General features: G+C 61.0%; 47 protein-coding genes and 10 pseudogenes (1 of these 57 running past the window's edge). 18 read left to right on the forward strand and 39 right to left on the reverse strand.

What is annotated here, in order from left to right; genetic code table 11:
* The 4 genes and pseudogenes from AC0V2S_RS11520 to AC0V2S_RS11535 form a co-directional block, all read right to left on the reverse strand.
* Window positions 1–2,566 (reverse strand): TonB-dependent siderophore receptor (locus AC0V2S_RS11520; protein ID WP_475509860.1); only part of this gene is annotated, 2,566 nt, incomplete at its 3' end.
* Between the two features lie 230 nt (window positions 2,567–2,796).
* Window positions 2,797–3,741, reverse strand: coding sequence for a FecR domain-containing protein (locus AC0V2S_RS11525; protein ID WP_475509861.1), 945 nt, complete (start codon window positions 3,739–3,741; stop codon window positions 2,797–2,799).
* A gap of 3 nt (window positions 3,742–3,744) precedes the next feature.
* Window positions 3,745–4,253, reverse strand: a pseudogene (locus tag AC0V2S_RS11530) (sigma-70 family RNA polymerase sigma factor).
* Between the two features lie 88 nt (window positions 4,254–4,341).
* Window positions 4,342–4,866, reverse strand: a complete 525-nt coding sequence (locus AC0V2S_RS11535) for an RrF2 family transcriptional regulator (protein WP_475509862.1) — start codon at window positions 4,864–4,866, stop codon at window positions 4,342–4,344.
* A gap of 305 nt (window positions 4,867–5,171) precedes the next feature.
* On the opposite strand from AC0V2S_RS11535, the gene AC0V2S_RS11540 reads away from it, so the two are divergent.
* The gene (locus tag AC0V2S_RS11540; RefSeq protein ID WP_475509863.1) at window positions 5,172–6,374 is read left to right on the forward strand and encodes an NAD(P)/FAD-dependent oxidoreductase; all 1,203 of its coding nucleotides are present in this window, start codon (window positions 5,172–5,174) and stop codon (window positions 6,372–6,374) included.
* Window positions 6,375–6,413: 39 nt separating this feature from the next.
* Here the strand turns inward: AC0V2S_RS11540 and AC0V2S_RS11545 are convergent, their stop codons facing one another.
* From AC0V2S_RS11545 to AC0V2S_RS11560, 4 genes are all read right to left on the reverse strand, one after another.
* Window positions 6,414–7,244, reverse strand: a complete 831-nt coding sequence (locus AC0V2S_RS11545) for a phosphatase PAP2 family protein (protein ID WP_475509864.1) — start codon at window positions 7,242–7,244, stop codon at window positions 6,414–6,416.
* Entirely contained in the window at window positions 7,241–7,933 is a 693-nt protein-coding gene (pmrG, locus tag AC0V2S_RS11550) for a lipopolysaccharide core heptose(II)-phosphate phosphatase PmrG (protein ID WP_475509865.1), read from the reverse strand. Before pmrG ends, AC0V2S_RS11545 begins: the two co-directional genes overlap by 4 nt.
* 220 nt (window positions 7,934–8,153) lie before the next feature.
* Window positions 8,154–8,753: an MliC family protein gene (locus AC0V2S_RS11555; RefSeq protein ID WP_475509866.1), complete on the reverse strand. Its 600-nt coding sequence runs from the start codon at window positions 8,751–8,753 to the stop codon at window positions 8,154–8,156.
* Window positions 8,734–8,946, reverse strand: coding sequence for a hypothetical protein (locus AC0V2S_RS11560; protein ID WP_475509867.1), 213 nt, complete (start codon window positions 8,944–8,946; stop codon window positions 8,734–8,736). The genes AC0V2S_RS11555 and AC0V2S_RS11560 overlap by 20 nt, the downstream gene beginning before the upstream one ends.
* Window positions 8,947–9,205: 259 nt before the next feature.
* Between AC0V2S_RS11560 and AC0V2S_RS11565 the strand changes: the two genes are divergently transcribed.
* Complete coding sequence (locus AC0V2S_RS11565; protein ID WP_475509868.1) at window positions 9,206–10,222, forward strand: alpha/beta hydrolase; 1,017 nt, start codon at window positions 9,206–9,208, stop codon at window positions 10,220–10,222.
* 114 nt (window positions 10,223–10,336) lie between these two features.
* Here the strand turns inward: AC0V2S_RS11565 and AC0V2S_RS11570 are convergent, their stop codons facing one another.
* From AC0V2S_RS11570 to AC0V2S_RS11605, 8 genes and pseudogenes are all read right to left on the reverse strand, one after another.
* The gene (locus AC0V2S_RS11570; protein ID WP_475509869.1) at window positions 10,337–11,758 is read right to left on the reverse strand and encodes a mechanosensitive ion channel family protein; all 1,422 of its coding nucleotides are present in this window, start codon (window positions 11,756–11,758) and stop codon (window positions 10,337–10,339) included.
* A 27-nt stretch (window positions 11,759–11,785) separates the two neighbouring features.
* Window positions 11,786–12,703: a LysR family transcriptional regulator gene (locus AC0V2S_RS11575; protein WP_475509870.1), complete on the reverse strand. Its 918-nt coding sequence runs from the start codon at window positions 12,701–12,703 to the stop codon at window positions 11,786–11,788.
* A 188-nt stretch (window positions 12,704–12,891) separates the two neighbouring features.
* Window positions 12,892–13,653, reverse strand: coding sequence for an ABC transporter permease (locus tag AC0V2S_RS11580; RefSeq protein WP_475509871.1), 762 nt, complete (start codon window positions 13,651–13,653; stop codon window positions 12,892–12,894).
* On the reverse strand, window positions 13,650–14,570 hold the full coding sequence (locus AC0V2S_RS11585; protein ID WP_475509872.1) for an ABC transporter ATP-binding protein: 921 nt from the start codon (window positions 14,568–14,570) through the stop codon (window positions 13,650–13,652). Before AC0V2S_RS11585 ends, AC0V2S_RS11580 begins: the two co-directional genes overlap by 4 nt.
* Window positions 14,567–15,471: pseudogene (locus AC0V2S_RS11590) on the reverse strand (LysR family transcriptional regulator). Before AC0V2S_RS11590 ends, AC0V2S_RS11585 begins: the two are co-directional and overlap by 4 nt.
* Before the next feature lie 101 nt (window positions 15,472–15,572).
* Window positions 15,573–15,851 (reverse strand): hypothetical protein, encoded by a 279-nt coding sequence (locus AC0V2S_RS11595; RefSeq protein ID WP_475509873.1) that lies wholly within the window; start codon window positions 15,849–15,851, stop codon window positions 15,573–15,575.
* A gap of 244 nt (window positions 15,852–16,095) precedes the next feature.
* Window positions 16,096–16,749: a hydrolase gene (locus tag AC0V2S_RS11600; protein WP_475509874.1), complete on the reverse strand. Its 654-nt coding sequence runs from the start codon at window positions 16,747–16,749 to the stop codon at window positions 16,096–16,098.
* A gap of 283 nt (window positions 16,750–17,032) precedes the next feature.
* Window positions 17,033–19,415 (reverse strand): annotated as a pseudogene (locus AC0V2S_RS11605) (DNA polymerase II).
* Window positions 19,416–19,554: 139 nt separating this feature from the next.
* Here AC0V2S_RS11605 and AC0V2S_RS11610 point away from each other — a divergent pair.
* Window positions 19,555–20,042: pseudogene (locus AC0V2S_RS11610) on the forward strand (GFA family protein).
* Here AC0V2S_RS11610 and AC0V2S_RS11615 read toward each other — a convergent pair.
* Window positions 20,039–20,809: a bestrophin-like domain gene (locus tag AC0V2S_RS11615; RefSeq protein ID WP_475509875.1), complete on the reverse strand. Its 771-nt coding sequence runs from the start codon at window positions 20,807–20,809 to the stop codon at window positions 20,039–20,041. The pseudogene AC0V2S_RS11610 and the gene AC0V2S_RS11615 sit on opposite strands and share 4 nt — an antisense overlap.
* A 121-nt stretch (window positions 20,810–20,930) precedes the next feature.
* Complete coding sequence (locus tag AC0V2S_RS11620) at window positions 20,931–22,043, reverse strand: MFS transporter (protein ID WP_475509876.1); 1,113 nt, start codon at window positions 22,041–22,043, stop codon at window positions 20,931–20,933.
* A gap of 163 nt (window positions 22,044–22,206) precedes the next feature.
* Here AC0V2S_RS11620 and AC0V2S_RS11625 point away from each other — a divergent pair, with 163 nt between their 5' ends.
* Together AC0V2S_RS11625 and AC0V2S_RS11630 are read left to right on the forward strand one after the other, a co-directional pair.
* On the forward strand, window positions 22,207–22,758 hold the full coding sequence (locus AC0V2S_RS11625) for a TetR/AcrR family transcriptional regulator (protein WP_475509877.1): 552 nt from the start codon (window positions 22,207–22,209) through the stop codon (window positions 22,756–22,758).
* Between the two features lie 74 nt (window positions 22,759–22,832).
* Window positions 22,833–23,375 (forward strand): hypothetical protein, encoded by a 543-nt coding sequence (locus AC0V2S_RS11630; RefSeq protein WP_475509878.1) that lies wholly within the window; start codon window positions 22,833–22,835, stop codon window positions 23,373–23,375.
* A 126-nt stretch (window positions 23,376–23,501) separates the two neighbouring features.
* Here AC0V2S_RS11630 and AC0V2S_RS11635 read toward each other — a convergent pair whose 3' ends face one another.
* From AC0V2S_RS11635 to AC0V2S_RS11660, 6 genes are all read right to left on the reverse strand, one after another.
* On the reverse strand, window positions 23,502–24,416 hold the full coding sequence (locus AC0V2S_RS11635; RefSeq protein WP_475509879.1) for a DMT family transporter: 915 nt from the start codon (window positions 24,414–24,416) through the stop codon (window positions 23,502–23,504).
* The gene (locus AC0V2S_RS11640; RefSeq protein WP_475509880.1) at window positions 24,413–25,165 is read right to left on the reverse strand and encodes a sulfite exporter TauE/SafE family protein; all 753 of its coding nucleotides are present in this window, start codon (window positions 25,163–25,165) and stop codon (window positions 24,413–24,415) included. Before AC0V2S_RS11640 ends, AC0V2S_RS11635 begins: the two co-directional genes overlap by 4 nt.
* Before the next feature lie 79 nt (window positions 25,166–25,244).
* On the reverse strand, window positions 25,245–25,586 hold the full coding sequence (locus AC0V2S_RS11645) for an FKBP-type peptidyl-prolyl cis-trans isomerase (RefSeq protein ID WP_475509881.1): 342 nt from the start codon (window positions 25,584–25,586) through the stop codon (window positions 25,245–25,247).
* Between the two features lie 97 nt (window positions 25,587–25,683).
* Complete coding sequence (locus AC0V2S_RS11650) at window positions 25,684–25,974, reverse strand: hypothetical protein (protein WP_340664077.1); 291 nt, start codon at window positions 25,972–25,974, stop codon at window positions 25,684–25,686.
* Between the two features lie 166 nt (window positions 25,975–26,140).
* Window positions 26,141–27,025 (reverse strand): hypothetical protein, encoded by an 885-nt coding sequence (locus tag AC0V2S_RS11655; RefSeq protein WP_475509882.1) that lies wholly within the window; start codon window positions 27,023–27,025, stop codon window positions 26,141–26,143.
* Window positions 27,026–27,149: 124 nt separating this feature from the next.
* The gene (locus AC0V2S_RS11660) at window positions 27,150–27,854 is read right to left on the reverse strand and encodes a haloacid dehalogenase type II (RefSeq protein ID WP_475509883.1); all 705 of its coding nucleotides are present in this window, start codon (window positions 27,852–27,854) and stop codon (window positions 27,150–27,152) included.
* A 113-nt stretch (window positions 27,855–27,967) separates the two neighbouring features.
* On the opposite strand from AC0V2S_RS11660, the gene AC0V2S_RS11665 reads away from it, so the two are divergent.
* Complete coding sequence (locus tag AC0V2S_RS11665) at window positions 27,968–28,807, forward strand: LysR family transcriptional regulator (protein WP_475509884.1); 840 nt, start codon at window positions 27,968–27,970, stop codon at window positions 28,805–28,807.
* Here AC0V2S_RS11665 and AC0V2S_RS11670 read toward each other — a convergent pair.
* The 4 genes from AC0V2S_RS11670 to AC0V2S_RS11685 form a co-directional block, all read right to left on the reverse strand.
* A complete protein-coding gene (locus AC0V2S_RS11670) occupies window positions 28,804–29,337 on the reverse strand; it encodes an N-acetyltransferase family protein (protein WP_475509885.1) in 534 nt (177 codons plus the stop codon). The genes AC0V2S_RS11665 and AC0V2S_RS11670 overlap by 4 nt on opposite strands.
* Window positions 29,338–29,447: 110 nt before the next feature.
* Window positions 29,448–30,146 carry a glutathione S-transferase N-terminal domain-containing protein gene (locus tag AC0V2S_RS11675; RefSeq protein ID WP_475509886.1) on the reverse strand — a complete coding sequence of 233 codons (699 nt, stop codon included), beginning with the start codon at window positions 30,144–30,146 and terminating at the stop codon, window positions 29,448–29,450.
* Between the two features lie 24 nt (window positions 30,147–30,170).
* Window positions 30,171–31,361 (reverse strand): GAF domain-containing sensor histidine kinase, encoded by a 1,191-nt coding sequence (locus AC0V2S_RS11680; RefSeq protein WP_475509887.1) that lies wholly within the window; start codon window positions 31,359–31,361, stop codon window positions 30,171–30,173.
* 41 nt (window positions 31,362–31,402) lie between these two features.
* Window positions 31,403–32,422: a class I SAM-dependent methyltransferase gene (locus AC0V2S_RS11685; protein WP_475509888.1), complete on the reverse strand. Its 1,020-nt coding sequence runs from the start codon at window positions 32,420–32,422 to the stop codon at window positions 31,403–31,405.
* A 150-nt stretch (window positions 32,423–32,572) separates the two neighbouring features.
* On the opposite strand from AC0V2S_RS11685, the pseudogene AC0V2S_RS11690 reads away from it, so the two are divergent.
* A pseudogene (locus tag AC0V2S_RS11690) lies at window positions 32,573–33,340 on the forward strand (MCP four helix bundle domain-containing protein); the annotation flags it as partial.
* The gene (locus AC0V2S_RS11695) at window positions 33,335–34,198 is read left to right on the forward strand and encodes a methyl-accepting chemotaxis protein (RefSeq protein WP_475509930.1); all 864 of its coding nucleotides are present in this window, start codon (window positions 33,335–33,337) and stop codon (window positions 34,196–34,198) included. The pseudogene AC0V2S_RS11690 and the gene AC0V2S_RS11695, both read left to right, overlap by 6 nt.
* Window position 34,199: 1 nt before the next feature.
* Here the strand turns inward: AC0V2S_RS11695 and AC0V2S_RS11700 are convergent, their stop codons facing one another.
* The 4 genes from AC0V2S_RS11700 to AC0V2S_RS11715 form a co-directional block, all read right to left on the reverse strand.
* Window positions 34,200–34,838, reverse strand: a complete 639-nt coding sequence (locus AC0V2S_RS11700) for a glycoside hydrolase family 19 protein (RefSeq protein WP_475509889.1) — start codon at window positions 34,836–34,838, stop codon at window positions 34,200–34,202.
* 12 nt (window positions 34,839–34,850) lie between these two features.
* Window positions 34,851–35,609, reverse strand: a complete 759-nt coding sequence (locus AC0V2S_RS11705; protein ID WP_475509890.1) for an N-acetylmuramoyl-L-alanine amidase — start codon at window positions 35,607–35,609, stop codon at window positions 34,851–34,853.
* 18 nt (window positions 35,610–35,627) lie between these two features.
* The gene (locus AC0V2S_RS11710) at window positions 35,628–36,218 is read right to left on the reverse strand and encodes a hypothetical protein (protein WP_475509891.1); all 591 of its coding nucleotides are present in this window, start codon (window positions 36,216–36,218) and stop codon (window positions 35,628–35,630) included.
* 69 nt (window positions 36,219–36,287) lie between these two features.
* Entirely contained in the window at window positions 36,288–37,070 is a 783-nt protein-coding gene (locus AC0V2S_RS11715) for a hypothetical protein (RefSeq protein ID WP_475509892.1), read from the reverse strand.
* Window positions 37,071–37,962: 892 nt separating this feature from the next.
* On the opposite strand from AC0V2S_RS11715, the pseudogene AC0V2S_RS11720 reads away from it, so the two are divergent.
* The 6 genes and pseudogenes from AC0V2S_RS11720 (at window position 37,963) to urtE (ending at window position 43,666) form a co-directional block, all read left to right on the forward strand.
* Window positions 37,963–38,524 (forward strand): annotated as a pseudogene (locus AC0V2S_RS11720) (transporter substrate-binding protein).
* A pseudogene (locus tag AC0V2S_RS11725) lies at window positions 38,521–39,098 on the forward strand (transporter substrate-binding protein). Before AC0V2S_RS11720 ends, AC0V2S_RS11725 begins: the two co-directional pseudogenes overlap by 4 nt.
* Before the next feature lie 207 nt (window positions 39,099–39,305).
* Window positions 39,306–40,887, forward strand: a pseudogene (gene urtB, locus AC0V2S_RS11730) (urea ABC transporter permease subunit UrtB).
* Entirely contained in the window at window positions 40,884–41,963 is a 1,080-nt protein-coding gene (gene urtC, locus AC0V2S_RS11735; RefSeq protein ID WP_475509893.1) for an urea ABC transporter permease subunit UrtC, read from the forward strand. Before urtB ends, urtC begins: the two are co-directional and overlap by 4 nt.
* Window positions 41,963–42,823 (forward strand): urea ABC transporter ATP-binding protein UrtD, encoded by an 861-nt coding sequence (urtD, locus tag AC0V2S_RS11740; RefSeq protein ID WP_475509894.1) that lies wholly within the window; start codon window positions 41,963–41,965, stop codon window positions 42,821–42,823. The genes urtC and urtD overlap by 1 nt, the downstream gene beginning before the upstream one ends.
* A 144-nt stretch (window positions 42,824–42,967) precedes the next feature.
* Window positions 42,968–43,666 (forward strand): urea ABC transporter ATP-binding subunit UrtE, encoded by a 699-nt coding sequence (gene urtE, locus AC0V2S_RS11745; RefSeq protein ID WP_475509895.1) that lies wholly within the window; start codon window positions 42,968–42,970, stop codon window positions 43,664–43,666.
* Between the two features lie 88 nt (window positions 43,667–43,754).
* On the opposite strand, the gene AC0V2S_RS11750 is transcribed toward urtE, so the two are convergent.
* Window positions 43,755–44,546, reverse strand: a complete 792-nt coding sequence (locus tag AC0V2S_RS11750; protein ID WP_475509896.1) for an aldolase — start codon at window positions 44,544–44,546, stop codon at window positions 43,755–43,757.
* A 325-nt stretch (window positions 44,547–44,871) separates the two neighbouring features.
* Here AC0V2S_RS11750 and AC0V2S_RS11755 point away from each other — a divergent pair, with 325 nt between their 5' ends.
* On the forward strand, window positions 44,872–46,194 hold the full coding sequence (locus AC0V2S_RS11755) for an aminotransferase class III-fold pyridoxal phosphate-dependent enzyme (RefSeq protein WP_475509897.1): 1,323 nt from the start codon (window positions 44,872–44,874) through the stop codon (window positions 46,192–46,194).
* A gap of 113 nt (window positions 46,195–46,307) precedes the next feature.
* Here AC0V2S_RS11755 and AC0V2S_RS11760 read toward each other — a convergent pair whose 3' ends face one another.
* Window positions 46,308–47,084, reverse strand: coding sequence for a ferredoxin--NADP reductase (locus AC0V2S_RS11760; protein WP_475509898.1), 777 nt, complete (start codon window positions 47,082–47,084; stop codon window positions 46,308–46,310).
* Window positions 47,085–47,248: 164 nt separating this feature from the next.
* On the opposite strand from AC0V2S_RS11760, the gene AC0V2S_RS11765 reads away from it, so the two are divergent.
* Entirely contained in the window at window positions 47,249–48,097 is an 849-nt protein-coding gene (locus tag AC0V2S_RS11765; RefSeq protein WP_475509899.1) for an SDR family NAD(P)-dependent oxidoreductase, read from the forward strand.
* Here AC0V2S_RS11765 and zapE read toward each other — a convergent pair.
* Window positions 48,094–49,186: pseudogene (gene zapE / locus AC0V2S_RS11770) on the reverse strand (cell division protein ZapE). The gene AC0V2S_RS11765 and the pseudogene zapE overlap by 4 nt on opposite strands.
* 225 nt (window positions 49,187–49,411) lie before the next feature.
* On the opposite strand from zapE, the pseudogene AC0V2S_RS11775 reads away from it, so the two are divergent.
* A pseudogene (locus AC0V2S_RS11775) lies at window positions 49,412–50,535 on the forward strand (methyltransferase).
* Window positions 50,536–50,579: 44 nt separating this feature from the next.
* On the opposite strand, the gene AC0V2S_RS11780 reads toward AC0V2S_RS11775, so the two are convergent.
* The 3 genes from AC0V2S_RS11780 to AC0V2S_RS11790 are packed head-to-tail and all read right to left on the reverse strand — an operon-like array spanning window position 50,580 to window position 53,185.
* Complete coding sequence (locus AC0V2S_RS11780; RefSeq protein WP_475509900.1) at window positions 50,580–50,720, reverse strand: DUF2474 domain-containing protein; 141 nt, start codon at window positions 50,718–50,720, stop codon at window positions 50,580–50,582.
* Window positions 50,721–50,733: 13 nt separating this feature from the next.
* On the reverse strand, window positions 50,734–51,741 hold the full coding sequence (gene cydB, locus AC0V2S_RS11785) for a cytochrome d ubiquinol oxidase subunit II (RefSeq protein ID WP_475509901.1): 1,008 nt from the start codon (window positions 51,739–51,741) through the stop codon (window positions 50,734–50,736).
* Complete coding sequence (locus tag AC0V2S_RS11790; RefSeq protein ID WP_475509902.1) at window positions 51,731–53,185, reverse strand: cytochrome ubiquinol oxidase subunit I; 1,455 nt, start codon at window positions 53,183–53,185, stop codon at window positions 51,731–51,733. The genes cydB and AC0V2S_RS11790 overlap by 11 nt, the downstream gene beginning before the upstream one ends.
* Before the next feature lie 1,114 nt (window positions 53,186–54,299).
* Between AC0V2S_RS11790 and AC0V2S_RS11795 the strand changes: the two genes are divergently transcribed.
* Entirely contained in the window at window positions 54,300–55,535 is a 1,236-nt protein-coding gene (locus tag AC0V2S_RS11795; protein ID WP_475509903.1) for an MFS transporter, read from the forward strand.
* Here the strand turns inward: AC0V2S_RS11795 and AC0V2S_RS11800 are convergent, their stop codons facing one another.
* Window positions 55,536–56,735, reverse strand: partial view of a xanthine dehydrogenase family protein molybdopterin-binding subunit gene (locus AC0V2S_RS11800; RefSeq protein ID WP_475509904.1) — the 3' portion only. Its footprint extends 1,041 nt past the window's final position; only the last 1,200 of its 2,241 coding nucleotides appear in the window; its start codon lies off the right edge, out of view; its stop codon occupies window positions 55,536–55,538.

Consider the following 56,735-nt stretch of genomic DNA (forward strand, 5'->3'; position numbering starts at 1 on the left):
CGCTGAGGTGCAGGTCACCGCGAAAACGACTGAAGCGCCAAAAACCTACAAAAAAGCCCGCGTCCTTTGCAAGAACGCGGGCTTTTTTCAGGCCGGGTTTACAGTCGTAGGTCACGTCCAGCGACGCCACACGCGCCTGCCCGTAGTAGCAACCGAAACTGTAGTTACAGTCGGAGACGTACTCGCGGTCGAAGATGTTCTGGATGTTCAGGCTGGTTTGCAGGCCGGCCAGGCTGTGATCGAGGCGGCCCAGATCGTAGCTTATGGTGGCGTCGTACACCACGAACGACGGCACGTCGAAGGTGTTGTACATATCGCCCGGTTTGCGTCCGGTGTAGCGCGCGCCGGCGCCAAAGGTGAGGCCGTCGATAACCGCCTGGTTGAAGTGGTAGTCGATCCACAACGTGGCGGATACCGGTGCCTGGGCCTCGGAACGGTTGCCCTCTTCACCCCAATTGCCTTTGGTGTAGAAGGAATCCATGTAGCTGGCGGCGGCCAGTACATCGATATTGTCGAGGCTGGATTTCACTTCCAGCTCCACCCCGCGCGAGCGCACTTCGCCGGATTGGATTTCATAGTCCGGGTACAGCATGTCCATGGTGCGAACGTTCTTCTGCTTCACCTGGTAAACCGAGGCGGTCATCAGGGTTTTTTCGAACGGTTGGTATTTCACGCCCACTTCGTATTGCTCGCCTTCGGTAGGCTCGAAGCTCTTGCCGCCGCGCTCCGGTGCACCGCTGCCGACGCTGGGCAGAAAGGATTCCGAGTAGCTGATATAGGGCGCCAGACCGAATTCGGTGACGTAGGTCAGGCCGATGCGACCGGTGAACTTTTCGTCCTTTTGCGTGGTGCGGGTGTCAGCCAGCAGGTCTTTGTTTTGCACCTCGGCCCAGTCGTGACGGCCGCCAACGGTGAGAATCCAGTTGTTTAGTTTGATCTGGTCCTGGGCGTACAGGCCGGTCTGGCGCACGGTGTCGTCCCACTTGGTGGTGAGTTCCGGCTTGTAGGCGGCAGTGCTGGTGTTGCGCGGGTTATAGAGGTCGACCGGTACGTTGTAGGCGTTGTAGCCGTTGTACTGGCGTTCGAAGTGCCGGTAGTCGACGCCCACCAGCGTGGTGTGCTCCAACGCGCCGGTGGCGAATTTGTATTCGAGGTTGTTATCCAGCGTGTAGGCAGTGTTGTGCTGGCGCCAATCGACCTTGGTGCGGTTGGCTTGGGTGTAATCGGTGTCACCGCCCGGCGTAGTACCAAAGCTGCGCAGGTAAAGGCCTTTGTAGCGGTCTTGCACGTCGATATAGCGGGCGGTCTGGCGGTAGGTCAGGTTGTCGTTGAAGGCATGGCTGAGCTCGTAGCCGAACACGTACTGATTGCGCATGTAATCGTTGTAGTGCGAGTCGCCGAAGAAGGAATCGCGGTCGATGCGCTCGCCGTTCGGGCCGCGTTTGAGCGAGCCGATCACGGGCATGGATTGGTAGTCGGCCAGGCCGTCGTCGCGCTGGGCCTGGGCGTACAGCGTGACGGCCGTGGCGTCGTTGGGCGCCCAGGTAAAGCTCGGCGCCAGCAGCTTGCGTTGGCTGTTGGTGTGGTCGAGTTGGTCGTTGCCTTTTTTCGCCACGGCTACCAGGCGGTAGCTGAACTCTTTGGCCTCGTCGATTGGGCCGCTGGTGTCGACGGCGCCGTTGACCCGGTTGTAACTGCCCAGGCCGAATTTCACCTGGCTGCGTTGCTCGGTGGTCGGCCGTTTGGACACCATGTTGATAATGCCGCCGGGCTGGTTCTGCCCGTACAGCACCGAGGACGGGCCCTTGAGTACTTCAACGCGTTCGATGGTGTACGGGTCGATTTGCGGCGCGCCGCCGAGGCTGCCGGCGTAAGGCAGATAACCGCCGTCGAAGTACAGCGGCGTGGGCGCGAAACCACGGCTGGTGATTTCGTCGGCGATGTTATTGCGGTCGGTGTAGCCGTTTACGCCCAGGCCCGGCGTGTAGCGCAGCGCTTGGGTGATATTGCGCGCGCCTTGCACGGCAATCTGGTCGGCGGTGACAACGTTGATGGTTTGCGGCACTTCCAGAATCGGCGTGTCGGTTTTGGTTGCCGTGGCGGTGCGGGTGGCAACGTAGCCGTCCACCGGACCGTAGGCCGACTCGCTGTTGCCGGAGATATCGGTCGCGCCCAGGCGCAGGCTGTCGCCATCAGGGATCTGGCTTAGCGAGTAGCTGCCGTTGGCCTGTTGCACGGCTTGCAGGCGGGTGCCGGCCAGCAGTTGGCGCAGGGCGCTGTCAGGCGCGAACCGGCCGCGCAGGCCGGCGGTTTTTTGGCCGCGGGCCAAGCCCGGCTCGAAGGAAACGGTAACGCCGGCGGTGGCGGCAAACTGGGCCAGAGCGACTTCCAGCGAGCCGGCCGGAATCGCGAATTCGTACTCAGCAGCCGTTTGCGCCGAGGCTGGAGTGGCCAAGCCGATGGCGCCGAGGGGACCGAGCAACGCAGCGCCAAGCATGGCGGCGTGCAGCAAAGACAAACGGTGAGCAGGCGCAGCGGCGCGGCTAGCAGTGTTGCGAGGGGACATGCGGTTTCCTTTCGCCCTATGGCAGTGGTTGGCGGCGTCTGTGCGCCTCTACCTACCAAGTCGAATAAGAATTCAAATCAACAACACCCCAGGCGAAAAAGTTTTCCCGTGGCCGGAAACGTACATGGCGCGAAATTCTGGATCCCTGCCTGCGCAGGGATGACGAGGCTCGCCATACACCACCGTCGTCCCCGCGCAGGCGGGGACCCAGAATCGCGAGTTTGAAGAATTCAAACCGCTTCAACGCTCGTCCAATACCGACTGAACCGGCGAATCCGCACCGGCAAAGTGGCGGTGAGGTTATCGAGGATGGTGTCGGTGTCACCCAGGTGAAAGGCGCCCGAAATGCGCAACCGCCCGACATGGCCATCGCAGCCCAGGTGGCCAGGGCGATAGCGTTGCAGTTCGCGAATAAAGTCTTCCAGCGCCCAGTCGCTGACCACCAGCATGTCGCGGCTCCACGCATCAGCGTGCGGGTCGGCCAGCAGCACGTTGTCCAGATGGTCGTCCGCAAAGCTCAGTTGCTGCCCCGCCTCTACCCGCACGGCCGTGGCGGCCAAGCTGGCCGGGCGAACTTCAACGGCATGTTCTTGCACGCTAACCAGGGTTTGCTCCGCGTCACGGCGCACCACGAAGCGCGTACCCAAGGCCCGAATACTGCCCTCGGCGGTGTGCACAACAAAGGGCCGGGCCAGGGAATCGCGCGCCGTTTCGATCAGGATCTCGCCGCTTAACAAACGCACTTCGCGAAGCTGTTCACTAAAGCGGATATCCACCGCCGTAGCGGTATTCAGGTGCAGTTGGCTGCCATCGTCCAGGCGCAACCGGCGGCGCTCGCCGGTGCCAGTTCGTTGATCGGCCATCAGCGTCGGCAACGGCGTGGTGTTCCAGGCCAGCGTGCCGGCGGCGCCGGAGGCCAGCAGTAGCGACAGCACTTTGAGCACGTCGCGGCGTTTGGCCCGCGCACTGGCCAGCGTGGGCCGGACCACTGCGGGGTTCATCTGTTCCAGCTTGCCCTGCAACCGGCCGAGTCGCTCCCAAGCTTGCAGATGCCGAGGGTCGCGCTCCAGCCAACGGCGGTGGGCTTCGCGCAGGGCGTCGTTGGGGCTGTCGCAGCGCAGGTCGACATACCAGCGCGCGGCGGCTTCCAGCGTGGCGTGGTCGAGGCTGTTCACGGCTCAGTCTTCCAGCAGCAAGAGGCAGTGAGTGAGCGCGCGCACGGCGTGTTTTTTCACGGTGTTGACCGACACGCTCAGGCGTCGACCAATCTCTACATAGCTCAGGCCATCGAGTTGCGAGAGCAGGAAAATCTCCCGGTGCGGCTGCCGAGGCCGTCGAGCAGGCGGTCGATTTCCAGCAGCGTTTCAAGAATCAGCGCGCGGGTTTCCGGCGAGATATCCACAGGCTCGGGAATGGCAGCGAGGGTTTCCAGGTAAGCCTGCTCCAGCGCGCGGCGGCGGAACATATCGATCATCAGGCTGCGGGCGATGGTGCTGAGGTAGGCGCGTGGCTCGCGCAGCTCGGCGGCTTTGCGCAGGGTGAGCACGCGAATGAAGGTGTCTTGCGCGAGGTCCGCTGCGTTCTCGCTGCAGCCCAGGCGTTTTTTCAGCCAGCCGCACAGCCAGTTGTGGTGATTCTCATACAACGAATGCACGGCGGTTTGCAGCGAGAGATCGGCGGATGACATGCGTTAAAACCAAAGGTTTTCATTTGATAATTAATCGCATCTTCAAGTAGCCACGCCGTTTTGGCAAGCCAACCGCTGCATAACGGTTTTAAGACGTCGGGCCACCCTTGCCTTCCCGCTCGCCATCCCACCACCGCATCACCTGCTCGCCAAACTCCGGCGGCGCCTTGCGGCCGAAACGGCGGGCGAGATCCAGCACGGTTTGTTGGGCCAGGGCTTCTTCCATGCGTTGTTGCGCCGTGAGCATCACCGCATGCACGCCGCAGGTGCCGGCCAGCGCCCAGTCGGGTGGTGAGCCGTCGAACACGGCACAACGCGCGCGCACGTTGCGGCAGTCGAAAATCGATTTGTCGCCGTCGATGGCCCGCACGATATCAAGCATGGAGATTTCATCTGCCGGCCGCGCCAACTTGAAACCGCCGCGCACGCCGGTAGTGGCCACCACCAATTCGGCTTTGGCCAGGCGGGTAAAAATCTTCGCCAGCAACTCCTGCGGCACGCCCTGCAATTCGGCCAGGGCGCGAACGCTGGCTTCGCGACTATCGCCCTTTTCATCCGCCAGCCACAGCATGCAGTGAATGCCGTATTCCACACCTGCACTGTATAACGCCACGTTAAACTCCGACTTATTTGGTCGCCTATTTTGCTTGCCAGGCCGGCGTATCACAAGCAGACGATTTTATTTTCCGATCAGCGCCGCGCCGTTAAAACTAGCGCAAGCCGCTTTAATACGGGGAATTTCGACTCAAGAGTGCCCATTCTAGCGAGCCAGCACAGGGAAGCCGTCGAAAATTCGCTTGCTGGATTAAACTCCGACCAATATAGTCGCCGTTACGAGTTAACCCGCCTGCCCGGGCAAACGGCGATCGATGTACTCGGACTTGAGCGACCTCCCTTCCTTCCTAGAGAGACAAGAACATGAAACAACGCATTCTGATCATCGGTGCCGGCTTCGCAGGTATGTGGAGCGCCCTGAGCGCGGCCCGCCTGCTCGATAAGCACAACAACACCGACACCGAAGTCGCCGTGCTGGCCCCGCAAGCCGAGCTGCGTATTCGCCCACGTTTCTATGAACCGAACGTGGCTAACATGGCCGCGCCGTTGGGTGAGTTGTTCGATGCCGTGGGTGTGAGTTTTATCAAAGGCAGCGTGGAAGAGATCGACGTGGCGAGCAAACAGGTGGCCTACCGCGATGCCAGCGGCGCCCTGGCCACGCTCGTTTACGACCGTCTGGTGCTGGCCACCGGCAGCAACGTCTGGCGCCCGAACCTGGATGGCCTGGAGCACGCCTTTGATGTGGACCAGATTGAAGAAGCCATGCGCCTGGAACAGCACATCAACAACCTGAGCACCCTGCCCGCCTCGCCAGGCCGCAATACCGTGGTCGTTGCCGGCGGTGGTTTTACCGGTATCGAAACCGCCACCGAAATGCCGGCGCGCTTGCGTGCTGCATTGGGTGCGGATGCCGATGTGCGGGTGATTGTGGTGGATCGCGGCAGTCTTGTCGGCGGCGCGATGGGCGATGGCCCGCAACAGCTGGTGGCCGAAGCGTCCGCCGAGCTGGGTGTGGAGTGGCGCTTGAACAACGGCGTGGCGGCGGTAGATGCCGACGGCGTTACCTTGAGTGATGGCCAGCGTATCGAAGCCAAAACCGTGGTCTGGACCGTCGGCGTGCGCGCCAGTGCGCTGACCGCCCAAGTGCCCGGCGAGCGTGACGCCCAAGGCCGCCTGCATGTAGACCGCAACCTGAAGGTACTCGGCCAGCATGACGTGTTCGCCACCGGCGATGTCGCCTACGCCCAGGTAGATGACCTGGGCAACTACGCACTGATGACCTGCCAGCACGCCATCGCCCTGGGCCGTTCGGCCGGCAATAACGTGGCGGCCAGTTTGCTTGGCGTTGAGCCCATTGCGTACAGCCAGGTGAAGTACGTCACTTGCCTGGACCTGGGTGCCTGGGGTGCGGTGTTTACCGAAGGCTGGCAGCGCGAGGTGAAGTTTGTGCGCGATGAAGGCAAGAAGATCAAAAGTGAGATCAACGGGTTCTGGATCTATCCACCCAAAGCCGATCGCGCCGAGGCGTTGGCGGCGGCAGATCCGCTGATTCCCGTGGTCGCTTAAGCCGTGACGCGGCGGATATCGCCTATGGCGATATCCGCCCTACGACGTGGTGCGAATAGCGCCTACCGGGAGCGAAACACGGTTGGGCTTGCGCTCGGGTTCTGCATCCAACTGCGTCCGCCCGTAAAAAACCAGCGCCACCAAAAACGTGCTGAGCCAGACAAAAATCCCCGCCCAAAACGTGTGCGACATGTAGTGCCAACCCTGCAGCACCCGCGTCGTGCCGAACACCATACCCAGCAGCACAATCGCACCCAGCAGTGCTTTGGCATGCTGCCAACGGTAGCGGCGCGCAACAAAATACAGCGCCAGCATCGTAAACCCGCTCGACGCATGGCCGCCCGGCCAGCAGCGCCCATCACCAGCTTTGTGCAGCCAGGTGAAATGCTCGAACCATTCCACGCGCAGTTCCTTACCACCGAACAAGGTCGTTTCCACCGGGCAGTACACGCTGGTGTGCGCCTTGAGGTAATGGATCACGCCCGTGGTCAGGGCAAACGCCACCACTACAAAAAACAGATCGCGACGGTGGTCCGTGGTAAAGCGCAGCAGCGCCGCAACGTTCGCACGCTCAAGAAAACGGACCGGCGCGGCCTCGGTATGGGCGGCCAAACGGGGCCAGATAAATGACAGCAGCGCGCCGATGACGGCCAGCTCGCCGGTCCAGTCCGGGATTACCCGCGGCCAACGGTGGGTCAGGTCTTCAAACAGTTTGCTATGGCGAAGAATAAATTCGCCGGTACTCGGGTCGATCAGCGCATTACTGATGGTGCGGTCGATATTGGTCAGGTCGAACAGGCAGAACACCAGCACCGCCAGAAGCAGGGGGATGCCCAGGTTGTCGCGATAAAACCGTAGACGCGGGCTCACAGGGCGGCTTCCTTCTGCACGTTGGCCCAACCCTCGGCGTTCATATAGCCCACCACTTTGGGCTTGCCAGTGGTGCTGTCTACCGTCACGAACAACGCGCTGGTGTAAGCGCTGTCGTAATGCGCGCCGCCACGGTTAAGTTGGTCTTCCAATTCGTTGATGCAGGTGCTGTGGGTAACCAGCAGCAAGTTACGGTGCGCGGTCTTGTGCGCCAGCATGTCGTGCTGCAGCGACGTTTTGCAGCTCGCCAGCCATGGCTGGGTGGCCACGCTTTTGCCGAACATAAAGGTCGACGTTTGCACCGTACGCACCAGGGGGCTGGAATACACATCCGTGCGCGCCATGCCCAAAGCCTTGAATGCATCGCCCACCTGCCGGGCCTCGTCACTGCCCTCGATGGTGATGCCACTGGCATCGGCCAGGCACGGGTTGCTGGACTGATCACAACGCTCGGCGTGACGCACCAGCACCACCACCTCGCCTTTCTTCCAGCTTTGCAGCAGGCCGGCTTCGCTCATGTTCAGGCCATGGCTCAAATCCACAGCGTACGCCGGGCGCATCAACCAGGCCGCGCACAGCACCAGCGCCAGCACGGCAGTCGCCGGCACCAGCAGCCGGCGTAAACGGGCGAAAGGACGCAGGGGTATTGCAGGTGAACCAACAGCAACTTCTGGCGCTGTAACCAACATCGGCCGCTCCACACTTCGTTCGGCGAAGAAAAAAGCGGCACTCGGGAAGCAGGCTAAAAAGGGGCCCAAAAATGGTGAGTGCCGCTAACGTGAGAGGCACTGTAGACACGGGGACGTGACCGGGAGGTGAAGGTGATGTGAAAAAAACCTAATGCTCGGTATTTAGCTACAAAGGCATGCTCAACGAAACATGCCCGTGCATAAGCGCTTGTCGCTCTACCTATTTGCGCACGCACTTCATCTCCACCGCCTCATACCCCCACACCACCGTCGCCTCGCCCTGGTGTTCCCAGAACGACTCATTGCGGCCTTGGTATTTGCTGCCACTGGCAGACGGCTGCGCGTACATCAGCGAGGTGCTGTCGCCCAGTTCGGCAATCAGGGTTGGCGGTTCGGTGGCGTAGAAGGTGACGGTCACTTCCTTGGCAGGCTTGCCGTCACACGCAAAACGCACCGGCCCCTTGCCTGGCACCAGCTGATAGCGCGCTTGCAACTCGGCAATACGGCGTTGGTATTCATCGGCCACGCACTGCGGTTTGTCGTCGGCCTTCCAGCATTCGTCGCGGCCTTTGAGCCAACCACGTTGCTCGGTTTTGAGGGTGGGCGGCTTTTCGTTTTTGGCCTTGGCCTGCGCGGCTTTGTAAACCTTGGCCATTTGGTCGTCCTGCGCGCTGAGCGCCGGGGTTTTGCATACCAGCTCTTCAATGCTGCCAGCAGAAGCTTTGCTGCAATCGAACGAGGCGGCCATGGCCGGGCTCGCCAGCAGCGGCAGCAGTGCGGCACACATCAGCAGCGGCCGGTTAAAACGTGGATTTGGCATTGGGCTCTATCTCGGAGTGGTGAACACGACAACCTTTGCGGTTGCGGATTTCTTCGTCGCTGGGGCGCAGGTGTTCAAACTCGAACACGCCATCGCTGTACAGAATCAGGTAACCCCATTCCAGCTGCATTTCTTCCTGCCCCGGTAGCGGCGGTTTAGCCCACCAGGGTTCACGGCTGATGATAGTGCGCATGTAGGTCCCCCCACGAGTCTCGCCGACGGCAACAGGCGTTCGACACCTATACCGTAGTTTCTTCTCCCTGCCTGTCACGCCAATCCCCGCAAATGCCCGTCACCACCGGCGCCTTGCAGTTCTGCAAAGTGGCCGTGCAGGCCTGTCTATTCCGCCGTTTCGCTTCCCCCGCCATCATTTGCTCACGGTCTGACACACACCGCAGACCAAACCTGACGCACACCTCATTCAGTCATTCAAACCTTCAAGGAGCTTCACCATGAAACTGCAAAAAACTCTGATCGCCGCTGCCATGACCCTGTCCTTCAACGCCGCCTTCGCCGCTGGCAGCCCAGGCGTAGAGCAAGACACCCAAGCCTTTTTGCAGGCTCTGGAAGCCGGTGGTGGCAAACCACTTGAGCAGATGACACCCAAAGATGCCCGCGCCGTACTGACCGGTGCTCAGGCTTCGGTGAAGTTCGATCTCTCCGACACCAAAGTAGAAGACAAGGTGATCACCGCCGACGGCCAATCCATCAAACTGACCATCGTTCGCCCGGCCGGCGCCACCGGCACGCTGCCAGTGTTTATGTTCTTCCACGGTGGCGGCTGGGTATTGGGCGACTACCCGACTCACGCTCGTTTGATCCACGACCTGGTGGTGAACTCCGGCGCGGTTGCCGTGTATGTCGACTACACGCCGTCGCCAGAAGCGCACTACCCCACCGCCATCAACCAGGCCTACGCGGCAACCAAATGGGTGGCGGAGCACGGTAAAGAAATCAATGTCGATGGCTCACGCCTGGCAGTCGCCGGCAACAGCGTCGGCGGCAACATGACCGCAGCAGTGGCGTTGCTGGCCAAAGAGAAAGGCACGCCGAAACTGCGCTTCCAGGCCCTGCTGTGGCCCGTTACCGACGCCAACCTGGAAACCGGTTCCTACAACCAGTTCGCCCAAGGCCACTTCCTGACCAAGCCGCTGATGAAATGGTTCTGGGACAACTACACCACCTCGGCCACCGAGCGCGCCGATATCCATGCTTCGCCACTGCGCGCCAGCCTCGACCAGCTGAAAGGCCTGCCGCCAACCCTGATCCAGACCGCCGAATTCGACGTGCTGCGTGACGAAGGTGAAGCCTACGGTCGCAAGCTCGACGCAGCAGGTGTGGAAGTGACCACCACTCGCTACAACGGCATGATCCACGACTTTGGTTTGCTCAACCCGCTGGCCCATATCAGCGGCGCCAAGTCGGCGATGTTGCAAGCCGGTAGCGAACTGAAAAAACACCTGCAGTAAGCAACACCGCAAAACAAAAAGCCGCCAGCGAATAAACGCTGGCGGCTTTTTAGTTTTATCGGTCCCAGAAAGGGACTTATCGGTCCTATTCTGGGACCGATATTCAAAGCGCCTTCAAGGCCGCTGCAACCAACTCAAGAACTTACCTTTCTTCACTTCCACCGGCTTTTGCAGCAGCAGTGAATCGGTGGCGCTCTGGCGGAAGCTGTGCAGTTTGTTCAGGGCGCTGGAGACTTCGGTGCTCTGTTCCAGGCAGGCTTGAATATGGTCTTTGGCGATGTGGTACACCACGGCCGAACTGAGTGCGGTGAAGCGGGCGTGCGACGGCACCGCGTCGGCGATGCCTTCTTCACCCAGTATCTCGCCCGGGCCCATGCGCCCGGCTTCGACAAAGCCGCCACCGTTGGCCGGCACTGCCGCCGACAGCACGCCGGTGCCGATCACCATCAGGTGTTCGGTCACTTCCTCGAACTCCAGCACCACCTGCCCGGCGACGTAACGCTGGGCCTGCATGTTCTGGCTGAGTTCGTCTTTCTGCTCGCTGGTCAGGGAGCGGAAGATTTTCACGTCGTCCAGTACGCCGCGCATACGGCTGGCGGGCGCTTCGCCGCCGCGCTGTACGCCGGCGGCTTCGAGCAAGCGGTGGGCGAGGTCGAACATCAGGTTGCGTGCTTCGGCGCTGTTCTGCCCGGTGGCGATAAAGCCACTGGCTTCGTATTCCACCGCTTCCAGGTCCGAACCTTTTACCGATACCCGGCCCGGCGGTTTGGGCAGCAAGGCGGTCACCCCTTGCAGGGTTTTTTCCAAGGCCTCGATCACCACCCGTGGGCGCACCGCCGCTGGCACGCTGATGCTGATGGACACGCCTTGCACATTCGCCGCGCGGTTGAAGTTGATGACCTTGGCCTTGGCCGCCACCGAGTTGGGAATGACCACCGTGCTGCCCTGGGCGGTGCGCAGGTAGGTGGCGCGCCAGTCGATTTCGGTTACCTGGCCTTCCACGCCATCGATGCTGATCCAGTCATCCAGGCGATAGGGTTTGGTGGTGTTCAGCACGATGCCGGAGAACACGTCACTCAGCGTGCTCTGCAATGCCAGGCCGACCACGATGGCAACCACCCCGGACGTAGCCAGCAAGCCTTTCACCGGCAGCTGCATCACATACGCCGCTGCGGCCACGGCGGCCAGCAGAAAAATCAGCGCGCCAAGTACGTCCTGCAACAACCGCCCGGTATGCCCGCTGCGCGGCATCAGCACCACGCCCATCACCACCGTGGCGGTGCGCGCGAGCAACAGCCACCAGGCGATGCCCAGCACCGTGCCGAGCATATTCAGCGCCGGCGATGGCCATGGTGGTGGCAGCAACGGGCTAAGCCCGGCCTCGATGATCACCACGCTGTAGGTGAGGAAAAACACCACCCGCAGCACCACACGCCAAAGCTTGGCGTCGGTCGGCAACAGGCGCCAGGCGGCGATATCCACCAACAGCAACGCAGTGGCGATAAGCAGCAGATGACTGTTGATCAGCTCGAGCATGGGGTGTCCTGTGGTTGCGACAGAAAGTTACAGCGGTGGTGTGGGTTTGCGGCATTCGCCGCGCAGGCGCACGGCATCGGCTTCGAAGACTTCTTTCAACCAGTTGCCCACCGCCTGAAAGCGCCCGATGCGGCCGGCGTCGCGGTGGCTGAGCAACCATACCTCACGGTGTACTTCCACTTCTTCACTTAACCGCCGCAAACCAACGCGCTCGCCAAGCAAGCATGGCAACAAGGCCAGCCCCAGACCGGTTTCACAGGCATTGACCAGGGTGCTCACGCTGCTCACCCGCAATGGGTAATGCGCCAGCGGGGCTATATCGCGCAGCCAGCGCATCTCGGCCATTTCCGATAGCTCTTCGCCGTAGGCCAGCCAGGGTTGGTCGCACCACAAATCACGGGGAATGTCGGCAAAACGCTCGGCACCGTATACGGCAAAACCCAGGTCGCCGACCTTGCGCATCACCAGCGCCGCGTCGTCTTGCGGGCGCGCCAGGCGCAGGGCGAAGTCGGCTTCGCGGCGGGTAAAAGACAGCGCCTGGTTGGCCACCAGCAATTGCAGTTGCAGCTGCGGATGGCACTCCATCAGCGCCGGCATATGGTCGACCAGCCAGTGGCTGAACAGAAAGTCGATGGAAGTGATGCGCACCGGCCCGGCCACGCCGTCGGCTTCGCTGCAGGTATCGAGCAGCATGCTTTTTACATCGCCGAGCACCCGTTCGGCGTAGGTCAGAAACACCACGCCGGCTTCCGTGGCGTGGTAGCCAGAGTTGTCGCGGATAAACAGCCGACGCTGCAAGGCCGCTTCGGCAGCCGCCAAACGGCGGCTCATGGTGGAAGGGTCGATGCCCAGCGTGCGCCCGGCAGCACTCATGCTGCCCTCGCGAGCCAGGGCCAGCAGCAGTGGAATGTCATTCCAGTCGAAATTCGCGGCATTGGAATCCACGGGCGCTCCTTATCCTCAGATCGAGGTGACAGACAAACCCTCATCGTCACCGCCGGTTAGCGGACAAGCATAGGATTCTGGTGCTCACTTGTGGAAGTGCTGTGTTTCGTTGGGCTTCGCCGTTGGCTCAACCCAACCTACGGACGAATTTGAGTAGGTTGGGTTGAGCGCAGCGAAGCCCAACTAAATCAATGCTGCAACCGGTAACCGGTACGGAAGATCTGCCCCACAATCACGATGCACACCAGCAAGAAACCCAGTAGAAAGGCGATATCGACCATCGGGTTAAATTCGGTGACATCGAAAAACGCCCAGCGAAACGCATCCACCAAATACACCACCGGGTTAAACAGGCTGATGGTCTGCCAGGTGGGCGGCAGCATATTCAGTGAATAGAAACTGCCACCGAGAAAGGTCAGCGGCGTAATCACCAACGACGGCACCACTTCCAGCTTGTCCCAGCCGTCCACACACAGACCGACGATAAAGCCGAGCATGCTGAACGAAACCGCGCACAACAGCAGAATGAAAAACGCCCAGAACGGATGGGCAATTTCATAGGGCACAAACACCCGCGCCGTGATGAGAATGGCCGCGGCCAGCACCATCGACTTGACCACCGCCGCACCGACGTAGCCGAACACTATCTCGGTGGGCGACAACGGGGCCGACAGAATCTCGTAAATCGCCCCGGAGTAACGCGGCATATAAATACCGAACGCCGCGTTGGAAACGCTCTGGGTGAGCACCGCCAGCAACGTCAGGCCGGGCACGATAAAACTGGCGTACGGAATGCTGCCGATCTCGGCCATGCGCGAGCCGATGGCCGAACCAAACACCACGAAATACAGCGCCGTCGCCAACACCGGCGCGGCCAGGCTTTGCATCAACGTGCGTATCGAACGAGCCATCTCGAAACGGAAGATGGCGTGGATGGAATAGAAATTCATGCGGGCTTTCTCAGCAGTTCGACAAAGATGTCCTCGAGGGAGCTTTCCGAGGTGTGCAGGTCTTTGAAGTCGATATCGTTGGCGGCCAGGCGGCGCAGGAAGTCGGCGATGCCCTGATTGTCGCGGGCCACGTCCAGCACCAGCTCGCGGCCCTGGTCCACCAGCTCCACCGGGAAGCCGGCCAGGTCGGCAGGCAGTTGAGTCAGTGGCTGCTGCAATTGCAGACGCAGTTGTCGACGGCCGAGACGGGCCATCAGGTCGGTTTTGTTTTCCACCAGCAGCAAGCGGCCGTCGCTGATCACCCCTACGCGGTCAGCCATTTCTTCGGCTTCTTCCAGGTAGTGGGTAGTAAGCACCACGGTTACGCCACGGTCACGAAGGCGGCGGACCATCGCCCACATATCGCGGCGCAATTCCACATCCACGCCCGCCGTGGGTTCATCGAGAAACAGCACCTGCGGCTCATGGGCCAGCGCCTTGGCAATCATCACCCGACGGCGCATGCCACCGGACAACGTCATGGTGGCGTCGTCGCGTTTATTCCACAGCGAGAGGTCACGCAGAATCTGCTCCAGCAGTTTCGGCGCCGGCGGTTTGCCGAACAGGCCACGGCTAAAGCGTACGCTGGACAGCACGCTTTCAAACCCTTCGTTGACCATCTCCTGCGGCACCAGGCCGACCTTGGCGCGCGCTTCGCGGTATTGGCGCGGCAGCTCCAGGCCATCGATATGAATGCTGCCGCCGGTGGCTTTCACCAGGCCGCAGATCGCGCCAATCAGGGTGGATTTGCCGGCGCCGTTGGGGCCCAGCAGGGCGAAGATTTCGCCGTGTTTGATTTCCAGATCAATCCCGCGCAAGGCTTGATGGCCGTTGGCGTAGGTCTTTTCCAATCCCCGCAGGGATATAGCGTTACTCATGCAGCGTCACCCAGGCATTCAGTAATTTTGCTGCGCAACCAGCGTTGGGCAGGGTCCATATCCTGGGTTGCACCCCAGGCCATGGACAGATCATAAACCGGCGCCTCGAAGGGCAGCTCGTCAATGCGCAACCCACCGTTGGAGGTCAGCGCAGCAGCGGCGTAATCCGGCACGGTGGCGACCATCTGCGTCCCCGGCAGCAATTGGCTCAACCCATAGAACTGCGGCACCGCCAATTTCACCTGACGCTTGCGGCCGCGCTTGGCCAATTCTTCATCGATAAAGCCACTCAGGTCGCCGGCAAAGGTCACCAACGCGTGGGGGCGTTCGCAGTATTCGTCCATGGTGATCGGCGTGGTGCCGGCATCGCCGCGCACCATCACCGGCTGCGGCGCAGAGTTTTGCACTTGGCATTGGCAGGCAGGTCGCCTACGTAGCAAATGCCGAGCGACACTTCGCCAGCAGACAGTTGATTGCAGATAGACAGGTAATGAGTACGGCGCACCACCAGCGTCACATGCGGCGCTTCCACGCTGAGCACGCGCATCAGCTGCGGCAAGAGGCCGAGTTCCACGTCATCACTCAAGCCGATGCGGAACACTTCGCGGCTGGTGCAGGGGTCGAACTCGACGCTTTGGCCGATGGCCGAGGAAATGGTATCGAGGGCGGGGCGTAGCAGGCTTTCCAGCTCGATAGCTCGCGGGGTGGGTTCCATGCTGCGGCCGACACGCACGAACAGCGGGTCGTTATACAGGGTCCGCAAGCGGCCGAGCGCGGCGCTCACAGCGGGCTGGCCCAGAAACAAACGCTCCGCCGCGCGGCTGACATTGCGCTCGATCATCATCATTTCGAAAACGATGAGCAGGTTGAGGTCTACGCGGCGAAGGTCGATTCGATTCATGGCTGTTGCTCCCTGTGGTGTGGGAGCAATCATCGGCTTGTTGGCCGCGCCTGAGAATAGACACGGCTGCATAGCCGCCATGCAGAAATGCAAAGCCCGGGTTACTTCTCGGACTTAGCCTTGGCGGCTTCAAGCTCCTGCATGCGCTTATCGTAGATATCGCAGTGGCTGGCCTTGTCGGCCGACTTGGTCTTGAGGTTCATGTCCTCAATTTCGTCGTTGATCTCTTTGGCTTTCTGCGGATTCTGCTCGGTGAGCTGATGCACTTTTTCCGCCAATTGCTGGGCTTTTTGCTCGGCTTCCTCAGGCGTACAGCTGGCCCAGGTCGACCCGGCAGCAAGCAGGGCAGCGGCGGCGGTAATGCTCAATAGAAGTTTCATGGTCCTGTCCTTTGGCGCTGTGGCTCTCCTTCGGTGGAGGCCACGGGCGGCGCAAAAGTTCAGGTAAAACGACAGAGCACAATTCGCCGTCATTCCGGTGCAGGCCGGAATCCAGAATCTGGCGGCCGGCGAAAAGTGGCGAAATATCCAACATTCTGGGTCCCCGCCTTCGCGAGGATGACGGTGAAAATACAAAAATCCCCGTCAGCGCGCTTAACGCTGGCGGGGTGCCGTTATCGTTCCATCAATGCCCTTCTGAAGCATTAAACATGGTCTTGGCGTAGATAAGGCCCAGACCGTAAGCACCGCCGTAGGCAATCGAGGTTTTCACGGTTTCGTCGTAGGTTTCGCCACGGGCCCAGTCGCGTTGCAGTTCCAGCAGGTATTGCAGCGAGGTCATGGGGCGAGCACCGAGCTGGACCATGCGTTGAATCGCCATTTCATGGGCTTCCACCGACACGTCACCACAGGCGTCGGCGATAAAATACACCTCGAAACCCTGGTCTAGCGCCGACAGTGCCGGGCCAACGATGCATACCGAGGTCCACAACCCGGCGAGGACGATTTTCTGCTTGCCGGCGGCGTTCACTTCCACGGCAATTCGCTCGTCTTCCCAGGTGTTCATGCTGGTGCGGTCGATGATGGTTTTTTCCGGAAAGGCCGATTTGATTTCATCGAAGATCGGGCCGGAGAAGCTTTTGGCGGCGACGGTGGTGAGGATGGTCGATACGTTGAATTCCCGTGCGGCGTTGGCTACCAGCGCGGCGTTGTTACGCAGGGTGACCGCGTCGATCGACTTGGTCGCAAACGACATCTGCGACTGGTGGTCGATCATGATCAGGGTGTGATCATCGTGGTTCAGGAGGGTTTTGCCTGGAACTGCTTTTGCGATAGCCATGGGTAAATTTCCTTTTCAGTTTTAATGGTGTGAGTAGCGGGTTAGTGAAGTCGTTGGCTTGTTTGCAAACCGTGGAGCAATGATCACCCGTTGCTGAAAAGCGCGGAATAGACAGGGGTGCATGGCCACTTTGCAGAAATGCAAAGCGGCTGGATTGACGTTTTGTGCGTAGGAAGTGACAAGGTGCAGGTAGCGCCTTTTGCAGGAATCGAGGCTGAAGCCTCTCCCACAAGGGACCGAATGACCCTGTGGGAGAGGCTTTAGCCTCGATGCTTTTAAAGGCTTAAAACAAATCCAACTGCCCGCCCACCAACGTGCCGAAGTCATCGTCGACAAAGGGCAGAATCGCATCGGCCACGGGCTGCAGCTGGCGCGTCAGGTAGTGGTCGTAATCGATAGGTGAGGTGATGGCTTCCAGCGGCTGCGGGCCGGCGAGCGTGATCACATAGCTGATCCAGCCACCGCGCTGATACTGCCGAGGCCGGCCCTGCTCGGTGTTGTATTCATCGGCCAACCGCGCCGCGCGCACATGGGGCGGCACGTTGCGTTCGTAGTCGGCCAGCGGGCGGCGCAGGCGTTTGCGGTACACCAGCAACTCATCCTGCTGCCCGGCCAAGGTGGCCGCCGCATAGTCACGCACATAGGCCTGATACGGCTGGCGGCGGAAGATGCGCGAGTACAGCTCCTGCTGGAACTGCTGGGCCAGCGGCGACCAATCGGTGCGCACGGTTTCCAGGCCTTTGTAGACCATCTGCTCACCCATCAACCCGGCATAACGTTTCTTGCTGCCCTCCTCCGCGCCGCGAATGGTCGGCATCAGAAACCGGCGGAAATGCGTTTCGTATTGCAGCTCCAGCGCACTGGTCAAACCGAACGTGCGCTGCAGTTCCTCGCGCCAGAACTCGTTGACCTGTTGCACCAGCCGCCGGCCAATCACCCCCGCCTCCTCTTCCCCATGCTCACGGCCGAGCCAGACAAAGGTGGAGTCGGTATCGCCATAGATCACGGTGTGGCCCTGGGTTTCGATCAGCTCGCGGGTTTTGTGCATGATCTGATGGCCACGCAAGGTGATGGACGAGGCCAGGCGCGTATCGAAAAAGCGGCAGCCGCTGGAACCAAGCACACCGTAAAAGGCGTTCATGATGATTTTCAGCGCCTGCGACAACGGCTTGTTGCCGTCGCGCTTGGCCTGCTCGCGGCCCTCGGCCACGCGCGAAACAATGGCTGGCAAACAATGCCGCTCACGGGAAAACCGTGCGCCTCGAAAGCCTTCGACGCTGGTGCTTTCATCGGGCTCGCGCAGCCCTTCCACCAGGCCGACAGGGTCAATTAGAAAGGTGCGGATAATCGACGGGTACAGGCTCTTGTAGTCCAGCACCAGCACCGACTCATACAACCCAGGCTGCGAGTTCATCACAAAGCCACCGGGGCTGGCCTCGGGTGGTTTCTCGCCGAGGTTAGGTGCCACAAACCCCTGGCGGTGCATCAGCGGCATATACAGATGGGTAAAGGCCGCCACCGATCCGCCGCTGCGGTCGGCGGGCAAACCGGTGACGCTGGCGCGTTCGAGCAGAAAGCTCAGCAGCTCGGTCTTGGCGAAGATGCGTGTTACCAGCTCGCAGTCTTTGAGGTTGTAGCGCGCCAGGGCGGGCTTGTCCTCGGCGAACATGCGGTCGATTTCATCCATGCGCTGGTACGGCGTGGAAATATCCTTGCCTTCACCGAGCAGGGTTTGCGCGACGTTTTCCAGGCTGAACGAGGGGAAGCTCCAGGTCGCCGAACGCAACGCTTCGATGCCGTCGATAATCAGCCGCCCGGCCGCCTCGGCAAAAAAGTGATTGTTGCGACTGCCGTGTTCGCGCCAGCCCATGGCCTCGCCATCGCGGCCTAAACGCAGCGGCACTTGCAGCTTTTGCGAATGCTCCAGCAGCACGCGCAGGTCGAACTGCACCAGGTTCCAGCCAATGATGGCGTCGGGGTCGTGGGTGGCCAACCAGGTGTTCAGGCGCTCCAGCAACTGGGCGCGGCTGTCGCAGTACTCCAGGTCAAGTCCACATGGCTGTCGTCGGCATTCGCCGGGCCGAGCATATACACCTGGCGCTGGCCGCAGCCTTCCACGGCAATGGAATACAACTCGCCATGGCGGGTGGTTTCGATATCCAGGGAACACAGCTTGAGCTGCGGGCGGTAGTCGGGATCGGGCTTGAGCTGTGCCTCATCAAAACCGCCCTGGCCATCCGGCGTGCCGGAGAACAGCACCGGCGCGGTGATAAAGCGCTCCATCAGATAGCGCTCGGGCGGGCGCACATCGGCCTCGTACACATCCACGCCGACGCTGCGCAGCAGCTTGTCGATATTCATCAACTGGCGATGCTGGCGGGTGTAAAGGCCCAGCACCGGGCGGTGGTGAAAATCCTGCAGGTCGAGCTCGCGCAGCTCTACGTCTTTTTCCTTGCCCAGCATGCCTTCCACGCGCAAGCGCTGCTCGGCCGGCACAAAGGCCACCGAGGTTTGTACCGGCAAGCGCAGCAGGCGCGGGCCGGCATCAGTGGCCAGCCAGAAGCTCACCTGGGTGCCAGCCGGGTGTCGCGCCAGTGCCGCGACAATAAAAGCCCTGCTGTAGTGGTTGCTCTGCCATGGAAACGCCTTGGGGTGGATGCGGCGATTCTACTGTATCGATATACAGATAGCAGACAGATTTTCCTCGGCAATAACTGACAGAAGTTGGCTTATCCGACCAACGCATTGGCCAAACCCAGTGCCGAGCGGTCTAGAAAACGGAATGCACCTTCAGGAGAAAAGCCCATGCAGCTCAAAGGTTCCTGCCATTGCGGCGCCGTCGCCTTCAGCCTTACCAGCGCCCATCCGTACCCGTATCAGCGCTGTTATTGCTCCATTTGCCGCAAAACCCAGGGCGGGGGCGGTTACGCCATCAACCTCAGCGGCGACGCCCGCAGCATGAAGGTGCGCGGGCGCAAACACATCAGCATCTACCACGCCAAAATCAAACCGGCCGGCGCCGGACGCTCGCGCACCAGCAGCGCCGAACGGCATTTCTGCAATCAATGCGGCAGCGCCTTGTGCTGTATAGCCCAGAGTGGCCGGAGCTGATTCACCCCTTTGCCAGCGCCATCGACAGCGAATTACCGGTGCCGCCCGAACACACGCACCTGTTGCTGGACTCCAAGGCGAGCTGGGTGGAAGTGGACAAGCGCAAAGGCGACAAGACGTTTGACGGTTATCCACAGGAGTCCATCGCCCAATGGCACCAGCGGTTGGGGTTAGAGAGCTAAACCACGTCGGGTTTAAACAACCGCAGCGTGTCGCGGATAGGGTCGGAGGGCACGTGCATGCTGCCGCTAAAGGGGAAGTCCAGGGCCATCACCAGTAACAGACCAAACCCGACCACCGCCGCCAGGGCGCCGGCCATCACGGCCTGGCTGCGGTTGTTGCCGGTACGCAGATAAATTGCAAACGCCACCGTCACCACACCCCCGCAGAGCAGAAGGGCCCACATCCACGGTGCCAGTTGCGAGCGGCTGTCCAGCAGGCGATTACGGCGGTGATCGGTCAGGTGGTGCAAGTGTTGATACAGGCGTTCTTCCAGGGCCGGCGGCACCTGGGCGTCGGCGGGTAAATCACGATGAATTTGCCAGAGCCGCTCCAGCGTGCGGCTGACCTCGGCGCTTTCCTGGCCGCGCATCATCGAGGTCCATTCACTATCGACCACCCGCTGCACATAGGTTTGCAGGGCGGAATGGAAATCCGCGCGCTGCGGCTGCGGCAGCCGGTACAGGGCGCGGACGTCATTGGATTCTTGCGACACGTTGCTGTTGGCCGCTTCAAAGTCGCCGTACACCGCCGAAATGGTGAAGGCCAGGGTGATGCCGAAAATGGCACCCACCGTTTGAAAAATTGCCAGGCCGACATCGTTCTCCTCGGGCTGGCGACGCAGGTGGTGGCCCACTTGCCACGACGCGGCGGCGGCGAGCAGCGCGCCGCCCAACACCAGCACGATAAACAACATCCAGAGGGGAAAACTGAGGAGGAAGAGCTGCATCGCCGAAAATCCACGGACTTATTGAACGGCGCTAGCCTGTGGCACACCGCCCTGCGGCGAAATCCCCCTGGGGCGCACCGTCGCGTCGGCCATCGCGCACAGTGCCTGCGGAAAAAGCTACCTAGTCGCGCTGACGCAATAGTCCGACCAACGCCACACCCGCCAACAGCATCAGCACCGCACCGTACAAGTGGGTGGCGGGCAGCAAGCCCAGGTGTTGGGTGAGGCTACCGGCGGCCAGTGCTGGCAGGGCAAAGGCCAGGTAACTCAGCACGAAAAAGGTCGCCATCAAGCCACCGCGTTCATGGGCATGGGCCAGCGGCATCACGCTGCGCAAAGCGCCGAGAAAGGCCACGCCAAATCCGAAGCCGGCGATTACGGTGCCCAGGTACAGCAGCAGCGGACTGCCCAGGTGCACACCGAGCAGGGTCACGGCCACGCCGGCAATCAACGCCGAAGTGCCAACCAGCAACACGCGCCGCGCCGGCTGGTTACGCATCAGCAGAATGCCCACGGCCCCGCTGAACATCAGGGCAAACACCAGCAGGCCACCAATCAGCGGCGCATCGTGGTGAGTCACGGTGCGGGCCAGCGTCGGCCCTAGCGACAGGTAAAAACCACCCAATGCCCACAGGCTGATATCCACCGGTGCCACCCGCAGCAAGGCCGCGCGTGCCTGGGGCGGCACGAGCACGCTGGGGCGCAGCGATGCCCAGGCGCCGGGTCTCGGGCTTACGGTTTCCGGCAGGTAGCGCGCCAGTACCGCGAACAGCGCAAAGGCGCCCAGCAGCACCACGAACACCAGGTGCAACGGTGCCGGCGCAAACTGCATCAACAGGCTGGTGCCCAAGGCGCCGACCGCCAGGCCGAACATCGGCGCCACGCTGTTGATCAGCGCGCCGCGCTCGCGGTTGATATCCAGCAACGTGGCACCCAGCACGCTGGTCGCCAGGCCCGTGGCAAACCCTTGCAGCGTGCGCGCCAGCAACAACCAGCCGACGCTGTCGGCGCCGATAAACGCCAGCATCGCCAGCAACTCGATGAGCAAGGCGGCAAAAACCAGGGGCCGGCGCCCGATATGGTCAGACAGCGAACCAAAACTCAGCAGTGCCGCCAGCAGGCTGAAGGCATACACGCTAAACACCCACGTCAGCGTGCCGGCGGAAAAGCCCCAGCTCTCTCGGTACAGGCTGTAGAGCGGTGTAGGCGCGCTGGCGGCGGCGAGAAAACTCATCAGAATGGCCGTCAGCAAGATCGCGGACGCGCGATGGCTCCACACAAATGAACGGCGAGCTGCAGAAGTGGCTATCATCTCGAGGCCTCAAAAGCTAATATTTAGCCTTTACGATGCTGAACCTTTCGACCCACTAAAGCAAATACTTTGCGTTAAGGCGATTATGGCCATCAAAGAAACCCTTCGCCCGGGCGGCCGCAGTGCCCGCGTGCAACAGTCCGTACACCAGGCGGTGCAGGCCCTGCTGGCCGAGCGTGAGCGTGACGACGTGACCGTGCCGATGATCGCCGCCGCCGCTGGCGTAACGCCCTCTACCATCTACCGACGCTGGGGTGATTTACCCGCGCTGCTGGCGGATGTGGCCGTTGAGCGTTTGCGCCCGGAAAGTGAACCGCTGGACACCGGCAGCCTGCGCGGCGACCTGCTGGCCTGGGGCGAGCAATACCGTGAAGAGATGGCCTCCGGCCCCGGCCAGGCAATGGTCCGCGACCTGCTCGCCAGCGGCGGCAATGATTCGCCCTGCCAGTGCTACGCGTACACCAGCAGCCTCATTCAGTTGATGCTCGACCGCGCCCTCGCCCGTGGCGAACCGGCCCCCTCTGCCTGCCTGGTGATGGACCGCTTTGTGGCCCCGGTGATCTACCGCCTGCTGTTCACCACCGAGCCGGTGAGCGAAGCACATGCCGAGGCGTTGATGCTCAGCTGCCTGGCGTAAGGGAAGCGGCAAACGCTTGCCGCAACTGGCAAGCCGGCGCCGCCTGGCAGGCGGTTTATTTCGCTGAAAGCCACGTGCCAGAGCCTTCGGAAAAGTTGGCCCGTGATGTGCAGTCCGTGCTGCATCACTCAGCCAATGGCAATGCCCCCATGACCAGCGTATCGAGCAACCTCTCGCTGCTGAGCTATATCAGCTCCATTTCCAAGTCCGATTCCAGCGACAGCACCAAGACGCCCACCACCGGCACCGGTACGGCTACGGATACCAGCAGCGAAGCGAGCCAGGACCCGATTGGCGATCTGCGCAAATACGCCGCGGCCATCGTTGCGCAGTCTCGTGGTGGATTATTTACCGCGCTGGCCGGCGGCGAGCAGACCAGTGCCAGCCAGTCCGCCACTTCGGGCGCAAGCGCCAAAAGCGCTATTCAACTGCCGGATGTAGCGAGCATGAGCCGCGACGATGCCGCGAGCTTGTTGCCGCAGGTGCAGAAGTTGATCGACAAGGGCATGACCGACTCGCTGTCGGTGGCAGGCTTTAACGGCGACAAACAGACAGACTCGCTGGAAACGTACCGCGATTGGTTGCAGAGCAAGGCGGGGATCAGCGTTTACGTTTGAAACCGCGAGGCCCTCTCCCCCAGCCCCTCTCCCGCAAGCGGGCGAGGGGAGCTCTGGCGGCGTAAGACGTAGCAAAAACGTATGCTGCTCAAACTCTGGTTAGTCCCCTCGCCCCTCGGGAGAGGGTTAGGGAGAGGGGGCTACGGCCCGCAACGGCCTACGCAACGTCTGCCCCAACCACACCCCAGCCAACGCCAACCCGCCCCCCACCAGGTGATGCAGGCCCAGCGTTTCGCCCAGCAGCCACATGGCCGCCACGGCGACCATCACCGGCATCAGGTTCATATACAGGCTGGCCCGCGCCGGGCCCAAACTCTGAATACCCTTGATCCACAACCACGGCGCACCAATCGACGCCAACGTGCCGGCATACAACACCAGTGGCAGGTTTTCTTCGGTCAGTGGCGACGGCCCGCTGAGCAGAAACCACGGCGTCAGAAACAGCAGCGCACAGCCGATCTGCACATAGAGTTGCAGCCAGCGGCTCAGCTCGAAATTCCAGCGACGCAGCAGCACGCCATACAAGGCGTTGGCCATTACTGCCACCAGCATCAGCGCATCGCCGGGGCTCAGGTGAAAGTGCAGCAGCGCCTGCGGTTGGCCGCCGCTGATCAACCACAGCACCCCGGCAAACGACACCACGCCGCCCACTAACGCGCCCTGGGTCAGACGGTCGTCGGTCAACACGCTGGCAAACAGCGAAGACAGCAGCGGCGACAGCGCCAGCAGAATGCCCATATTGGTGGCCGTGGTGGTACTTGCGGCGTAATAGGCCAGGCCCTGATACACCAACATACCGAGCACGCCGAGGGTGAACAGTTGCGGCAGCAACGCGCGCAATTGCTGCCGCGCGCGCCATACGCTGGGCAGCATAAACAGCGACAGCAATGCGAAGGCCAGGCTCCAGCGGTAAAAGGTGATGGAGGCCGGCGCGATACGTCCCGACGACAGCTTGGTGACCAGCGTATTGCCGCTCCAGATCAGCACGGTGATCAGCGGAAACAGGTGATGCCAACGCTGCTCCTGCGCCGGTTGCGTCATGCTTGCACCTTGAACAACAGCAGCGCGCCGCACACCAGCAGGAAGGCGCAGAACAACGCGCGCAGCACGCGCTCGGGCAACGCATGCGCCATGCGCACGCCCCAACTGATACTGAGTAAACCACCGACCGCCAACGGCACGCCCATCGCCCAATTGACGTGGTCGTGCACGGCATAGGTAATCAAGGTAATGCCGGTCGACGGTGCGGCCAGCGCCAGGGCCAAGCCCTGCGCCACTACCTGGCTGGCGCCGAACACGCTGGTCAGCAGCGGCGTGGCGACCACCCCGCCGCCTACGCCGAACAAGCCGCCGGTAATGCCGCTCAGGCTGCCGAGCAGCCATAGGCGATTCTCGTGGCGCAACTGGGTGCTGCCTGCGGTTTTTTGCCAGTACATCTGCCCGACGTTGAACAGCACCAGCACCAGCAGAAACCCGACAAAGGCGACGCGCATCACGTGCGGGTCGAGGCGCACGGCAAACAGCGAAGTCAGCCAGGCGAGAAAGAAGCTCGGCACAATCAGCATCAACGCGTTGCGCAGCGCCACCCGATTGCGCTGGTTATAGCGCCACAGCGCCAGCAGCACATTGGGCAACACCATCAACAGCGCGGTGCCTTGGGCAAGCTGTTGATCGAGGTTGAACCACACGCCGAGGATGGGAATGGTCACCAGCCCGCCGCCAATCCCAAACAAGCCACCCAGCGTGCCCATGGCCATACCGAGTACTACGTACATCGCGATATCGAGCACCGCGCTCCTCCTCTTGCAAAGGTCGGAAGTATAACCAGACCGCTCAAGATCGCGGGTTAGACAAAGGCCGTACGGGCGCTCAATCGTCCCGCGTCAGCACTTCCAGCAATTCGATTTCAAACCGCAGATTGGCATTGACCGGCACTCGCGACCCCATGCCGCGTTCGCCGTACGCCAAGTGCGCGTGCACAACAAGTGTGCGTGTACCGCCGACCTTCATCCCAATCAAGCCCACATCCCACCCCTTGATCACCCGACCGGTGCCGATCACGCACTGGAAGGGTTTACCCCGCGAATGGGAGGAATCGAACTCGCTGCCGTCTTCCAGAAAGCCGCGGTAGTGGGTGGTGATCAACGCGCCTTTCACCGCGGCTTTGCCGTCGCCGATTACCACGTCTTCAATCTGCAGTTCGTCGCTCATGGGGTGCTCTTGGCCCAATAAAAAACGCGATTCTACTGCACAAACAATTCGGGCCCGACAGTTGCCTGCCGAGCCCGAAAGGTGACGCCTGACAACCCTAGACGAAGGGCTGACTGCCAAACCCACGTGGCAGCCGGTTATGCCCCGGCAACGCAGCCAACTGCTCACGCCAGGCGGCGCGCCAGTCGAGGGAGTTGTGGGTGGCTTTGGCTTTGCGGGCGGCACGCCGGGCAGAATTGCGTGCCTCTTTGCGTGCGGTTTTAAAGGCCTCGGTGTTGCGGCAGGTGCGGCATTTCACACGGGCTAATTCAGTGCTGGAAGCCAGGTGGCTGTCACGGCCACAGGCCAGATGCCCAGCGGTTTTGTAATGAATCGTGGCGGTTGCCATAAGAGTTCTCCTTTCAATGAAAGCGCCTGGCTCAATGACCAGGCGCTCCCAAGCAGGATGCAGCGGTTAGAAGATAAGGATCAGCAGGATGATCAGTGGAATTGGGACACCGAGTAACCAGAGCAGAATGGCAGGCACGTTGTTCTCCTTGTTTGCGGGGTCGGTTTTAGCGAACTGGCACGGTGCGACGGTCGTCGATGATCACGACGGCATCACGTTGACGGCCACCGTAGATCGCGGTGAAGGCAGCCACGAAAGCACCAATCAGCAGTGCCACAAACATCCACAAAGTGGCGTGTGCAGCAGCTTTCTTGGCAGCGTCGGCAGCGACTTTCAGGTCGACCACAGCCTGGTGGGCCTGACCGTACACTTTGTCGACACGGGCCTGGGCATCGGCCTGGCTCAGGTCGGTGCGTTGTGCCACCAGTTGCGCGAGGTAGGCACGGTCATCCGGGTTCAGCGCGCCGTTATCGCTCGCCAGGTTGCGGGCGAAAATGCGGCCGGCCACGTCATGGGCAGCGTCGGATGTCACCGGAGCACCACGGTCATCGCGGAACAGAGTGTCGATGAAGTAGGTGTCTTGGCTGTTGTCGGCCACTTGTGCGGTGGCTGGGCTATTGCTCAGCGTGGCGCCGACCTGGGCAGTACCGCTGACCAGGCTGCTGACCGAACCAACCACCAGAGTGGCGGTGACCAGGGTGGCGACACCCCAAGCCAGGAAGCCATGGGCGGTGTCGCGGAAATACACCTCATCGTTGTGCAGCGTGGTCCACTGCTTGCGCAAACGACCGGCCAGATAACCGCCCATGGCGGCCGCGACCAGTTGCGTGAAGGCGAGCCAGATGATGGCCGAAATTCCCAGCCCTTGCGCACTCAAGCCTTTATCAGCCCAAGGCGAAACAGCGGCGAAGCCCAGGCCCGAGCCCAGTAACAAGAGGATCAGAGACAATGCCGCGGCAGCGACAGCCCCTGCGAATACTGCCGCCCAGGAAACCCCGGAAGCAGTAGACGATTCATCCAAGGCAGCAACGTAAGCGTCTGAATTGAGCATTATTGTTTTCCTCACCCTGTGAGCTTGATAACCCCTTTGGTTTCTCCTGGGGCCTATCAAAACTGAGTGTGAGGCGCGTCGTTTCGTTCAGGCTTTTTAAGCACGCTGCGTTTTTTTGCAGCGACTACCAGCCCAGCGATTGGAACAATTCAGGCACCTGGTCGAGTTTTGCAACCGTGGCGTCGGGGCGATAGTCCGGCAGCAATTGGCGGCCCGTGCCGCGATCTACCCACACACAGCGAAAGTCCATATCACGGGCGGCGGCGTGGTCAAGATGGGGGCTGGCGCAGATATGCACCACCTCTTCCCGAGCAACACCGAGCATCTCGTGGGCGTAGTCGAACAGGCGAGGATTGGGCTTGTATGCACCCGCTTGTTGGGCGGTGATCACCCGATCGATATGGCCACCCAACTGCGCCACGTTGCCGGCAATGATGTCGTCGTCGGTGTTGGAAACGATGCACAACTTGAAGCCCATGGCCTTGAGTTGCTTTAACGCCGCTGGCACCTCGGCAAACGGCGGCATCGCCGAGATGCTGTCGGCCAGCAACTCGCCGTCTGCAGGACTGGACGGCAAGCCCAATTCCTCCATCGCCAGGCGCAACCCTTCGCGCGTCACCTGGCGGAACGAACGATGCGGCGGCGTTTGCTCCAGCGCATGTTCATGGTGGTCGTACACCTCGATAAACCGTTGCGGCTGCACCGTATGGTCGGGGCGTTTGCTGAGCATTTTTTGTACGGCTGCCAGCAAACCCTCGTCCCACTGGATCAAGGTGCCGTAACAATCGAAGGTCAGCCACAAGGGCCTTGGCGAAGGGTCTAGAGACATGGCGCAACTCCGCAAATCAGGAAGGAGTGGGCAGCATAAGAGCGCTATTCGATAGTGTTAAATTAAATTAACCTCTCCACCTTAGTGCCTTAACAACTATGCAGGTAGCCACCATGCTCGACCTCGAATTGCTCAACACTCTGGTCTGCGTGGTGGACGAAGGCAGCTTTACCCGCGCTGGCGAGCGCGTGCACCGCACCCAGTCGACGGTCAGCCAGCAGGTGCGACGCCTGGAAGACAGCGTGGGCCATTGCCTGCTGCTGCGCGACCGCAGCGGCAATCAGGTAACGCCCACAGCGCAAGGCGAGCTACTGGCCCACTACGCGCGGCGATTGCTCGGCCTGGCCCAGGAAGCCGAAGAAGCGCTAGCCAGCGACGGCACCCTGCAACCCTTGCGCCTAGGCGTGCCGGAGGACTTCGACGCACAGCGCATGACCGCCCTGCTCGCCGCCTTCAGCCAGGCCCGGCCCGAAGCGCGGTTGGAAACGGTGAGCGGCATGAGCATCGACCTGCGCCATAAACTGGCCAGCGGCGAGCTGGATATCGCCCTGCTCAAACGTGAACCGAGCAGTGGCGATTGCCTGGCCAGTTGGCCGGAGCAGTTGGTGTGGGTGAAGGGGCAGCAGGCGGCGTTCGACAACCAACCGCTACCGCTGGCGTTATTCCCGCAAGGCTGCATTTACCGGCAGCGGGCCATTCGCAGTCTGGATAAAGCCAAGCGGCCATGGCGCATCGCGTTTGGCAGCCATAGCCTCACCGGCATTCAAGCGGCCGTGGCCTCCGGGCTAGCGATTTCGGTGCTGCCAGAAAGCGCCGTACTGGCCGAGCACGTGGTCTGCGAAGACCTGCCAGCATTGGCGCCCAGCGAGTTGGCGCTGGTCAGCGGCGGCGTGGTCACCGCCTTGCAACGGGAATTGCTGGCCCTGTTGCAGGACCAGATCATGGGCGCTTAGGCATCGGGCAACGTCGTGGCGCCGTCGCCCAGGCTGCGTTGCATCAACACGGTATCCACCCAGCGGCCGTGCTTGAAACCGACGGCTTCAAATACGCCGACCAGCCGAAAACCCAAGCGTGTGTGCAAGGCTATGGAGCCATGGTTTTCGCTGTTGCCAATCACAGCCACCATCTGCCGGCGGCCATTGGCGATACAGCGGTCGATGACCTCGGCGAGCAGCGCCTGGCCAATGCCACGGCCACCCATGCCGTCGCGCACATACACCGAGTCTTCCACCGTATTGCCGTAGGCCGGGCGCGGGCGGTAGAGGGTGGCGTAGCCGTAGCCGACCACCTCGCCTTCCAGCTCGGCCACCAGATACGGCAGGCCATTCACCAGCACGTCGGCGCGGCGGCGCAGCAGTTCTTCCAGGGTCGGTGGTTGCAGTTCGAAGCTGGCGATGCCGGTCAGTACGTGGTGGGCGTAGATGGCCTGTACGGCGGGCATATCGGTGTCGTAGGCGTCGCGGATGGTTGGAGCGTTACGCATAAAAAAATCCGAACTCCGTTGGATTTTGTAGGAGCCAGCTTGCTGGCGAACCCTGGAAAAGGCGCTCTTCAGATCAAACGCTTCGCGAGCAAGCTCGCTCCTACGAACGTTTATTCAGGAATGGTCAGGCCTTTGATTACCGCCGGGCGCTCGAGGAATTTAGCCAGCACGCGGTTCACTTCCGGGAAATTATTGATGCCCACCAGATCGCCCGCCTCATAGAAGCCAATCAGGTTGCGTATCCACGGAAAGGTCGCGATATCAGCAATGCTGTACGCGTCTCCCATGATCCACTCACGCCCTTGGAGCCGCTGATCCAGCACGCCCAGCAGGCGTTTGCTTTCGCCGACATAACGGTCGCGCGGGCGTTTGTCTTCGTACTCTTTGCCGGCGAATTTATTGAAGAAACCCACCTGCCCGAACATCGGGCCGATACCGCCCATTTGCCACATCAGCCATTGAATCGTCTGGTAGCGACCCGCTGCATCCTTCGGAATAAACGCGCCAGCTTTCTCGGCCAGATAAAGCAGAATCGCGCCGGATTCGAAGAGCTCCAACGGCTTACCGTCAAGACCATTGGGGTCGATGATGGCGGGAATCTTGTTGTTCGGGTTCAGCGAGAGAAATTCTGGCGAGAGCTGGTCGTTCTGGTCAAAACGCACCTTATGCGACTCGTAGGCCAGGCCGGTTTCTTCGAGCAGAATCGACACTTTCACGCCGTTGGGCGTGGGCAGCGAATACAGCTGAATGCGCTCGGGGTGCTGCGCGGGCCATTTGGCGGTGATCGGGAACGCGGACAAGTCAGGCATGCGGTGCTCCTTACTACGGGCAGTTCAAGCGGGAATATTCAACGGAAAACGCAGGGTAAAACAGGTGCCGAGGGCGGTGCTGGACGTGACGCTCAATTCGCCCTGATGGGCCTTGGCGATATGCGCGCAAATATACAAACCCAGGCCTAACCCTTCACGCGGCTGGCCGCCTTGGCCACGGGTGAACGGCTGAAAAATAAGAGGCAACAGCTCGGCCGGAATGCTCGAACCCTGGTTGCGCACACTGAGCACAAGATCGTCGCCCTCCACGGCAATAAGCACATCGATGGTGGCCAGCGGGTCACCGTGGGTGATGGCGTTGGCCAACAGGTTGGTGAGCAGTTGGCCGATGCGCGCACGGTCGCAACTCACCGCAGTCGGCACGTCGATTTGGCAAACGATAGGCGCGCCGCTTTTGCCTGCCTGCGATTCGGCCACCACTTGCAGCAGCCAAGGCACCAGGGTGCTCGACGGCTCCAGCCGGCGATCAATGCCCTCGCCCAACTGGCCACGGGCAAAATCCAGCACATCGGCAATCAGGTCGCCCATGCGCGCCGCACTGCTTTGAATCAAACCGGCCAGACGCCGCGCCGATTCATCGAGCGGTTTCTTTTCCAACAGATCCGCGGCCAGGCGCACCGCGTTCAACGGCGTGCGCAGGTCATGGCCAAGCACGGCAATAAATTGCTCGCGCAGCAACGCGGTTTCACGCTCGCTGTGCAGGGCGCGGTCGGTATCTTGCAGGCGTTGGTGCAGGTCGAGGTTGCTGGCGATCAGTTGCGCCAACAGGCCGAGGGTCTGGCCGACAACGTGTTCGTCAAAGGTGCTGGGGTTGGGGTCCAGCGCGCAGAGCGTGCCGTAGAACTCGCCGTTGGCGCGCACGATGGGAATCGACACGTAGCTTTCAAAGCCGTATTGCTTGGGCGTGTGGTGGGTGGAAAACACCGGGTGCTGGCTGGCATGACCAAAGATCACCGGCTGGTGGTGCTGGCGGATCTCGTTGCAGATGGTCGACTCCAGCACCAGCTCATCGCCCGGGCGCAGGCCGAAGTCGATGAGGTCGTGAACCGCACAGGCCATCCAGTGGCTGTCGGTCACCCGGGCGACGGCGGCAAAGCGCAGGCCGGTGGTGCGAATCACCACTTGAAGAATCTCCGGCACCGCATTGATGGCCGCAATGGCGTCGATTTCCGCGCGCTTATCTATGTCCGCCATACACCCTCCAAGCTTGTAATTCGCAGCGCAGCTTAAGCCTTTTACTCGCCATCTGCGCTGGTGTTCTGTGCCTCGCCGACCAAGCGAAACACCAATGCCTTGAGGCCACCATGTTCATGCACATCGGCGAACTCGGGCGGGTTTTCCAGGCGTTGCTCGAACTGCAGCGCGGGCGCGTTTTCGGCCATGCCGGCCAAGAGGAAATCCGGGCCGATATGCGGGTCGTTCACGCAGGCCAGCACCTGGCCATTGGGGTTGAGCAGGTCGGGCAGGCGCCGCAGGATTTTGGCGTAGTCCTGGGTCAGCGCAAAGCTGCCCTTCTGGAAGGTCGGCGGGTCGATAATGATCAGGTCATAGGGCGCATAACGTTTCACCGCGCTCCAGGACTTGAACAGCTCATGGCCGAGGAAACTCACCCGGCTCAGCTCCTGCTGGTTCAAACGATGGTTGTCGCGGCCGCGGTTGAGTGCGCCTTTGGCCATATCCAGGTTCACCACCTGGCTGGCACCGCCGGCAATTGCCGCTACCGAAAAGCCACAGGTATACGCGAACAGGTTAAGCACCCGCTTGCCTTCGGCTTGTGCGCGCACCCAGCGGCGGCCGTAGCGCATATCGAGAAAGAGGCCGGTGTTCTGCTTCTGGCCCAAATCCAGCTGAAAGCGCAGGCCGTCTTCGCTGATAAACCATTCGTTGTGGGGCTCGCCCACAATCCATTCGGCCCGGCTACTCTGAGTGACAGGGACGGGAGGATTAAGCGCGGGGGCTTTGCCGTCGCCTTCTTTGTAGCGATGCTGCACCAGCAGGCTGTGCGCCTGCGCACGCTGCCAGGCGGGGGTCTGTGCCAGGCTCTGCAACAAGGTTTTGAGCGAAGCCAGCTCGCCATCTTCGGGCTGGCGAAACAGGCACACCAGTACCACTCCTTGCAGCCAGTCCACGGTGATCTCTTCCAACCCAGGCCAACGTAAACCGCGGCCATGGAACAGACGCCGGGCGTGGCTCAAGTCGCCGTCGAGTTCGGTGAGCAGGTGCTGCTGGAGTGAAGCAAGGGCTTGGCTGTGCATAACGGCTTATCGCGGATCGGGAATGGCGCAGTGTAAACGCAAAGCGGCACCGGCTCATGTTCGCGCCGTGTTTGACGATAACCAGCTATAGGTGGATAGCGCAGGCGAAGCCAGTGGCTGTTCGCACTAACAACAACGAGGTGTTCTGCCATGTTTTTACGCCGTTTGAAGATCGCGCCACGGGCCATTCTCAGCTTCTCGCTGGTTGCCCTGTTAGTGGTGCTGTTGGGGCTGTTTGCCCTCGGCAAAATGAAGGACATCCGTGCCACAACGGTGGACCTCAACGAAAACAGCATGCCCAGCTATGCGGCGCTGGGCACCATCAACGAAAAAATGCTGCGCCTGCGCATCATCGCCTTCCGGTTTATCGTGGAGCGCGAAGGCAACCAATTGCAGGCCGTGATCAGCCGTGAAAACGAGCTGGTGGCGCAGTTGCATCAGGCCCAATCCACCTACGAGCCACTGATCAGCCCGGGAGCAGAAACCGAGCAGTACAAGTCGTTCAAAGCGCTGCTCGACAAGTACTACGACGCCAACGCCAAGCTGGCTCAGCTCTCCAGCCAGGACAAAGTGGAGGAGATGAAGGCCTTCCTCGCCGGCGAATACAAAACCTATTCCGATGGGCTGGGTACCGAGCTGGAAAAGCTGATGGAGATCAACCGCCAGCAAGCCGCGACCGAGGCGAAGAAATCCGCGGCCTCCTATGACGCCGCCGTGATGGTGGTGGTGGCGTTTATGTTGGTCGCCGCCGCCCTCACCGGCATTCTCGCGGTGTTGCTGACTCGCAGTATTGTGCACCCATTGAATGAAGCGATGACCGCCGCCGCTACCGTGGCCAAGGGCGATCTGTCCGGACGTATAGTGGTCAACGGCATCGACGAACCGGCGCTGTTACTCGGCTCCCTGTTCGCCATGCAACAAAGCCTGAAAGACACCATTCACCTGATCGCCCAGTCCTCCGACCAGTTGGCGTCCGCCGCCGAAGAACTGAACGCCGTAACGGAAGACTCCAGCCGCGGCCTGCACCAGCAAAACAACGAAATCGAACAAGCGGCCACGGCCGTGAATGAAATGACCGCCGCCGTCGATGAGGTGGCGCGCAATGCCGTGGCCACGTCCGAAGCCTCCAACGCCTCGGACCGCACCGCGCGGCTTGGCCAGGACCAGGTGAACAAGACCGTCAATTCGATCAGCGACCTGGCTGGCGATGTGTCCAGCACTGCCGAGCACGTGGAAGAGCTGGCCACCAAGGTGCGCGACATCAGCAAGGTGCTCGATGTGATTCGCTCGATTGCCGAGCAAACCAACCTGCTGGCCCTTAACGCCGCCATCGAAGCCGCTCGTGCCGGCGATGCCGGGCGTGGTTTTGCGGTGGTTGCCGATGAAGTGCGTGCCCTGGCGCATCGCACCCAGCAGTCGACCCAGGAAATCGAGGCGATGATCAGCGGTATTCAGCAAGGCACCGATCAAGCCATGAATGCCATGCAAAGCAGCACTCACCGCGCCAACAGCACCCTGGAACTGGCCCGCGCGGCGGGCGCCGCGCTAGCCGAAATCACCGACGCCATCAGCCATATCAGCGAACGCAACCTGGTGATCGCCAGCGCTTCGGAAGAACAGGCTCAGGTGGCCCGTGAGGTGGACCGTAACCTGGTGAATATTCGCGACCTGGCTCAGCAAACCTCGGCCGGCGCCCATGAAACCAGCGCCGCCAGCCAAGATTTGTCGCGCCTGGCCGTTGACCTCAACAGCCTGGTCAACCGCTTTACGTTGTAACCTACACGGCGCTACACAATGACTTGCGCGCAGTCTCCCACAGGGCTGCGCGCAGGTCATAGCCGTTCAAGCCGCCGTTGATTCGTAGCGTAATCGACTTGAAGTCGCCCTTATCGGCCAACTCGTTAAGGCCATGCACCGACCAGAACCAGGCGGCCGACAGACACGCATACTTGGGTTGCTCCAGTAGCTCAGGATTGGCCGCCAGATCGACCTGGAGCGCTGTCCCCGCTTGCTGGTAATTACTGCGCCCGGTGAGCTGAATCAGCCCCCGCCCGCGAAACCGCCAGCCCTCCCCCGACTCCGGTGGTCCATCGCCCAAACGGCTGGCATATACCCAATTGGCGATATCCTCTGGCCTGCCTCCCAATGCCATCGCCAACGCATTGGGCTTACCGTCCGAGCCACAGAAACGGTTTGGCCATAAGGTGGCCAAACGCTCTGTGCTATAGCTCAGCAGTTCGACCAAATGGCTAAACTGCGCGCTCTCAAAACCCACCTGGGCGATAAAGGCGGCGATACGTGCGGGCGTGTTGATTTCATACACGGCCATGGCCTCATTCAAATCAGCGACGAAGGCGCCGACTACATCTTGCCCCTTCGGAAAAATACGCAACAGTTGCGCTTCAGTAATCAACATAGCGTTCGGCCCTCAGCAGTATTTTTCCACCAGCGCCGCCAGAATGGCCGCCGTTTCCACATCCAGCACGCCGTCGTAATTGCTCGGCCGAAAGTGCATTTGAAACGCCCGCAGCAAAGCTTTGATGCCGTCGGCGCCAGTCGCTATGGAGGTGTCGTAGCCGTAACGGCCGAGCTGTTGCACAACGTCGCGTGGGTCTACACCACTCAACCCGAGCTGCCGCAGATAGCGGGCTTTGGTTTTTTCTTCATACCAGGCGCCGACACCGGCCTTGTACAGTTCGTACCAAGGAAACATCGGGCCTGGGTCGCTCTTGCGAGTGGGGGCGATATCGGAATGGCCCACCACGTTGATGGGCTCGATGGCTGGATAGCGGCGCAGGATATCTGCCGCCAGTTCTTTTACCGCTTGAATCTGGACATGGTTGTAGGGCACGAAAATGATTTCGCCAGCTTCACCATCGTGGGCGGTATTGACAATTTCGATGCCAATCGAAGTGTCGTTCAGATTAGTGCGCCCACGCCAGCTGCTGAGGCCGGCATGGTAGGCGCGGTCTTTTTCGTCAACCAGATTGAACACCCGCACATCCGTAAACCCTGCTTGCCGATAGCTCGGATCGGTAGGGTCTGGCACTACGTATTGGACGCTGACCAGAGGCCCAGTCAGCTCGGCAACAGACTGCTCGAAGTCACCCACGGTGTAATGCATCACCAGAAAGCGAATGCGGCTTTCAAAGGCTTGGGCTCGGTAGCTGGTGTTGTCGATATTCATAAGGCCTCCGGGCACCGATTACTTTTTCTTCGCAACGTTGAGCAGGTTGAGAACGGAGGCGAACGAAATCTCATGTGAGGCCACTTTGGTCATGCCGTCTTCAGGCAGATAAGTCAGCTTCAGATAAACCAGGTTGCCCAGCGACTCGCCCTTTTCTTTGTTGAATTTCTCCAGCACCCCGAACAATTCCTTGGCGTCTCCCGGCAGGCCAGCGGCTTCGACAAACGTGGGTACGTTGAGCTTGGCCACATCAGGAAAGAACTTGGCCAGTTGGCTGAATAGCTGAATGCCGAAGTCATTGGCCGGAAACAGACCTTTGAAGCGATCACCCGGCACATAGGGAGAAACTCCCATATAGATGTCTGGCAATGAGCCAACTTTGTTAATTACCTTCTGGCCTTTTTTGTCAATCAAGTACGCGGTAATTTCCTCACGCGTACCAATGATGGCCAGCGGCTGTATACCCGCGCCGGCTTCGCTGAACAGATAATTGTTGTTGCTGTCGGCGATAGCTTTTTTCAGTACGCCCCGATCCTCAATCACACTGGAGTACTTACCTTGTTTGACCACTGGCGAAGGTACCCGCCAAAACGCTATTTCATACTTCATCGCTGTATTCTCCTCACTCAATAAGAACAGCAACCCGATAAATCGAACTGCTGGTTAAGCCGCTGACTATCAGGCTGGTGTTTTCTTGCGAAGATCGGCCAACTTCTGTTCGCTTGCAGCGATAAGTGTGTTGTAGATCTCGGAGTTCGACTCGTATTGCTCGGGCGTAATTTTGTCGTCTTGCAATTGCGCCAGCAGGTCTTCAACCTTCTGGGTAAAGGTGACGATCTGATCTTCGTACAGCTTGGTGAGTTCTACCTTCGCCTGGGTTTGCGCTTCACCGACCGAATACTTCACTTCATAGATATAGAGATACTGGTAGATCTCCTGGTTTTCGAAAAAACTGTGGGATTGGTAGGAATCACACACGACAGTGGCGAAAAGATGCATGCCATTGCCCAGCGGCTGGCTTTTGTAGGAAGAGTTGAAGGAGACGGTGGTGGAGCTGCCGAAGCTTTCGATGATGCCGCCTAATACTTCAAAACATTTGCCCGCCACATACACTTCGAGGTCAGACAGTTCGGCAATCGATTTGCCCAGGTCTACTTTCTTGACCTCGGTGCCTTCAGGTGCTTTACCTGAGCCGCCAAACACTGCTTTGGCAATGGAATCTATGATCTTTTTGACATTCGCCAACGACCACTCTGACGCTTGCATAAAGTCGGCATTACGGCCGGATATAAAGTCTGTTTTGTCGTAATCGTTGTCTTTGTAATACGTGGCGATCTTGCCCTGCATGTCATCGCTGTACTTTTTCGCCTTCGACTCCAAGTCCTGTTCGATTTTATTGATATAGGCGCGGTAATCGTCTTCCTTGCTCTCCAGTTCTTTGATTGACGGTGAATGACCCATTAGGAGACTCCTTTTCAGTAGTTAACGACAAACCGATATCGGTTATATCGAGGCACGCCGGCTGGCGCGTTGCTGAAAAGAAAGTAATAAGGATTACTGCGCGATCAAATCACCTGACTCCGAAGAACCACCCAGAAAGTTCTTATAGCCGCCTGAAACCACGAAAGCGTCAGCTCAATCGGCGAGTCGCTCAGAGCGCCGGAAAATAAAGGAACACTCCGTCCTGGATGAGGGTGCAAATACAACTTTATGCATATACAGCCAAGCAACAGAGGTTTCGGCTCGAGGGGACGCGCTCAATTCGTCAGGCTTTCGTCCCGCTCGTTACTGTCACTCGTAATCCCCAGCTAACCCATTGGTGCTACTAGAAAATCTAGCATTGACTCGCCGTTTTGCGCCGCGCTCAGGAGGTGCCACTCCGACCTAAATGCAACTAAAAGCATCGGCTTTGTGTTCTGAAAGCGACAAAACAGAACACAAAAGCGCCCGCAGCTTAAAAAACGCCAAAAAATGCACCAATAAAGCGCAAGGATTGCTAGCACGGAAAACCTGAGAGGGCAGTCAGCCGCACCAGCACGGGGTTTGCGCGATTTGGCACGGATGCTGCCATTGCTTTGACGCAACATGTGCTTAGACGGGACATGTGTGTTGATCAACACCGGGTTTGACGCAGCATCCCTTTTGCCGCGACAACCGTTTGCCAACCGATAAGAACCAATCTGCCTTCCAAGTGATGTGCACGGACCGCCCAGGAGCTTCCCCGATGAAACGCCGCCCGTTCCTCAAAGCTACCCTCGCCGCCAGTACCCTGCTGCTTAGCGGCCTGTTCCCGTATACCTTGCAAGCCGCCGAGACCATCAAGGTCGGCATTCTGCACTCGCTGTCCGGCACCATGGCCATCTCCGAGACCTCGCTCAAAGACATGGCGCTGATGACCATCGACGAGATCAACGCCAAAGGTGGCGTGCTCGGCAAGAAGCTTGAGCCTGTGGTGGTCGATCCGGCCTCCAACTGGCCGCTGTTCGCGGAAAAAGCCCGCCAGCTGCTGACCAAAGACAAAGTGGCCGTCACCTTCGGTTGCTGGACTTCGGTGTCGCGCAAATCGGTACTGCCGGTTACGAAGAACTGAACGGCCTGCTGTTCTACCCGTGCAGTACGAAGGCGAAGAAATGTCGCCGAACGTCTTCTACACCGGCGCCGCGCCAAACCAGCAAGCCATTCCGGCTGTTGAATACCTGATGAGCGAAGACGGCGGCGCCGCCAAGCGTTTCTTCCTGCTCGGTACCGACTACGTCTACCCGCGCACCACCAACAAGATTCTGCGCTCGTTCCTGCACAGCAAAGGCGTGGCCGACAAGGACATCGAAGAGGTCTACACCCCGTTCGGGCATAGCGACTATCAAACCATCGTGGCCAACATCAAGAAGTTCGCCGCCGTGGCAAGACTGCGGTGATCTCCACCGTCAACGGCGACTCCAACGTGCCGTTCTACAAAGAACTGGGCAACCAGGGCATCGAAGCTACCGAAACCCCGGTTGTGGCCTTCTCGGTCGGCGAAGAAGAACTGCGCGGCATCGACACCAAGCCGCTGGTGGGCCAACTGGCCGCCTGGAACTACTTCCAGTCGGTGGATAACCCCACCAACAAGAATTCGTAGAGGCCTGGAAGGCTTACGCCAAGGCCAAAAACCTGCCGAACTACCAGACCGCGGTCACCAATGACCCGATGGAAGCCACCTACGTGGGCATCAACATGTGGGCGCAGGCGGTTAACAAAGCCGGTACCACCGACGTCGACAAAGTGCGTGAAGCCATGGCCGGTCAGGAATTCGTCTCGCCAGATGGCTACACCATGGTCATGGACAAAACCAACCACCACCTGCACAAGCCGGTGATGATCGGTGAAGTGCAGGACAACGGTCAGTTCAACGTGGTGTGGCAGACCGAAGGTCCGGTGCGTGCTCAGCCGTGGAGCCCGTACATCCCGGGTAACGACAAGAAGCCGGATTACGCGGTTAAGTCGAAGTAAGGCAATTGTGCTGGACGTGGGTTGAGTAGGAACTCCCTCACCCAACCCCCGTCGTTCCTGCGCAGGCAGGAACCCAGAATCGTGCAGGGGAACCGTGTCAGCCGACCGATCTCCGTACCTGGGTCCCAGCCTGCGCTGGGACGACGGTGTTGCGTCCACATCACCCATTGCCCTCCCCCGTCCGGCACGACCTTCAAGGACGCTTACATGCTCACTGCCCTGCTCCGCCTTACCCCTCTTTTCACGCTGCTGCTTACGCTCCTGGCGCCCACTGCCCAGGCCGGCGATGCAGCCGATTTCGTTGCCGCCAACCCGCTCAGCAGGCCACCCTGCTGGAAACCTGGTCGGCGCACCCGGATGCCAATCGCCTGGCGCTGATCGAGGCCCTGCAAAAAGGCCAACTGGCCAGCGATAGCAACAAGGCACCCTTTATTCAAACCGACACCGGCTGGCAAGCCGCTGAAGGCGGCGATGCTCAACCGGCCTCCACGCCGAAAAAGCTGCCGCTGAATAACCGCCTGCGCGGCCTGATCAGCACTGCCCAGGCCAGCCATCAGTTGCTCGCCAAAGAGCCGGCCATCCGCCTGGCCGCCGCCCAGCAACTGCAAAAAAGCGCCAAACCGGCGCAGCTCGAATTGCTCAATGCGCGGGTTGCCAGTGAAGACGACGACACTGTGCGCGACGCCCTCTCCCTGGCACTGGCCAACCTGCAGCTGATCGACGCCGACCCGGCCATTCGCCTGGCCGCCGTGCGCCTGCTCGGCGAAACCGGCGACCCGCTGGCCCGCACCCGCCTGGAAACTCTGCTCGACCCGCCGTGGAAACCGATGCCGGCGTGCGCACTGCCGCCGAAACCAGCCTGGCGCAAGTAAAACGCCGGCTGCTGATGGGCGAGCTGCTCGGTCAGGCTTTTAGCGGTTTGTCGTTGGGTTCGATTCTGCTGCTGGCCGCCCTCGGCCTGGCGATCACCTTCGGCCTGCTCGGCGTGATCAACATGGCCCACGGCGAGATGCTGATGCTCGGTGCCTACTCCACCTACATGGTGCAAATCCTCTTCCAACGCTTCGCCCCCGACTTTCTCGCGCTGTATCCGCTGGTGGCCTTACCCGTGGCGTTCTTCGTCACCGCCGCCATCGGCATGGCGCTGGAACGCACGGTGATTCGTCACCTCTACGGCCGCCCGCTGGAAACCCTGCTGGCCACCTGGGGCATCAGCCTGATGCTGATTCAACTGGTGCGCGTGGTGTTCGGCGCGCAGAACGTCGAAGTGGCCAACCCGGCCTGGCTGTCCGGCGGCGTGCAAGTGCTGCCGAATCTGGTATTGCCGTATAGCCGCATGGTCATCATCGGTTTTGCGTTGTTCGTGGTGGTGCTCACCTGGCTGCTGCTGAACAAAACCCGCCTGGGCCTGAACGTGCGCGCCGTTACCCAGAACCGCAACATGGCCGCCTGCTGCGGCGTGCCCACCGGCCGCGTGGACATGCTCGCTTTTGGCCTCGGCTCCGGCATTGCGGGCCTCGGCGGCGTCGCCCTGAGCCAGATCGGCAACGTCGGCCCGGACCTCGGCCAGAGCTACATCATCGACTCGTTCCTGGTGGTGGTGCTCGGCGGTGTCGGCCAGTTGGCCGGCAGCGTGATGGCCGCCTTCGGCCTGGGCATCGCCAACAAGATTCTGGAACCACAGATCGGCGCCGTACTGGGCAAGATCCTTATCCTCGCGTTGATCATTCTGTTTATTCAGAAACGTCCGCAGGGCCTCTTTGCACTTAAAGGTCGGGTGATCGATTGAACCAGCCAATCAGCCTTACGCTGGCGCAGAAAGCCGGCCCCAAACTGACCCTCGGCATCGGTGCCGTGGTGCTCGCCATCCTGATCATTCTGCCGCTGCTGCACCTGCTGCCGGCCGACAATCCGCTGCAGGTTTCGGCCTACACCCTGACCCTGGTCGGCAAAATTCTCTGCTATGCCGTCGTCGCGCTGGCGCTCGATCTGGTGTGGGGTTACGCCGGTTTGCTGTCGCTGGGCCACGGTCTGTTTTTTGCCCTCGGCGGTTACGCCATGGGCATGTACCTGATGCGCGAAAGCGCCGGTGACGGCCTGCCGGCCTTTATGGTGTTTCTGTCGTGGACCGAACTGCCTTGGTACTGGACCGGTACCCAGCACTTCCTCTGGGCCATGTGCCTGGTGGTGTTGGCGCCGGGCTTGCTGGCCCTGGTGTTCGGCTTCTTCGCCTTCCGCTCGCGGATCAAGGGCGTGTACTTCTCGATCATGACCCAGGCCCTGACGTTCGCCGGCATGCTGCTGTTTTTCCGCAACGAAACCGGCTTTGGCGGCAACAACGGCTTTACCAACTTCCGCACCATTCTCGGTTTCGATATCACCTCTCAAGGCACCCGCACCACGTTGTTTCTGGCTATCGTCGCGCTACTCGCCTGCAGCTTGCTGCTCGGTTGGCGCTTGGCGAAAAGCAAATTTGGCCGGGTGCTGACGGCGCTGCGCGATGCCGAAAACCGCCTGATGTTCTGCGGCTACGACCCACGCGGTTACAAGCTGTTTATCTGGGTGCTGAGCGCCGTGTTGTGCGGCCTGGCCGGAGCGTTATATGTGCCGCTGGTGGGCATTATCAACCCCAGCGAAATGTCGCCGACCAACTCCATCGAAGCCGCCGTATGGGTCGCCCTCGGCGGCCGTGGCAGCCTGATCGGCCCGATCCTCGGCGCCGGTATCGTCAACGGCATGAAGAGCTGGTTCACCGTGGCCTTTCCCGAGTATTGGCTGTTCGCCCTGGGGGCCTTGTTTATCGTGGTGACGCTGTATCTGCCCAAAGGCGTGATCGGCCTGCTACGTAAGAAGGGGGAACAATAATGCGCGCCACTCCGGTACCCGAATTTATGCTCGAACCTGCCTACGACCCCAACAGCGACGCCGGCACCAGCCGTGATTCGCTGGGCCTCGGCCGTGCTGCCGGGCCGGGGCTGGATGTGCGCCACGGCACCATCCTGACCCTGGAAGACATCAACGTCAGCTTCGACGGCTTCAAGGCCCTGACCAACCTCAGCCTGTACATCGGCGTGGGTGAACTGCGCTGCATCATCGGCCCCAACGGCGCCGGCAAAACCACCATGATGGACGTGATCACCGGCAAGACCCGGCCCGATAACGGCAAGGCGTATTTCGGTGAAACCCTGGACCTCACCCGCATGAGCGAAGTGCAGATCGCCCAGTCCGGCATAGGCCGCAAGTTCCAAAAGCCTACGGTGTTTGAAGCGCTGAGCGTGTTCGAAAACCTCGAACTCGCGCTAAAAACCGACAAATCGGTATGGGCCAGCCTGCGCGCCAAACTCAGCGGCGAGCAACGCGACCGCATCGATGAAGTGCTCAGCACCATCAAGCTGGAAAGCTCCCGCCATCGCACCGCCGGGTTGCTGTCCCACGGGCAGAAACAGTTTCTCGAAATCGGCATGTTGCTGATGCAAGACCCGCAACTGCTGTTGCTCGATGAACCAGTGGCCGGCATGACCGACGCCGAAACCGAATTCACCGCCGAGCTATTCAAGAGCCTGGCGCGCAAGCACTCGCTGATGGTGGTGGAACACGACATGGGCTTTGTGGGCTCGATTGCCGACCACGTGACCGTATTGCACCAGGGCAGCGTGCTGGCCGAAGGGTCGCTGGCGGATGTGCAAGCCGATGAGCGGGTGATTGAGGTTTATCTGGGGCGCTGAAAAGCCCCTCACCCCCAGCCCCTCTCCCGCAAGCGGTAGAGGGGAGACCAGCCGATCGCGATCAGTCCCCTCTGCCCGCTTGCGGGAGAGGGCTAGGGTGAGGGTTTTAGTCCCTCGCACGAGCACGGAAATAAGGACACCCATATGCTACAAGTCGAAAAGCTTCACCAGTTCTACGGCGGCAGCCACATCCTGCGCGGCCTCTCGTTCGACGCCAAAGTCGGCGAAGTCACCTGCCTGCTGGGCCGTAACGGCGTGGGCAAAACCACCCTGCTCAAATGCCTGATGGGCCTCATTCCTTCCAAGGAAGGCGCCGTGCAGTGGGAAGGCAAAGCCATCACCGGCTTCAAGCCGCACCAGCGCGTGCACGCCGGCATTGCTTATGTGCCGCAAGGCCGGGAAATTTTCGGCCGCCTGACCGTGGAAGAAAACCTGCTGATGGGCCTGTCGCGCTTTCCCGGCTCGCAAGCCAAGGAAGTGCCGGCGTTTATCTACGAGCTGTTCCCGGTGCTGAAAGAAATGAAACAGCGCCGCGGCGGCGACCTCTCTGGCGGCCAGCAACAGCAATTGGCGATTGGCCGCGCACTGGCCAGCAACCCGCGCCTGCTGATTCTCGACGAACCCACCGAAGGCATTCAGCCCTCGGTGATCAAAGAGATTGGCGTGGTGATTAAAAAACTCGCGGCCCGTGGCGATATGGCGATTTTGCTGGTGGAGCAGTTTTACGATTTTGCGGCAGAGCTGGCGGACCAGTATCTGGTGATGTCACGCGGTGAGATCGTGCAGCAAGGCCGTGGCGAAACCATGGAAGCCGACGGTGTTCGCGGCCTCGTGGCCATCTAAAAAACCCTGTGGGAGAGGCTTCAGCCTCGATTCCTGCAAACTTCAGTGTTTGCCTAATCGAGGCTGAAGCCTCTCCCACAAAAAGCCATCAGTTAGCGAACTCCGCTTCGGTTTTCGCCAGTTGGCGTTTAACGCTATCCAGATGCAACCGCGCACTTTCGGCATTGCCGATCAACATCTGCTGGCTCGCCGCACTCGCAATCTCATGGGCCACGGCCTTCAACGGCCGCCCGCTGCTCATGGCCTTTAGCTGCACCTCGGCGGCGCGCTCCAGGTAGTAGAGGTCGTCCCACGCCTCGGCAATGCTTGGCCCCAGCACCAGCGGGCCATGGTTTTTTAGCATCACCACATCGGCATCCCCCGCCGCGCGAGCAATGCGCTCGCCTTCGGCATTGTCCAGCGCCAGCCCGTTGTAGTGCTCGTCCACCGCCAGGCGCCCATAGAACTTCAGTGACGTTTGCCCGGCCCACACAAACGGTTCGCCTTCGAGCATGCACAGCGCCGTGGCGTTGGGCATATGGGTGTGGAAGGCCGCAGTGGCGCGTGGGTTCAGGCGGTGCAATTGGGCGTGGATAAAAAACGCCGTGGCTTCTGGTTTGCCCTCACCCAATACCACGCGGCCGTTGAAGTCGCAGATCAGCAGCGACGAGGCGGTGACCTCGGAAAAGGCCAAGCCATAAGGGTTCACCAGAAACAGTTCGGGGTGGCCCGGCAGCACCACGGAGAAGTGGTTGCAGATGCCCTCGCCCATGCTCAGGCGCGCGGCCATGCGAAAGCAGGCCGCCAGGTCGATTCGGGCTTCGCGGATGGCGGGGGTGTTGAGGTCGGCGGCCAGCACCTCGGCGGCGGGGGCGCGGTTGAGTTCGAAGGCGTGGGCCATGTTGGGGTTCCTGGGTGAAGGGCGATTGGGGTAAGCCTAGCGGGGTGGCGGGGAATGAGTAGGGGCAGATGGGGAATATGGGTGGGCCAGATGGATTGGCGGTGGATTCGGCCCTCTCCCCCGGCCCCTCTCCCGCAGGCGGGCGAGGGGAGACAGGCAGACCGCGATTAGTCCCCCTCTCCCGTTCACGGGAGAGGGGCTAGGGAGAGGGCAACCTGAAAACGAAGAACCCTGACCCACCCATTCCCCCCATCTGGCCCTACGACCCCAGCGCCGTTTATTTCTAAGGTGGCCCCATTCCACCGCCCACCTTGCGAGGTCCGCCATGAGCACCGACATCACCAACGAATACGTCCACGCCCTCGACCGTCAATTCGTGTTCCATTCCTGGTCGATCCAGAGCGCCCTCAACCCGTTGGTCATCGCCGGTGGCGAAGGCTGCACGCTGTGGGATTACGCCGGCACCCAGTACCTGGACTTCAGCAGCCAGCTGGTCAACACCAATATCGGCCACCAGCACCCCAAAGTGATCGCCGCCATTCAGGCCCAAGCCGGCTCGCTTGTCACCGTGGCCCCGGCCACCGCCAACCTGATGCGCGGTGAAGCTGCCAAGCGCATCCTGTCCCATGCGCCGAGCAACTTCAGCAAAGTGTTCTTCACCAATGCCGGCGCTGACGCCAACGAAAACGCCATGCGCATGGCCCGCCAATTCACCGGGCGCGACAAGATTCTCTCGGCCTACCGCTCCTACCACGGCAGCACCGGTTCGGCGATTGCCGCCACCGGCGACCTGCGCCGCGTGCCCAACGAGTTCGCCCGTGGCCACGTGCATTTCTTCAACCCCTACCTGTACCGCACCGAGTTCTACGCGACCACCGAAGAGGAAGAATGCGAGCGCGCGTTGCAACACCTGCGCCGCGTGATTGAGTGCCAGGGCCCGAGCTCCATCGCCGCCATCCTGATGGAAAGTGTGCCCGGCACCGCTGGCATTCTGGTGCCGCCAAAAGGCTATATGGAAGGGGTTCGCGCCCTGGCCACCGAGTTCGGCATGCTGCTGATTCTGGATGAAGTGATGGCCGGGTTTGGCCGTACCGGCGCCTGGCTGGCGATGGATAATTTTGATGTGGTGCCCGACCTGATCTGCTTCGCCAAGGGCGTGAACTCAGGCTATGTACCAGCCGGCGGCGTGCTGATTTCCCAGCCGATTGCCGAGTTCTACGAGAACCGTTTTTTCCCAGGCGGCCTGACTTACTCCGGCCACCCGCTGGCCATGGCCGCCATCGTCGCGACCCTGGATGTGATGGCCGAAGAAGGCATCGTCGACAATGCGCGCATGATCGGCCAGGAACACCTCGGCCCGGGTCTCAAGGCGCTGGCGGCCAAGCATGCGTTGATTGGTGAAGCACGCGGTATCGGGCTGTTCTGGGCATTGGAAATGGTCAGCGACCGGAAACAGAAAACCCCATTGGCAGCGCCGGTGATGGCGCAGATGAAAGCGGCGTTCCAGGCCCGTGGCCTGCTCACCTTTATCGTGGAAAACCGCATTCACGTGGTGCCGCCGTGCATCGTGAACCCGGCGCAAGTGGCGCAGGCGTTGGCGATTTTTGATGAGGTGATTGGCGAGTTTTCGGCTAAACACGCGGCTTGAAAACGTACGCGTAAGGCGATAGCACAGCGCACCTGGATTCCCGCCTGCGCGGGAATGACGGAGGTAGGTAGATCACCGTCGTCCCCGCGAAGGCGGGGACCCAGGTGCGCAGATCACCAATAGTTTTCCACCGCAACCGCCCCTGGCCGACGGGTCAAACTCAACTGCATATCCCGTGTCTTCAACACCGCTCTGCAGTCATCAATCATCTGCGGGTTGCCACACAACATCACCCGCGAATGCTCCGGCGTCAGTTCCAGGCCCACGGCCTTTTCCAGCTCGCCATTGGCAATCAGCCCCGTCACCCGCCCATGCAATGCACCGGGCACCTCTTCACGGGTCACGATCGGCACATACACAAACTTGTCGGCGTATTCGGCCAGGTATTCACGCTGCATCAGCCCGGCAATCAAGTCTTGATAAGCCAGCTCGGTCGCCGTGCGTGCGCTGTACACCAGCACGATGCGTTCATAGCGCTGCCACACCTCGAAGTCCTGCAAAATCGACAAGAACGGCGCCAACCCCGTGCCGGTGCCGATCAGCCATAAGTCGCGGCCATCGACAAAGCGGTCGAGGGTCAGATAACCCACGGCCTGACGTTCGACCAACAGCTCATCGCCCACCTGCAACCGACTCAGCTCACTGGTGAACTCGCCGCCCGGCACCACGATGGAAAAGAATTCCAGGTGCTCGTCATGGGGCGCCGACAGCATCGAATAGGCGCGCCACACCACGCTGCCGTCTGCCTTCTGCACGCCCAAGCGGGCGAACTGGCCGGCGCGGAAACGAAAGCCCGCGTCACGGGTGGTGCGCAGGCTGAACAGGGTCGGCGACCAGGGCCGCACGTCCAGCAGGGTTTCGCGGGTGAATTTTTCGTCGCTTGCGGTCATACACACAGGTCCTGTCAGAGCCGAGGAAGCAGTGTCGCGCAAAGTGGCGCCCGGCAATACCCGCAAAGCATAGGGTTTTAGACAACGCATTGGCCGCGTAAGCCATGGACGCCTCCGGCCAAACGGCAGAGTGTGGGCACACAACAAAAACCAGGGAGCCCCCCATGTCCTTCGCACAAAAAACCATCTGGATCACCGGCGCCTCATCAGGCATCGGCGAAGCCTTGGCCAACGCGTTTCTGCAACAAGGCGCCAAGGTGATTCTGTCCGGCCGCCGGGTTGAAGAACTCAATCGCGTCGCCGCCCAGGCCCCGAGCGCTGCCTGGTATTGCCGTTTGAAAGCACCGACTACCGGCCCTGCCGGCGTGGTCGACCGCGCCTGGGCCTGGAGCGGCCAGGTGGACCTGCTGATCAACAACGCCGGCGTCAGCCAGCGCAGCCTGGCCCTGGACACCCACCTGGATGTGTACCGCCAGTTGATTGAAGTGGACTACATGGCGCCGCTCGCGCTCACCCAATTGCTGCTGCCGAAAATGGTCGAACGTCGCGGTGGGCACTTGGCGGTGGTCAGCTCAGTAGCCGGCAAAGTCGGCACACCGCTGCGCAGCGGCTACTGCGGCGCCAAGCACGCGGTGATCGGTTACTTCGACGCCATTCGCGCCGAAGTGGAAGCGGCCTATGACATTGCCGTCAGCGTGATTTTGCCGGGCTCGGTGCACACCTCGGTGGCGGTGAACGCGCTGTCTGGCGACGGCAGTGCCCGTGGGCATTCCGATCCGAATATTGAAAACGGTATGGACGTGTCCGTGGCCGCCGAGCAGATTCTGGCCGGCTTGGCTGAACGGCAGCGGGAGATTCCAATTGCCGAAGGCATCGAGGCCATGGCGCTGAAACTGCGGGTGGCCAATCCCGAGCAGCTGTACAACCTGACGGCCCAGGAAGGGGCTCGGTTGGCGGCGCAGCGTGAGGCGGGTGGGTCGTTGGACCCAAGCAATATTCGGTCGGGCACTTAAGACCCAAACCGCTGCAACTGCATCTCCTGCAACCGGCTCAACGTGCGGCGAAAGGCGAAGGCCAAATAGCCCTCGGTGTACAACGCATCGAGGCCACCTCGGCTTGCAGGTAGAGCGGCACACGGCGGTCGTAACACTCGTCTACCAACGCAATAAACCGCCGCACGCTATCGTCGCTCGCCGATAGCGCCGGCAACTGCCGATCTCCCGCCACCACCTGCTGTACGCCATCCTCGGTACCCCGGGCGATTTTCGCCGCGCGCTGCTGGCCGCTGAGGTTGGGTACGTCGCTAAGCAGAATGGCGCTGAAGCGATCGCACAGCGCCATAAAGTCCGGCGCGGCAAACGGCTTTTCGCATAACTCGGCGAAGCGGCACCACACCACCGAGCCGGCATACGCCTCGGTCACCAGGCTGCGATTACCCACGCTCAGCACGCCCTTCTCCACCGTCTGCCCGGCACTCAATTGCGCAAATACAGCCGCCAACGGATTGCCCTCGGCGCTGGCCAATACCGCTGTTTGGCAATCCCGGGATGCAGGCGATGGTCTTCACCGCCGTCGATGGCAACCACCTGCATATGCGCTTCGATGGCGGCAATCGCTGGCAGAAAACGCTCGCGGTTAAAGCCGTCGGCATACAGCTGCTGTGGCGGCTGGTTGGACGTGGCGACCAGCACCACGCCTTGTTCGAACATCAGCGTGAACAGGTTGCCGAGGATGATGGCGTCACCGATATCGTTGACGAACAGCTCGTCGAAACACAGCACCCGCAACTCTTCACCCAGCTCCACCGCCAGGGCGCGCAACGGGTCCGGCGTGCCGGTGAGCTGAAACAGGCGCTGGTGCACCCACTGCATAAAGTGGTGGAAATGCTGACGGCGGGCGGGCACTTGCAGGCTCTGGTAGAAGCAGTCCATCAGCCAGGTTTTGCCACGGCCGACCGGGCCCCAGAGGTAGACGCCCTGGGCCAGCTTGTCGTGGCAGGCTTGCAGCGCTTCGGCGGCTTGCTGCTGGGCGGCGTCGGGGAAGAAGCCGTTTTGGCTGATGGCGTGGTGGTAGGCGGCCAGGGGTTGGAGCGGCGTAGACATGGATCGAGGTCCGGGCAGATGAAGATGGAGCATACGCGGTTGCGTTCGCCGCGGCCCTCACCCCTAGCCCCTCTCCCGTAAACGGGAGAGGGGAACCGAACGCGGTCTGCTGGTCTCCCCTCGCCCGCCTGCGGGAGAGGGGCCGGGGGAGAGGGGCTGTTTCGGTGTGACAGCCTCCCCCACATCAGCCATCATTGCCGCCCTTGCTCCCCTGCGGTTTGTGCCATGCCTGTATTCACCACGCCCTTCGCCTCCCTCGACCTGTACCGCCAGCCGCCGCAGCGCGATGACCCGTTGCAGGCCTTCGATGCGGCCGACGAATACCTGCTCAATCACTTGGCCGAACAAGGCCTGGCCTTGGACGCACGGGTGTTGGTGCTCAACGACAGCTTTGGCGCCCTGGCCGCGAGCGTGGCCGGCAAGGCACAGGTCATCAGCAGCGGCGATTCGCACCTCGGCGCACTGGCCCTGGCCAATAACCTGGCTTGCAACGAGCTGCCAGCCGACAGCGTGCAATTCGTGCCCGCCAGCCAAACCGTGAGCGGGCCGTTTGATTGGGTGCTGATCCGCATCCCGAAAACCCTGGCCCTGCTGGAAGAACAACTGATTCGCCTGCACGGCCAACTCGCCCCCGGTGCTCGGGTAGTGGCGGCCGGTATGGTCAAGCATCTGCCGCGCAGTGCAGGCGATTTGCTGGAGCAATACATCGGCCCGGTGCAGGCCTCGCTGGCAGTGAAAAAGGCCCGTCTGCTGCTGGTGACGCCTGTGGATAAACCCGCCGCGGCCTCGCCCTACCCCAGCCGCTACCTGCTCGACAGCCCGCCGCTTACGCTGCTTAACCACGCCAATGTGTTCTGCCGCGAAGGCCTGGATATCGGCACCCGGGCCTTTCTGCCGCATCTGCCGCTGAACCTGGGTACGGCACGGGTCGCCGACCTCGGTTGTGGCAACGGCGTGCTCGGCATCGCCTGCGCCCTGGCCAACCCGAGGCGCAGCTGACGCTGGTGGATGAGTCGTATATGGCGGTGCAATCGGCTGAGGAAAACTGGCGCGCGGCATTAGGTGAACGGTCGGTAGTTATCCGTGCCGGCGATGGTTTGGCTGAACAGCCGGAAGACTCGCTGGATATCGTGCTGTGCAACCCGCCGTTCCACCAGCAACAGGTGGTCGGTGACTTCCTCGCCTGGCGCATGTTTCAGCAGGCCCGCGCGGCGTTGGTCAAAGGTGGCGAGCTGTGGATCGTCGGCAACCGCCATCTGGGGTATCACGCCAAGCTAAAGCGCCTGTTTCGTGGGGTTGAGCAGGTGGCGGCGAACCCGAAATTCGTGATTCTCAAAGCCATCAAATAGGCCGTGGGAGTTGATGGGTTTCGCTGCGCTCTACCCATGGCGATTCAAGGCGTGGTCATACCCGCGGCATGCATAAACATCCGCAACAGATACGACACCGCTCCCAGAGCCAGCACGCTGGCCGTCCAGATCGCCACCAGCCAGCCGAGGCGTTTTAACAGCGGCTTTTTCTCGGTGCTTTCCATTGGCGGCTCTCCCCTAGTGATAACCCTGATCCGGCGTCACCTTGCCGCGGAACACGTAGTAGCTCCACGCGGTGTACATCAGGATAAACGGGATGATGAACAGCGCCCCCACCAGAATAAAACCCTGGCTTTGCGGCGGCGCAGCGGCCTGCCAGATGCTCACCGACGGCGGAATGATGTTCGGCCACAGGCTGATACCCAAGCCGCTATAGCCGAGGAAAATCAGCACCAGCGTGAGCAGGAACGGCGAGTAGTTGCGGTTGTTATGCACACTGCGCAGCAGGCCGTAGAAGGTCACCAGCACCAGCAAAGGCACCGGCAGGAAGTAGAAGAGGTTCGGCAGGCTAAACCAGCGGTCGGCAATTTCGGCGTGGGCCAGCGGCGTCCACAAGCTGACCACTCCGGTCACCCCCAGCAGCACGAACGCCAGCGGCCGCGCCAGGTCATGCATCTGGCCCTGCAACCGGCCTTCGGTTTTCATGATCAGCCAGGTGCAGCCCAGCAGCGCATAGGCAGCAATCAGGGCAAAGCCGCAGAAAATCGGGAACGGCGCCAGCCAGTCCAGTGAGCCGCCGGCGTACACCCGGTTCACCACCGGCAAGCCGTCGATATAGGCCCCCAGCGCCACGCCCTGAAAGAAGGTCGCGGTCAGTGAGCCGCCGATAAAGGCCTTGTCCCAGATATGCCGTTTACGCTCTTTGGCCTTGAAGCGGAACTCGAAGGCCACGCCACGGAAAATCAGGCCCAGCAGCATGAAAATCAGCGGCAGATAGAGCGCGCTGAGCACCACCGAATAGGCCAGCGGAAAGGCGCCAAACAGCGCCGCGCCGCCGAGCACCAGCCAGGTTTCGTTACCGTCCCAGACCGGCGCCACGGTGTTCATCATGATGTCGCGCTCGCCATCGTCTTTCACAAACGGAAAGAGAATGCCGATGCCCAGGTCGAAGCCGTCCATGACCACGTACATCATGATGCCGAAGACGATGATGACGGCCCAGATCAACGAGAGATCAATGCCCATGAGTAGTACTCCCGCCGTTGCCGTCGTGGTTTTGGTCCGCTTCCAGGCCTTCGCCCGGCGCCGACAATGGCCGCGCCGGTGTGCGGTGCTGGCCAGGGCCGCCAATGCCTTGTTCCTTGCCCTCGTCGGTGACCGGGCCTTTGCGCACAAGGCGAACCATATAACCGAGGCCCACGCCGAACAGGGTGAAGTACACGACCACGAACAGAATCAGGGTCAGGCTCATCTGCGCAAAGCTGTGGTTGGACGAGGCGTCCGCCGTGCGCATCAGGCCATATACCACCCAGGGCTGACGGCCCACTTCAGTGGTAAACCAGCCAGCCAGAATCGCGATCAATCCCGAAGGCCCCATCCACAACGCCAGGTACAGGAAGGGTTTGGACTCATACAGCTTGCCGCGAAAGCGCAGCCACAGGCTCCACACGCCGGTTAGCAGCATCAGCATACCCAGGCCCACCATCACCCGGAACGACCAGAACACGATGGTGGAATTGGGTCGATCTTCGGGCTTGAACTCCTTCAGCGCCGGCACTTGTTTGTCCAGGCTGTGGGTGAGGATCAGGCTGCCCAGGTACGGAATTTCCACGGCGAAGTGGGTTTTCTCCGCCTTCATATCCGGCCAGCCGAACAGGATGAGAGGGGTCGGTTCGTTGCCGACGTTTTCCCAGTGGCCTTCGATGGCAGCGATTTTCGCCGGTTGGTGCTTGAGGGTGTTCAGACCGTGGAAATCACCGATCACCATTTGAATCGGCGCCACCAGCAAGGCCATCCACATGGCCATCGACAACATGCGGCGAATGGCCGGGTTATCGCGCTTGCGCAGCAGATGCCACGCAGCCGAGGCACCGACGAAAAACGCCGTGGCCAGGAAAGCGGCGGTGGACATATGGATCAGGCGATAGGGGAACGACGGGTTGAATATCACCGCAAACCAATCCACCGGAATAACCCGGCCATCCACGATCTCGTAGCCCTGCGGGGTTTGCATCCAGCTGTTGGAGGCCAGAATCCAAAAGGTAGAAATCAGCGTACCGATGGCCACCATCACCGTGGCGAAAAAGTGCAGACCGGGGCCTACTCGGTTCCAGCCGAACAGCATCACGCCGAGAAAGCCCGCCTCGAGGAAGAAGGCGGTAAGCACTTCATACGTGAGCAAGGGGCCAGTGACCGCCCCGGCAAAGTCGGAGAACGCGCTCCAGTTGGTGCCGAATTGATAGGCCATTACCAGGCCCGAGACCACGCCCATGCCGAAGTTGACCGCGAAGATCTTCGACCAGAAGTGGTAGAGGTCGCGGTAGGTTTCGTCGTTGGTCTTCAGCCACAGGCCTTCGAGCACGGCCAGGTAACTTGCCAGGCCGATGGTGATGGCCGGGAAGATGATGTGAAAGGAAATGGTGAACGCGAACTGCATTCGTGCCAGATCCAGCGCCTCTAAGCCAAACATGGATATTCCTCATCAAAAACGGTCAGCGAGCGTTCTCCGGACTCTGTGTTAGCCCCGGAAAATGGCAATCGGTTCAGGAAATTATTGTTATGGCGGGCCTATCAAAGGGTGGGCCATGGGCCCGGCACGGAGTACGAATGGGTGTACTGACGTGGGTCAAAGCCTAGCGCGTTTAGGGGATTGGGGATTATGTGGTGGATTGTCGCGTGAAGTTTCTTGTATCGGGGAGTTCTTCATTACCGCGTTGGCTGAACGTTTTGTTTCGCGCCTTACGCGCGAGGCTTTTGTAGGGTGTGCTGCGCGCACCAAGCGGTCTTATGGCATACGGAGTTTTTCTTCATTACCCCGTGGGCTGAACGTTTTGTTTCGCGCCTTACGCGCGAGTTTCTTTTGTCAGTCGCCACAAAAGAAACCAAAAAGGCTTGCCCCTACCTGGGCCCTACGCTGCGCTTCGGGTTCCCTCCCTCCGTCGTCGCTCCAGGGGCCGGGCTGAGGGCCATCCATGGCCCCATCCCTCTCCGCGGCTCCTGGCCGCTACGACCCCTTACGCAACGACTCCACTCGGCCTGGCGCTAAAGGGGCGGGTAAATCAAAAGCGGTAGATCAACAGCCCCTCACCCCCGGCCCCTCTCCCGGACGCGGGCGAGGGGTGACGTTTGGGCGGCGACCTCACTCGATCTGCCCCCTCTCCCGCGTGCGGGAGAGGGTTGGGGTGAGGGGCACTTGATCTGTTTTTGATCTAGCTTTTGATCTGCCCGCCCCTTTAGCGCCAGGCCGAGTGGAGTCGACGTGGAAGGGGTTGAGCGGCCGGGAGCCGCGAAAGGCGTGAGGGCCATGGATGGCCCTTCTCGCCGGCCCCTGGAGCGGCGACGGAGCGAGGGGAGTTTTCACGCAGTGAAAACCCAAGGTGGGGGCTAGACCTTTTGCTTACTTTTAGGGCAATGCTAAAAGTAAGTCGCGCGTAAGGCGCGAAACAAAACGCCCAGCACACGCGATAACCCAGAAAAACACAAAACAAAACCGGGCGATCAGTGGCCGACCCAAGCCACTCCCAACCCACCTCATGCTAGCCTGTCGCCCCTCCTCCCCCGCCCGACCCAAGACTCCCTACGCCATGTCCACATCCGGCTCGCAACTGCTCCGTCACCAAACCCCATTCCTGAAATTCTGGCTAGCCCGCGTCTGCACCGCCAGTGGCTTCCAGATGCTCACCGTCGCCATCGGTTGGCACATGTACCAACTCACCGGCAACGTGATGGACCTCGGCTGGGTCGGCCTGGTGGAATTCCTCCCCCGCGTGCTCTTCATGCTGCACACCGGCCACGTCGCCGACCGCTACGACCGCCGCAAGGTCGCCGCGCTCTGCCAGGCCTGCCAGGGCCTGATCGCCTTCGCCCTCGTGCTGGGCAGCACCAGCGGCGACGTCACCCGCGAGATGATTTTCGTGCTGGCCTTCCTGCTCGGCAGCACCCGCGCCTTCGAAATGCCCGCGACTCAGGCGCTGCTCCCAAGCCTGGTACCCGCCGCGCTGTTCCCGGCGGCCATCGCGGCTTCGTCGTCGGCCATCCAGACCGCCACCATCGTCGCCCCGGCCCTCGGTGGCTTTCTGTATGCCTTTGGCAGTATCTGGGTCTACGCGCCTACCACCGCGCTCTATGTGATCGCCTGCGCCCTGATGCTCAGCCTGCCGAAGAACCAGGCCAAGCTGAATCAGGAGCGCCCGTCGATCCACTCGCTGCTCGCGGGCATCCGCTTTATTCGCAGCCGGCCAGATATCTTCGGGGCGATCTCGCTCGACCTGTTCGCCGTGCTGCTCGGCGGCGCCACGGCGCTGCTGCCGGTGTTTGCCAAAGATATTCTGCTCACCGGCCCCTGGGGCCTGGGCATGCTGCGTTCGGCGCCGGCAGTGGGCGCGTTGTTGATGGCGTTCTGGATTGCGCGCTTCCCCATCAAACGCAAGGTCGGTCGGGTGATGTTTATTGCCGTCGGCGTGTTCGGCGTGGCAACCATCGCGTTTGGTCTCTCGACTTCGTTCTGGTTCTCGCTGCTGGTGCTGGCCATCCTCGGCGCCGCCGACATGATCAGCATGGTCATCCGCGGCGCCTTCGTGCAGCTGGAAACCCCGGACGCCATGCGCGGCCGGGTCAGTGCGGTGAATGGTCTGTTTATCGGCGCCTCGAATCAGCTCGGCGAGTTCGAGTCCGGCCTGACCGCCCATTGGCTGGGCACGGTTAACGCGGTGGTGCTCGGCGGCGTGGGGACGCTGCTGATCACCGGCACCTGGTACAAGCTGTTCCCCACCCTGGCGCAGCGGGAAACCCTCAGTGCGCCGGAAACCAAAGAGCCGTGATCACAGCAGCTTGTCGAGCGTAATCGGCAGCTCGCGGATGCGCTTGCCGGTGGCGTGATACACCGCATTGGCAATCGCCGCCGCCACGCCCACCAGACCGATTTCGCCAACGCCCTTGGACCCCAGGGCGTTGACGATGGCGTCTTGCTCATCGACAAAAATCACGTCGATCTCGCCCATGTCGGCATGCACTGGCACGTGGTATTCGGCAAAGCTGTGGTTCATAAAGCGGCCCAGATTGTGGTCCATCTGCGTATCTTCCTGCAGGGCCATGCCGATGCCCCACACCACGCCACCGAGAATCTGGCTGCGCGCGGTTTTCGGATTGACCACCCGACCCGCCGCAATGGCACTCACCACCCGGCTGACGCGCACTTTGCCCAAGGCTTCATCCACCCGCACTTCAACGAATACTGCCGAGTGCGTAGCAGTGGCGTAGGGGTCGCGCTTTTTCGTATCCGGCTCGGCGTCCACCTGGGCTTGCATCTGCCCGCTGCCGCTGCTGCGTACGATCTCGGATAGCGCCAGCTGCTTAGTGGGATCTGCCTTGAGGCGCAACCGGCCATCGACAAACACAACCTGATCACGCGAGACATCCGCAAACGGCGAGTCGTCGATTTTCTGCGCCGCTTCCAGCAGCTGTTTCTGCAACGCCGTACACGCTTGCTGCACCGCACTGCCCACGGAAGAAATGGTGAACGAGCCACCTTGCAGGGGTGCAGTCGGCAGGCTGGAGTCGCCGATCAGCACTTGTACATCAGCACTGTCGATGCCCATGGCGGCCGCCGCAATCTGAGTTAACGCGGTGTATGTGCCGGTGCCAATATCGGTGGTGGCGCTGCTCACGTGCAGGTGGCCGTCGCCGTCGAGCACCACGCGGGCGCTGGCTTTCTGCTGCATGGCTTCCCACACGCCGGTGGCCACGCCCCAGCCCAGCAGTTCGTCGCCGTCACGCATGCTGCGCGGCGTGGGCGTACGCTTGGCCCAGCCAAAACGTTCGGCGCCTTCGCTGTAGCACTCGCGCAGGGCTTTGCTGGAGTAGGGTTTGTCTTCGTTCTGGTTGCGCTCGGTGTAGTTGCGCAGGCGCAGTTGCAACGGGCAGATATTGGCGGCGTACGCCAATTCATCCATCGCGCATTCCAGTGCGAAAACGCCGGACGTCGCACCCGGTGCGCGCATATCCAGTGGGGTGAACACATC

The sequence above is a fragment of the Pseudomonas sp. CC11G genome, from assembly GCF_056174845.1.

Coding starts and splice junctions, on each gene's coding strand:
- AC0V2S_RS11540 (WP_475509863.1), top strand. CDS start 5,172: ATGAAACAACGCATTCTGATCATCGGTGCCGGCTTCGCAGGTATGTGG.
- pmrG (WP_475509865.1), bottom strand. CDS start 7,933: ATGTTGGTTACAGCGCCAGAAGTTGCTGTTGGTTCACCTGCAATACCC.
- AC0V2S_RS11555 (WP_475509866.1), bottom strand. CDS start 8,753: ATGCCAAATCCACGTTTTAACCGGCCGCTGCTGATGTGTGCCGCACTG.
- AC0V2S_RS11560 (WP_475509867.1), bottom strand. CDS start 8,946: ATGCGCACTATCATCAGCCGTGAACCCTGGTGGGCTAAACCGCCGCTA.
- AC0V2S_RS11565 (WP_475509868.1), top strand. CDS start 9,206: ATGAAACTGCAAAAAACTCTGATCGCCGCTGCCATGACCCTGTCCTTC.
- AC0V2S_RS11570 (WP_475509869.1), bottom strand. CDS start 11,758: ATGCTCGAGCTGATCAACAGTCATCTGCTGCTTATCGCCACTGCGTTG.
- AC0V2S_RS11580 (WP_475509871.1), bottom strand. CDS start 13,653: ATGAATTTCTATTCCATCCACGCCATCTTCCGTTTCGAGATGGCTCGT.
- AC0V2S_RS11585 (WP_475509872.1), bottom strand. CDS start 14,570: ATGAGTAACGCTATATCCCTGCGGGGATTGGAAAAGACCTACGCCAAC.
- AC0V2S_RS11595 (WP_475509873.1), bottom strand. CDS start 15,851: ATGAAACTTCTATTGAGCATTACCGCCGCCGCTGCCCTGCTTGCTGCC.
- AC0V2S_RS11600 (WP_475509874.1), bottom strand. CDS start 16,749: ATGGCTATCGCAAAAGCAGTTCCAGGCAAAACCCTCCTGAACCACGAT.
- AC0V2S_RS11615 (WP_475509875.1), bottom strand. CDS start 20,809: ATGCAGCTCTTCCTCCTCAGTTTTCCCCTCTGGATGTTGTTTATCGTG.
- AC0V2S_RS11620 (WP_475509876.1), bottom strand. CDS start 22,043: ATGAGTTTTCTCGCCGCCGCCAGCGCGCCTACACCGCTCTACAGCCTG.
- AC0V2S_RS11625 (WP_475509877.1), top strand. CDS start 22,207: ATGGCCATCAAAGAAACCCTTCGCCCGGGCGGCCGCAGTGCCCGCGTG.
- AC0V2S_RS11635 (WP_475509879.1), bottom strand. CDS start 24,416: ATGACGCAACCGGCGCAGGAGCAGCGTTGGCATCACCTGTTTCCGCTG.
- AC0V2S_RS11645 (WP_475509881.1), bottom strand. CDS start 25,586: ATGAGCGACGAACTGCAGATTGAAGACGTGGTAATCGGCGACGGCAAA.
- AC0V2S_RS11650 (WP_340664077.1), bottom strand. CDS start 25,974: ATGGCAACCGCCACGATTCATTACAAAACCGCTGGGCATCTGGCCTGT.
- AC0V2S_RS11655 (WP_475509882.1), bottom strand. CDS start 27,025: ATGCTCAATTCAGACGCTTACGTTGCTGCCTTGGATGAATCGTCTACT.
- AC0V2S_RS11660 (WP_475509883.1), bottom strand. CDS start 27,854: ATGTCTCTAGACCCTTCGCCAAGGCCCTTGTGGCTGACCTTCGATTGT.
- AC0V2S_RS11665 (WP_475509884.1), top strand. CDS start 27,968: ATGCTCGACCTCGAATTGCTCAACACTCTGGTCTGCGTGGTGGACGAA.
- AC0V2S_RS11670 (WP_475509885.1), bottom strand. CDS start 29,337: ATGCGTAACGCTCCAACCATCCGCGACGCCTACGACACCGATATGCCC.
- AC0V2S_RS11675 (WP_475509886.1), bottom strand. CDS start 30,146: ATGCCTGACTTGTCCGCGTTCCCGATCACCGCCAAATGGCCCGCGCAG.
- AC0V2S_RS11680 (WP_475509887.1), bottom strand. CDS start 31,361: ATGGCGGACATAGATAAGCGCGCGGAAATCGACGCCATTGCGGCCATC.
- AC0V2S_RS11685 (WP_475509888.1), bottom strand. CDS start 32,422: ATGCACAGCCAAGCCCTTGCTTCACTCCAGCAGCACCTGCTCACCGAA.
- AC0V2S_RS11695 (WP_475509930.1), top strand. CDS start 33,335: ATGCAACAAAGCCTGAAAGACACCATTCACCTGATCGCCCAGTCCTCC.
- AC0V2S_RS11700 (WP_475509889.1), bottom strand. CDS start 34,838: ATGTTGATTACTGAAGCGCAACTGTTGCGTATTTTTCCGAAGGGGCAA.
- AC0V2S_RS11705 (WP_475509890.1), bottom strand. CDS start 35,609: ATGAATATCGACAACACCAGCTACCGAGCCCAAGCCTTTGAAAGCCGC.
- AC0V2S_RS11710 (WP_475509891.1), bottom strand. CDS start 36,218: ATGAAGTATGAAATAGCGTTTTGGCGGGTACCTTCGCCAGTGGTCAAA.
- AC0V2S_RS11715 (WP_475509892.1), bottom strand. CDS start 37,070: ATGGGTCATTCACCGTCAATCAAAGAACTGGAGAGCAAGGAAGACGAT.
- urtD (WP_475509894.1), top strand. CDS start 41,963: ATGCGCGCCACTCCGGTACCCGAATTTATGCTCGAACCTGCCTACGAC.
- urtE (WP_475509895.1), top strand. CDS start 42,968: ATGCTACAAGTCGAAAAGCTTCACCAGTTCTACGGCGGCAGCCACATC.
- AC0V2S_RS11750 (WP_475509896.1), bottom strand. CDS start 44,546: ATGGCCCACGCCTTCGAACTCAACCGCGCCCCCGCCGCCGAGGTGCTG.
- AC0V2S_RS11755 (WP_475509897.1), top strand. CDS start 44,872: ATGAGCACCGACATCACCAACGAATACGTCCACGCCCTCGACCGTCAA.
- AC0V2S_RS11760 (WP_475509898.1), bottom strand. CDS start 47,084: ATGACCGCAAGCGACGAAAAATTCACCCGCGAAACCCTGCTGGACGTG.
- AC0V2S_RS11765 (WP_475509899.1), top strand. CDS start 47,249: ATGTCCTTCGCACAAAAAACCATCTGGATCACCGGCGCCTCATCAGGC.
- AC0V2S_RS11780 (WP_475509900.1), bottom strand. CDS start 50,720: ATGGAAAGCACCGAGAAAAAGCCGCTGTTAAAACGCCTCGGCTGGCTG.
- cydB (WP_475509901.1), bottom strand. CDS start 51,741: ATGGGCATTGATCTCTCGTTGATCTGGGCCGTCATCATCGTCTTCGGC.
- AC0V2S_RS11790 (WP_475509902.1), bottom strand. CDS start 53,185: ATGTTTGGCTTAGAGGCGCTGGATCTGGCACGAATGCAGTTCGCGTTC.
- AC0V2S_RS11795 (WP_475509903.1), top strand. CDS start 54,300: ATGTCCACATCCGGCTCGCAACTGCTCCGTCACCAAACCCCATTCCTG.